Origin of the sequence: Craterilacuibacter sp. RT1T (assembly GCF_023502145.1) — a bacterium.
Taxonomy (GTDB): domain Bacteria; phylum Pseudomonadota; class Gammaproteobacteria; order Burkholderiales; family Chromobacteriaceae; genus Craterilacuibacter.
Window position 1 is genome coordinate 171979 of the sequence record NZ_JAMFLI010000003.1, and the last position, 54214, is coordinate 226192.

The following is a 54214-nucleotide window of genomic DNA, read 5'->3' on the forward strand; positions in this document are numbered from 1 at the left end:
GCTGGCACGACAAGGCGCCGGTATGCCAAACCGACGAGGAGGCCGCATGATCTGGCAGACTATCTATGATTTTGCCTTTGCGCCTTTTGTCGAGTTCAGCTTTATGCGCCGTGCGCTGGTGGCCTGTATCGCGCTGGCGTTAGGCTCGGCCCCGATCGGCCTGCTGCTGGTTATGCGGCGTATGAGTCTGATGGGCGACGCCATGAGCCATGCCGTGCTGCCCGGGGCCGCCATCGGCTTTATGCTGGCCGGTCTGTCCTTGCCTGCGATGAGCTTGGGCGGCTTTGTTGCCGGGGTGCTGGTTGCTATCTTGGCGGGGCTGGCAACGCGCTACACCTCGGTTAAGGAAGATGCGAGCTTTGCCGCGTTTTACCTGTTGTCGCTGGCTGCCGGTGTCTTGCTGGTTTCCGTGAGCGGCAGCAATGTCGACCTGATGCACATCCTGTTCGGTTCGGTGCTGGCGGTGGATGATATGGCCTTGCTGCTGGTGGCCGGCGTGGCCTCCGTCACCCTGACCATGCTGGCGATTATCTGGCGTCCGCTGTTGCTGGAGTGTCTGGATCCGGTGTTTTTGTCAGCCGTACGCGGTGGCGGGCAATGGTGGCACCAGTTGTTTTTGCTGCTGGTGGTGCTGAATCTGGTTGCCGGTTTTCAGGCGCTGGGCACCTTGATGGCGGTGGGGCTGATGATGCTGCCGGCGATTACCGCGCGTTTGTGGGCGCAAAGTGTAGGCGGCATGCTGCTTTGGTCGGTGAGCGTGGCCATGCTGTCCGGTTTTGGCGGGCTGCTGTTGTCTTACCATGTGGAGTTGCCATCCGGCCCTTCCATCATCCTGCTGGCCGGTCTGTTCTATCTGGTTTCCTTATTGGTCGGTTCGCAAGGCGGCGCCCTGCCGCGCTATATCCGTGCCCGGCATTTTGAAGAGTAAAACATGAAAAAATTTGTCATGCTGCTGATGGCCGTGCTGCCTTTATCGGCCTGGGCCAAGATGCCGGTGGTTGCCAGCTTCAGCATTGTTGCCGATATCACGCGTGAAATTGGCGGCGACCGGGTCGAGGTGGTGTCGCTGGTCGGGCCGGATCAGGATGCGCATGTATTTCAGCCTAAGCCGGCCGACGTCAAGCGGGTCGGTGAGGCCAAGGTTTTTGTGGTCAACGGTTTGGGCTACGAGGGCTGGATGGAGCGCCTGACACGCGCCGCCAACTTCAAGGGTGTCGTCGTGGCGGCAGCCTCCGGTGTTTCCGCTCTTAAAGTGGCGAGTGATGATCACGGCCATGGACATAGTCATGGCGCTGTTGACCCCCATGCCTGGCATGATCCGGCACGGGTACAAAACTACATCCATAATATCGAGGCTGGTTTAATTAAGGCCGACCCTGCTGGGCGCGATGTCTATCGCCAGCGTGCGGCGGCTTATTCGGCCAAGGTCAAGGCGATGGATACATGGGCGGCCCGGCAGTTTGCCGCCATACCACAGGCGCAGCGCAAGGTATTGAGCTCGCACAATGCCTTTGCTTATCTCGGCGCGCGTTACCAGATCAGCTTTTTGGCTCCGCAAGGGGTGAGTACCGATGCCGAAGCTTCGGCCAAATCGGTCGCCCGACTTGTGCGTCAGGTCAAGCAGGAAAATATACGGGCCGTATTTGCCGAAAATATGGCCAGCCAGCGCCTGATGGATCAGCTTTCGCGTGAAGCGGGTGTCAAGGTGGGTGGCAAGCTGTATTCGGATGCCTTGTCGCCCTCGGGTGGGCCGGCGGACAGCTATCTTGCACTGTTCCGCCATAATGTTTCGGCTATTGTGGCAGCGCTTAAATAAGCGCCAGCCGCAATAAGGGGATGATGCCGGTCAGTGCAACCAGCAAGCCGGCGCTCAGCCTGACATAGCGCTGCTGCAGTAGCTGTTTCAGCCGTGTGGTAAACACGCCCATCAGCAGCAAGTTGGGCAGGGTGCCCAAGGCAAAGGCCAGCATCAGCAGCGCGCCATGAGCGGCACTTGCGCTAGCCAGTGCCGACAGGCTGGCGCTATATACGAGGCCGCAGGGCAGCCAGCCCCAGAGCGCACCGACAGCCAGTGCTTGTGGCAGTGTCCTGATCGGTAACAGGCGCCGTGACAGCGGTTGCAAGCGGTGCCAGAGCGGGCGACCTATCGCCTCTATCCGGGTCAATAAACTGGACAGCCCAGCCAGATACAAGCCCATCAGGATCAGAATCAGATTGGCCGCAATATAAAGTAGCTGCTGTACCTGTGCCAGATGTCCGCCGGACAGGGCAAAACCGCTGATGCCGCCGGCTAATGCTCCGATCAGTACATAGCTGGCGATGCGGCCGGTGTTGTAGCCGACGAGCAGTAAGCTGTTGGCGTGATGCTTGGCGTGTTGTGGTGACAAGGCTGCCACTATGCCGCCACACATGCCCAGGCAATGACCCCCGCCGAGCAAACCTGCAACAAAAAGAGAAAACAGACTGGTTTCCAGCATGGTGGCCTGTAAAAAATTCAGATTTTAACAGGCTCTGCTTAGATATACGGCTGCTGCTTGTCTATAAAGCATGAGTTATCTATCTGTGCCATGCCAGTGTCGAATTGTACGCGTAGCTAAGAAAGCCTGAGAACGGGCGTTCAGCTTGCTATCGATCTGGTTTTAAAGAACTCAAGGATTGTATTTTAAGTGGCTTAGATGGCGTCTTGTGTCTAGAGCTATTTATGCAGAACAAGATTAAAGGAGTGAAAATGAAATTCATCGTAGTAGAAAAACTGGGGCAGTCTGCCATTGTGACCATTGACAATGGCCCTGCCAATACACTGGGGCTGGATGTTCTGGCTGAGCTGGAAGCTACGGTAAAAAGCTTGTCGAATGATGAGCATATCCGTGCGTTGGTGGTGACCGGTGCGGGCGAGCGCTTCTTTTGCTCGGGGGCTGATCTCAATATGTTTACCTCGGGTGACAAAGAAAAGGCTGCACAAGTCATTGATGCCTTTGACCGCTCATTTGCGGCTATCCGCAATTTTGACGGCGTGACCGTTGCAGCCATCAATGGCTATGCATTGGGCGGCGGGCTGGAACTTGCATTGTGCTGTGACTATATGGTGGCCGAGCAAGGTGCTTTGATGGGTTTGCCCGAGGCGCGGGTGGGGCTGATCCCGTGTGCCGGCGGCACCAAAATGCTGGCGGACAAAATCGGCAAGGCCTGGGCTAAACGCATTGTCTTGGGTGGCGAGACCGTGGATGCCCGCAAAGGCTTTGATATCGGCCTGCTGGAAGAGATTGTTGACCCCGGTTTTGCCAAAATTGTGGCGGTTAGTCTGGCGGAAAAAGTGGGGGGGCAAGGTGCGGGTGCCGTCGCTGCAGCACGACAGCTGATTGACAACGCCAGCGACGTGACGCTGACGGCTCAGTTGCTGGCGGAACGGTCTGCATTTCTTCAGCTGATAGGCAGTGCGGAACAATTGGAGGGCGTGCAGGCTTTTATTGAAAAGCGCAAGCCGATCTGGTGCCCAGAAGATGAAGACTAAGGCCGCCCAAGCATATAGCTAAGCGGAACCAGCAGCTGATGCGCCAGATTGAGCAGGATAGGGCTGGTGATGGCAAGCAGTACAAAAATAGACCAATGAGTCTGCCCGCTATGCTTGGCCTCTGCCAGAAGTACGCGGTAAGCCGCATAGATCAGCAGCACCATCAGACTGGGGAGCAATAAATAGGCGGCAAGGATCTCGGGGTTTTTTAATGATGCCAGGATTATGCCGCTATGCACGGCCAGATGAGCATGGTAATAAGCCTCAAGCTTATAGCCTTCTGCCGGATTGTGCCGGCGATGGCATGTCCAGCGGGAACTGCTAAGTGCCCATAAAGCCGAGGCGATGCCGATCACGGCATAAAAGTGCATGAGCGGCAGGTAAAGCGCCCAAAGCTTGAGAGAGGGCAGGGTCAGTTTGACCAGAATGGCGGCGATAAAGTAGGCCGCTAGCAGCGCTGCCATGCCGGTGGCACTGCGGCTGCGACAGATCAGCCAAACGCCATGTAACAGATACAGTAGTAGCATCAACGCAAGGCCGATGTTTGCCGTCATGACTAGCATGTACTCATGCTGTGCCATAAGGCATGCGATAGGATGGCACCTATCTGTGACAGGTAGTGCGTATCTAGTTCGGGGCTAAAGCGGTCAGCGTCATCGCTTGCGATCACTAATAGGCCGAAGGCCTTCCCGTCGGGACTACGCAGGGCTAGTCTGGCAAAAGATTGCAGCACAGGCTCGGGCGAAAAGCAGGCCACAAGTTCTTCGCTTGCGTAGTGGCCACAGCTAGGCGCCTGCAGTTTGTGTGCCTGTTGCTGTAATGCAGGCGAAGCCAGACATTCGGGGGGCCATTGTTTGCTGCCCCATAAACGTATCAGCACCCGGTTCAGGCCAAACTGCTGTTCAAAACATTCAAGCGCCGCCTGAATGCAGGCACTGCTTGAATGCCTTGGCAGCAGGCTCAGCGTCAGCTGATGTATACGGCCAAGCAATACTTCATTTTCCCTTGCCTGCTGCTGCCATTGTGCCAGTTGTTGCTTGATACCAGCATTTTGTGACTGCAGCTGGCGTATCTGCTGCTCGGCAAAGGGGATGATGATCTGGTCTTTGGGATGCAGCCAGCCAAAGTATTCGGCTTTCTCCCGGATAAAATCCGGATTGTTCCGCAGAAAATCCAGTACCTCCTCGCTATGCATCAGCTTGCCTTTCCGGTCTCAATCTCACCAGTAAAGACCGTAACGGCAGGTCCGCTCATCATGACCGCATGACCTTCCCCTTGCCAGCGTATCGTCAGGTCCCCTCCGCGCGCATGTACCAATACTTCATTGTCCAGCCAGCCTTGACGGATGCCGGCAACAACAGCGGCACAAGCGCCGGTACCGCAGGCGAGCGTTTCGCCAGCACCTCGCTCATATACACGCAAGGCGATTTCATTGCGCTGGATGACTTGCATAAAACCGGCATTCACGCGCTCGGGAAAGCTTGGGTGAGACTCAAGTTCCGGTCCCAGCGTCGCAACCGCGGTTGTTGTCAGATCCTCAACCCGTAATACCGCATGTGGGTTACCCATGGACAGGGCCGCTATCTGGTACGGTTTGCCGGACAGCATGATGGGGTAGGCCAACTCGGCGCTATCGGCAAGAAAAGGAATTTCTTGCGGGGTGAAACTGGGTATGCCCATATTGACGACGATGCGTCCTGTCAGATCCATTTCCGGGACGATCACGCCACGAGCGGTTTCCACGCGGATAGCCCGTTTAGTTGTCAACTGCTGTTCGATGACAAATTTGACGAAGCAGCGTGCGCCATTGCCGCATTGTTGAACTTCGCTGCCATCGTTGTTGTAGATGCGGTAGCAAAAATCGTTTTCCGGCTTGCGGGCGGGCTCGACCAATAGCAACTGGTCAAAGCCGATGCCGAAATGGCGGTCACCTAGTTCGCGTATCTGTTCCGGTGAGAGGCTGACCGTCTGGCGGACGCCGTCTATCACCATGAAATCATTGCCTAGGCCGTGCATTTTGCTGAATTTTAGTTTCATGTGAATGCTGAAGCGCCCAAAAGAGTAGGGCATATCATAAACGATATGCGTGCTACTTAATACCGGGTAAGACATGGGCATTGACAGCTTACTGACCGGTAAGTAGAGTCAGGCGCATGAAAATGGAATCTGCCGCCAAAGGGGAAACCCGCAAGAAAATCCTCGATTTAGCCGAGGCTTTGCTGTTAAGCCATGGCTACCATGGCTTCAGTTATCAGCAAATAAGCAAGGTGCTGGGGGTGCGCAATGCCGCCATCCACTACCATTTTCCGCATAAAACCGATTTGGGGGTGGCGCTGATACAGCGTTACCGCCGGCGTTTTGCCCGCTTCACCGATTCCCAGCAGCGATTGGGTGGGCAAGAACAGCTGGAACGTTATTTTGAGCTGAGTGAAACCTATTTCGCCAAAGACAGGCAAATCTGTCCAAGTGGCGTCCTGTCTACCGAATTTCCGCGCCTGCCCGAAGTCATGCAGGCAGAAGCATCCGCTTTTATTGACGAGATGCGAAGCTGGGCCGTGGCCATTGCCTTGAAGGGCAGGGCAGAAGCCACCATGGCTTATACCGGCGAGCCAGAAGCTATCGGAGCCGTCCTGTTTTCAACATTACAAGGCGCCTTGCAGCTGGCACGCATAGACGAAAACATACTGGTGACAGTCAAAAACCAGATTAGAGCCATGCTGGGCATCAATATGGCCGAGTTCACACGAGAAGGCGGGTAAATGACATGACGTATAAAAAAAACAGGATGAGCCGTATTGCGGACAAGACTTTATGCCTGCCCACGGGCATGCGCAGCATGGTTTTGAGCCGGATTTTTGGCCGTGTGGTCCCTTTTTTGGCCACGTCCGGACTGCGCTTTGATGAGGTATCACCTCAGAAAATGGTTGTTTCCCTGCGCAACCAGCGCAAGGTACAAAACCATATCAAGGGCGTGCATGCAGCGGCGATGGCGCTACTGGCCGAAACCGCGACTGGTTTTGTTGTCGGCATGAATATGCCGGACAATAAGCTGATGCTGCTCAAGTCCATGCATGTCGACTACTTGAAGCGTGCGCAAGGCGGAATGCGTGCCGAGGCAACCCTGTCTGCCGCACAGATACGCGACATGCACGAGCAGGAAAAGGGGGAGCTTACCGTCAGCGTACGCGTGACGGATGAATCGGGTGAAGAACCCGTGCGTTGCGAAATGATCTGGGCTTGGGTGCCCCAAAAGCGTCAGCAAACCCCACCGCAATAATAAATAAGGAGAGCCCGAGATGAATTTCAATACCCTGACCTTAACCGTCACTGATCACGTTGCCCATGTCAGATTCAATCGTGCAGATAAGGCTAATGCCTTGAATGAAGAAATGTGGCGCGAGTTGAAAGCGGCTTTTGAGTGGTGCGATGAAAATCCCGAGGTGCGTGCAGCCGTATTGTCCGGAGAAGGTAAGCATTTCTGTTCCGGTATCGATCTGACCATGCTAATGGGCGTGCAGGCTGCCGTTGCCGATAAGTGCGATACGCGCAAGCGCGAAAAGCTGCGCAAATTGATTCTGGAACTGCAAGCTTGCGTATCCAGCCTGGAGAATTGCAGCAAACCGGTGATTGCCGCCATTCATGGGGCTTGCGTGGGTGGCGGGCTGGATATTGCCCTGGCTGCTGATTTCCGTTACGCCAGCCGGGATGCTGTTTTTAGCGTGCGTGAAGTCGATATGGGCATGGTGGCCGATGTGGGGACTTTGCAGCGTTTGCATCATGTGGTTGGTCAGGGGGTATGCCGGGAAATGGCACTCACGGGCTGCGATGTTAAAGCGGATCAAGCCCAGGCGTGGCAACTGGTCAATCAGCTATTTGACGATGCCGCTTCTGTTATTGATGGTGCATTGAGTGTTGCAGGTGCAATCGCAAGCAAAAGCCCGGTTGCCGTGCGCGGCAGCAAGCATGTGATCAACTACAGCCGGGACCATAGCGTGGCCGATGGCCTGCAATACATTGCGACCTGGAATGCGGGTATGTTGATGTCGGAAGACATCCAGAAAGCAGTGATGGCCAGCATGACCAAGCAGCAAGCCGAATTCCGTGATTGATGGCTAATAAGCCCGGGCTAGTTGGAATGAGCCCGGGCTTATAATGGGTTTTTTCATTTCGTATAATGTACATTATGTAAAATTATGGGCACGATGGGTGCGCGCCCTTCGCGTCTGTATGCGGAAACCATGTAAAAACTGCATGATCTAGCATGAATGAAACGATCACAACTACCCCGTGCCGAATTCGACCACGACCCTGACGAACTAATCAGGGTCGTTTTGTTTTGTCCGCATCCAGACAAAGCTATCAAAATGCTTGGCGTCACAAAATCCCAATTTGAAGCATGGCAGCGCGGCATAGAGGCTGTGCCACGCTCCGCTTTTGCTTTTCTGGTGCTGTGGGGGCAAAAAACCGCACCGAGCGGCTGGGGGCTATTTTCTGGCCTGCGGCTGGACGATGACGGCGACTATCTACGACACCATGCTTTCCGTCACCGCATCCGCTTTGATGATCTGGCCAGCTTGCCTGAATACTGGCGACTACAAGCACTTGCCCAGGCGCAAGCTGAAACCATCGAACAGATCATCATCGAACGCAACTTCTACCGCGAACAATGCCAGCGAGAAGCGAAGTTCGGGCTTATGTTGAACCGAATTTTTAGAGCCTAGACCGACGGTCCATGTAAAGCCGGTCTAAAGCGCCCACGGTAGCAGCGGCCGGCGACATGCGCCTATCTTGCGCCATCTCGTAAGCAATCAGACGATCCGCAGTTGCATGATCCCCCATGACGGCACCAAGCAATCGCTTATAGCTGGGCGTGGTGCGATGGGCCAATGGCGCCGAGGGTGCTTTCAGTGGTAAGCGCTGATGCATAGGAAGGCGATTAATGGCCTTTCTTGCAGCTACCGCACGCGAGATAAACGGATTCAGTGAGCGTTCATGGCTAACTGCCCGCTTGGCTTTGCCGGAATCGCCAGAAAAGATGGTCAAAAGGTGGTTGTATGGGTCGCGCTTGGGTGAGTTCGAGCTAGAAGGCGTGTATCTCACGCGTGCAAAAGTCTTGCTCCGAGATGGACGGCGAAAACGTCTAACCACCAGCCGAAACAGGTAAGCGGCGAACAGGCACAGCGACATCAAGCCAAAGCCAACGAAAAAATCATTAATGACAGACATTTTAGACAGGACAATGTTGGTTGCTGCAAGCATAAACCCGCTCGGAAGTAAGGGCAAATTCAGTAGTTGGTTCACGCACTTTGCAGGGCTCTTCGTCGTGTGCATGAGCGTCTCTTTCAGAGCCGTTTTTTCCCACCGTGGGAAAAAAGACGGGTATTACCAGACACCCGTCTACACCCAACCCCAAACCCAACTGCAAAACCGACCCCAACAGCAACCCCAACAGCAACCCCAACAGCAACCCCAACAGCAACCCCAACAGCAACCCCAACAGCAACCCCAACAGCAACCCCAAAACCAAACCACCCGAACAACAACCCCCTACCCTCACAACAGCCAACCCCCGAACAACACCCATCAACCCAAACGAAGAACAAACCCCAAAAGCAAATGCAAATACAAAACCGTCAATGCGCAGCCATGGTTACAGCGACCTGCTACGGCTCGCAAAAACGCGAGCCTAGCCCCCGTACCCCTTCCCCCCGCACAAAACGCGGGTGGCGGGCCCCTACGGGCACGCCTCCGGCGGGGTCTTGCGTGCTACGGGCGAATGTGTGAAGAAAAAGCAGTCTGCAATGGATGAAGGGTGGCGCGACTGAGGCGTGGGCCTCGGTCGATTTGCTCGGGTCACTTCACCTGGGAAAATTACTCTGGTGCGTAGCTGTCCGTTTACCTGGATAAATCACGGTAAATGGACACAGGAACAGGCAAATCAACCAAAGTAGGATCAAACCGAACAACAAAACCCGATGGCAAGACATTCAGGACGGGGCGAGACTCCCCAGGGGAAGGCAAAAAAACCAAATGCGGCAAATGCTGTGGAGACTCAAAGCGACAGGCCGGACGCGCCCGCCCCCTTGAGTCTGAAGCAATCACGACTTCAACCAAAACAAAGTCATGACCAGGTGAAGGACAATCTATCATCCGGCCATAAACCCCAGAAAACCCGCAAGCATGAAAAAACAAATCTGCGTGACGGTTACTGTATCAGCCTGTAAAACTTCCATGATTATTACCTGTAATTTACGCGTTAAATATTACGACTTGGCAAAAACATCGGTTGCGCCCATTAGGGTGTGATAAAACATGGCGGTTGTTTCAATCGCCGCAATCACTGCAACCTGAGCGCCAAAATCAACCGGCATCAGCACCTGAAAAACATCGGACAAAAAGCTTGGCATCTTGACTGATAAAGCAGACAAGATAAATTGCATGGCAACAACATAGGCCAAAACCAAGCCAGCCCAAAAAATAGCAATCATCATGGCTAACGGCTTGTCAAAGAATACTTTTTTGACAAGCTCAATCAGCCAAGCGGCAAACGCTCCTAAAATTAATGGCATTACTGCGACCTCGCGCCGGTAAAGTTTTTAACCCTATTCCAGCCATAAAGCACGACCAGACCCCAAAAAAGCCAAGTAACAATAGCCTGATATGGTGCACACAAAGAAGCTGGCATCAAATCCAACGTAATAGCCTTGCCAAAGATGGTAATTGTTCGCTGTAACGAACATTGCCCGCCAGAAACAGGCAAACCAATTCCATCAATAATACGACCAATCGGTGAAGCAAACTGAGTTTCAGTCGGTAACGACTCTTTGAGCTTATCCAGTAAAGCTGGATCAGGTGCTAATGCATCCAAAGAAATTGCATCACCAGGCTTCAACTGATCCGCAATATCTTTTACTGTATCGTCCCTGGCATAGTCATCTGGGTAAGGCTCAGGCTCAGGCTCAGGCTGTGGGTTTGGATTAGGATTTGTCCCCTCACCTGGCTTTGTTGTCGTTTCCGTACTCGTCGAAGAATTCCCATCTTTATCGGTAGTCGTCGTTTCCGTTGTCGTAGTTTCTGTGACGTTCGGTTTCATACCTGGTTTAGTCTCAACTTTTGGCATTTCAACCGTGTTTTGAGACTTGTCAACTTCCTTCACCGTAGAGCCATCAGGGTTTGTTTTTATGGACTCTCTGACAACTTCTTTTGGCGTAGATTGCGGATCAATCTCTGTTGTGCTGCCCGGCTGGGTTTCAACTTCTGGAACGCGTTTAACAGCATCAAGCGGGTGATTATCTACAAAACCACTAGAAGCAGCATCTAAATCTAAATCAGTTGGTGGGTTTTTTTCAACAACTGAACCAATCTGATTTAACTTAACAGTGCCGGTTTTATCTATACCATAATAAGAATCAAAATAAATAAACGTAATAGTAGCAGTAACGGGATTTATTGTGCCGTGATATAAAATAGAGCTATAACGATAATTGGATGAATTGGGACCGGCATATTTCCTAGATTCAAGGCATGAAACCATTTGAGCAGATCTTAAACCTGTACATGAAGTATTATGACTCCAAAGGTCATGATTTTTAGCAACCATATAATCATTAGAAGCCGCCATCGCTTCATAGCCTAGTTGCTTTAAATAATCAGCAAGCAGACCAGCACCAACAGCAATGACACCACCTTTAATCAAAGATTTAATGCCATGCTGAATAGGGAATTTTGAAATATTCAATAAATCTTTAGCGTTAGCTGCAATCGTTCCCGTAGATGTTTTAATCATTACACCAGACTGCCTGGATACTCGAATGTGAGGATCATTAGCTGAGGTGGTGGCGGTCATGCCTGTAACTGGGTTTGCTTTGCTTGGATTAAGTAATCCACCTTTATAGTCATAGCCATGATTCAAGTTTAAAGCGGCACCGGCAAACGCAGGCGAAGAAATGCAAAGAAAAGCCGCAATTATTAGTTTAAACATTTTGTAACTCGCCGTGGTTTAGGTATATCAACACGCAAAAGCATAAAAACCACAACCAAGACCAGCTTGAAAGGCAGTAGCAAATCGCGAATTTGAAAGCGTGGGGGCTTGGGGGTTTGGTAGCGCAGGACGGCAAGCCGACGGGTCAATGTCGAGTACATGCCAGACGCGCCATCATTAGCAAAGAGCTTTTTGGTATCGTATGCCTTGCCGATGGTGGCCGGCTTATAGAACGTGCGATCACAAACAGGTGAATGGGCATCCGTTCCCAGGCGTTGAACTGCCATATGCAGCCCCTTAAGGCGCAGGAAACCAAAAAACTTGAGGGATTCGACCTTGCGGCAAACAACCAGGTACTGACCGAACAGCAGGCGAATCTGTTTATCCAGGGCTTGAACATGCTGAATCAAAATCATGACGTCCCAGCCCAACTTACGGGACAAAGCCAGCCATTCGATGACCTTCTGCCGGTCTTTGTCGTTCCATGAACGCGCATTGAACAGAAACACGCCCTCGTCAAGAATCAGCAGGCCGGCAACGTGTTCACTGTCCCCTCCTCTGCCGAGCGCGTAAAAGTGCTCGGACGTCGGCACATCGGGCAATACGGTTACGGAAACATCAGGATTAACGCGGGAGAACTCTGTGAAATCTAACGGGAAGTTAGCGGCAACGCGACGGCCTTTGCGTAAATACTCATAGGCGCGGGTGGTGGCATAACTGGTCTTGCCATCCCCTAGCGTCCCCTGTACGAGGTAGAAAGACATGGCAAGACCTTTCGGGTAATTAGCCTACAAACTTGCGGATCATCTTGATGCCAGCAGATACACCCAAAAACAGCGCAAACAGACCAATACCGGCCGTCATCGCAGCAGTCGCTTCCGCAGTTGCGCCGGTAGCAACAGTCCCCCACTCAATAGCCGAGGCAGCAAACGAAGGCGCAGCAACAACAGCAGGCACAATAGCTACGACGAGTTTTTTACCGTGTTTTTTAAGCAAAGACATTTGCAACTCCTAAATAAAATGAAAACAAAATGGTGGAAGGCCACCCCTAAGCGCACAGCGCAGCAGCGCTATACGCTTAGGGGTGTCATCCGTCGTAATACGTACCACCGGCCAAATAAGCGAATTTGCGCATGGTCTTACGCATCCAAAAGCCGGTAAAAAACGCGGCGAAGCTATAGGCCATAAACAAAGGCAAATCAAAGGCCAGAAAGACCGCACCTTCGACGATAGGAGCAGAGGCATTCATAGTTAATTAGCCATCATGAGTTGAGGTTCATAAGCATCAATCGCGGCAAAAGTCGTGCTGTAATCATTTGCGGCCTGAACCGTGGACAGTTGCTGTTGATGATTCCAGTACCAACGCGGCGGCTGAATAGCTGCGGTCAGCTCAACCACCTTGATCACACTGGTGAACTTTTGCAGCGAGGCCAGCGGCTCGGCAATATCAATACCGTATTCACGCAGCTTTTTTGCATGGCGGTAAAACGAACCATTCGACAATAAAGTTTTTACGTTCTCACCTCGCAAAAATGCAGCAGCGGTCATGCAAAAAGGTGATGGAATCGCATCGAGGTCTAAACGGGTAATGTCTTCCCTTGTGCGGTTTAGCAGCGGGTCAATTTCGCTGTCGAAAAGCTGTATCAGTTTGCCCATGGTGATATCCCCGATAAAACGTAAGTCTTTGTCACGCAACATTAGACGCTGTGCCTTAAGTTCAAGGCGTAATAAGCCGGATTGAGTACAGTATTGATAAACGGGATCGTTTTTTATGGTTTCAGTTTTTCGGCCATGCTTATGACCGGGGGCAAGCATTTCAGGGGCTTTCAGGTAAGCGGTAATCAGCTTACGACCTTTTTTAGAGCCCCATACCACGGAGGTGGGCCCGCCCTTGCCGCGCTTGATATTTTTGAGTGACTGGGTAGATAGCCAATCAATCGCGCACTGAGCGTTAGCCATGCTGCCGGTGTGATAGTTGCGGGTTAAGTGAATCTCGGACACCGACGCACCAGTCCAGTAACCGCAATTACCATGCTTGTAATCGTATTCTGACGGGTTCAGGTTTAAATCTTTTTCGCCTGGTGTGAATGGTGGCAAGTCGAAACCGGCCAAAATCTCGTTGCACTTGGCGAGCGTGCCTTCCCAATCCAGATTAAACACGTTGTCAGGGCGATCCAAACGCCCTACGTTGCCTTCCAACTCAACGGTGTAACCATCACAGCGAACAATCACCAGCGAATCAAACGAACCGCGAATGTGCAGCTTCGAAGCAGTGCCCCATTCAGGGTCTTCGTTTAAGTTGCCAGTCTCAGCATCCCTACCCCATTTGCCGACCAAACCCGAATCAACCAACGGTAATGCGGGTTTCATTTCGAGCGTTTCAGCATCGAAAACACCGGCATGGCGTTGTTTGATTCGAATGAAGTCAACAAAGCAGGTCATGGCTATCAGGCGACCAGTGGCTTGATGTTAGAGAAACCAACCACTTTGGAAATGGTTGTAGAACCACGAAATTGCGTGGTTAGTTCCAAGTCACAGGTCACAGGAAAACGAATGCCACTAAATTGAGTCAAATCCACATCATCCAGAACCGGCAATGTGACACCTTCAAGGCCGAATGCCTGGCAGCAGTAATTAGCCGAAGCGGCATTTTCGATTTGTTGCAAAATCACAGCCTGTTTCATGTCGAACGGATTGCCATTTTTTTTGGAAATACCTTTACGGTGCGCGACGCCAGCAAGGATGACTTTCATGTTTATCTTTCCAGAGTGATGAGACGTTTAAAAAACTTGTAGAAAATGCAAAATGGAGAAATTAGCGTTGCAAAAGACAACACAATCAGAATGTGAAAAAAGCGGAATACAGACAGCAAACTGGACATGATCTGTGCGCTCAAAATGGAAGGTGTTTGTAATAACGCACAGCAGGCTTGCCGTAATTGAAATAAGAACAAAAACCGTATTTGTGAAAATACAAACCCGAGTTCCAGCTGCGGCGAGGTTTAGACAAGACAATGAGGCTAGACATGACAGACTCCTGCTAAAATGGGAGGCAAGAAAGTGTCAGCAAGTGCTGACAATGCAAATGATATGTCAGCATGTGATGACATGCAAGGGAGGTCTATGAAAAATGCACGCGACTACTTGGAAGAAGCCCTGCTGAAAATGGGCGAAATCAGTGATGCGAAGAAGGCGGAAAAGCTAAAAATATCAAGACAGTCAATAAGCGCGTACAGGAAGGGTGAGCGCATCATGGATGATTTCATGTGCATCATGGTCGCAAGGGAACTAGGAATCGACCCGTTAGAAGTCATCGCGGCAGCTAACATGGAGCGCGAAAAAACGACAGAGCGAAAGGACTTCTGGGAGGATTTCAGAAAGCAGATCGGCGTGCTGGGCGTGGCCGGTCTGGTGATGATGGGGACGGTGAGTGCCCTACCTGCAAAGACAGGAAATAGCCCAATGCTTAATAGTGAAAGTGTACATTATGTAAAATAAAGTGCACGTCTCGGCTAAAGCACAAGCACACTATTCCCCGCCCTTAAGTTCGGCATGATGCCACTTGTGCAACACTTTTTTGAGCGAATGCTCGGCATCCTTGTTTTGGTCGCCTCTTTTCAGCATGCTGCAGTAATGCAATGCATGTATTTTGATAAAACCAAATAAAGGAGACAATCATGAGCAAGCGTATTGCACTTGTTACTGGCGGTATGGGCGGTATCGGTTCGGCGATTTGCCGTGCTCTGGCTGATGCGGGACATACCGTTGTAACAACCTATAGCAAGCCCGGCAAGGAAAGTGCCTGGCTTGCCGATATGAAAAACAGCGGTTACGACTTTCACGCCTTCCAGTGCGACGTCACTGATTTTGATGCATGCCAAGATTTGGTGGCTGCGATTACTGCTGAAATCGGTGCAATTGATGTAGTTGTCAATAATGCCGGTATTACCCGTGATGCTTCGTTCCGCAAAATGAGCAAGCAGGATTGGGATGCTGTGCTGCGTACCAATCTGGACTCGGTGTTCAATACGGCCAAGCCTACAGTGGATGGCATGATGGAGCGCGGTTGGGGGCGTATTATCAGTATTTCGTCCATTAACGGTCAGAAAGGCCAGTTTGGTCAAACCAACTATTGCTCGGCCAAGGCGGGTATGCATGGTTTTACCATGGCGCTAGCGCAAGAGGTTGCGCGTAAAGGGGTTACGGTGAATACGATTTCGCCGGGTTATATCGGTACCGATATGGTGATGGCGGTGCCCGAGGAGGTGCGTAGCAAGATCATTGCGCAAATTCCGGTGGGTCGCCTGGGTAAGCCTGAAGAAATTGCCAGTCTGGTCGCCTATCTCGCTTCCGATGCGGCCGCTTTTATTACCGGAGCCGATTTCGCCATCAATGGCGGCCAGCACATGATGTAATACCGGATATCTCCGCGATTGAATGAGCACCCGCCCGCGTGGCGGGTGTTCTTTTTTGCATGTTCCGGTTAGGCTAGTCGTTTTATAAATGTGCCTGGGTGAGAAAATGTCATATCAAGTTGCGGTGTCCAGTGATGATAAAGCACAACGTTATGCGGAATTATTGCCACAGTTGCAGGCTTTGATTGCCTCCGAGCAGGATCAGATTGCCTCGCTTGCCAATGTGGCTGCGGCTTTAAATGCTTGTTTTGATTGGCTTTGGGTCGGTTTTTATCTGGTCAAGGGTCAGCAGCTGGTGCTTGGGCCATTTCAGGGGCCGCTGGCTTGTACGCGCATTGACTTCGGCAAGGGCGTATGCGGTGCTGCCTGGCAGCAAGGCCGTACCTTGCTGGTGCAGGATGTGGATGCTTTTCCCGGGCATATTGCATGTTCTTCGCTGGCCAGATCCGAAGTGGTGGTGCCGGTCTTTGATGGCCAAGGCACCGTGAAGGCGGTTCTGGATATTGACTCGAGCCGGCTGGGTGAATATGACGAGATTGACCGCGCCGCACTCGAGCAATTGGCCACTTGGTTGACGCCGCTATTTAATTAAATAGGCAATCAGCCGATCAGTGCCTTGTGTAAATACTCGTAGCGTTCAGCCTCGGTTAATTGACTCAGTGCGTCGCCTTGCGTGGTGACGAGCATCGCCAGGCGCGCTATGGTGCGCTCTTCTTGAGCCGCGACGGCACCATGGGCCAGGGCCAAATCGCCGGATAGTTGTAGCAACTTTTCGGCTGCCGCCCTGCCCTGTTCTTTTTCTGCCAGTAAAGCGCCTTCAAGTTCATCGCGGCGCTCGGCGAGTCCTTCAAGTTTGGCCTTTATATGGCCTATCTCACGTTCGCGCCCAGCCAGGCGCTCTTGCCACAGGGCTTCTATTCTTGTGGTTTCCTGCCGTGCCTGCTGGGTTTCGCTTTCCTGCCGCTGCCGTTCTTGCAGCATTTGTTTGCGCTCTTCTTCTATTTGCTCGTACAGCCTGATACGCAAGCCTTCGAGGCGTTCATAAGCCAGCGTTTCGCGTTTTTCGGCTTCGGCCCGGACTTCTTGTAGCTGCTGTTTGGTTTCTTCTTCTGCCTCCAGTAATTTGGCGGCCATCAGGGCTTCGGTCGCAATAATTTGTGCTTCGGCGTGAGTCAGTTTTTCTGCGAACTGTTTATGTAGATCTTCTTGCTGTTGTTTGGCTAGTGTTTCGGCTTGCAAGGCCAAAACCGTTTCTGCCAGTTGATTTTCACTGCGCTCGCGTGCCTGTGCTTGCTCGGTCAGTAAAGCCAGCCTGTCTTCCGCCAGTTGCTGCGCGGTTTGTAGTTGTGCCTGTAGCTGGACGCGCTCGGCCACGATTTCGGCGCGCATGCTGTCCAGTGCATTTTCAGCGTGTTCGCAAGCTTGTTGCCAGACAACTTCAAACGCTTCCGATAGTGCCGCAGGTAAATCCGGTCGCCGCGCCGAGGTAGCCATTTTTGCGAGGAACTCTTGGCGCCACAGTTTGAGCGTGTTGTTGATGGTGGTGTTCGAGCCGCTGCCTAGTCTGGCCCTGACCTCGACTACGGTCGGCCAGGTGCCTTCTGCCAGTAGTTCGAATGCTGCCGTACGGATACGGCCGTAAATATCTTCAGCCATGGCCTGCTTTCGGTTGGTGTTTATGGCGTTATTTTATCATGTAAAATTATTACGTAATACATGAAATACAAAATCGTGCGAATAATATTTTTCCGATAATTATACTTATCGGAACTTTAGTCGCCTGCAGGGGAAAATCAGCACCCCATACCATGGTCAGGGTGCATCTCGGCACATCTATAGGTCAAGAGCCGGCTAAAATCGCTGCTGCGCATTACGCCCACTCATCTTTATAACGGAGCTCTCATGCCCAACTCGTCTTATGCCGCGCTAGCGGCCAGCTTTACCCGGCTTTACCGTTACCAGCATCTGGCGGCGATAGTCGGCTGGGATCAGGCCGCCATGATGCCGGCCAAGGGTAACGAGGCGCGTGGCGCGGCCATGGCCGAGTTGCAGGTGTTGATGCATCGCACGCTGACCGACCCCGCCCTCAAAAGCCTGCTGGCCAATGCCGAGACGGAAGCTGTTGATCAGGCGACGCGTGCATCGCTGCGCGAAATGAAGCGGGTATGGCAGCAGGCCAATTTGTTGCCCGAGCGTTTGGTGGAAGCCGCTAGCCTCGCCGGCTCGCGTTGCGAGCATGGCTGGCGCACTCAGCGCGCTGCCAACGACTGGACTGGCTTTTTGCAAAACTTCCGCCCCGTGGTCGAATGTGCGCGCGAAAAGGCACAGCGTCTGGCCGAGGCCAGCGGGCTTGCGCCTTACGACGCGCTACTCGAGCAGTTCGAGCCGGGCATGCATAGCGCGCAACTCACACGCATCTTCGGAGAGGTTAAGAGCTGGTTACCGGGCCTGATTCGCCAGGTAATGGACAAGCAGGCCGGTGAAGTCACGCTAAGCCCTGGCGGCCCCTTTCCCATCGCCGCGCAGCGCGCGCTGGGGCTGGAAATCATGGATTTGCTGGGTTTTGATTTTGACGCAGGCCGACTGGACATTTCCCTGCATCCGTTTTGCGGCGGGGTTGCCGAGGATGTGCGCATCACCACTCGCTACCGCGAAGACGACTTTATGCAGAGCATGATGGGCATCGTGCATGAAACCGGCCATGCCTGTTACGAGCAGCACCTGCCCCGCGACTTGGTTCACTTGCCGGTCGGGCAAGCGCGCTCGATGGGGGTACACGAAAGCCAGAGCCTGGCCTTTGAAATGCAATTGGGACGCAGCCCGGCTTTTCTCGAGCTGATCACGCCGCTGGTAAAAAAACATCTGGGTGATCAGGCCGCACTGGATAGCGCCAACCTTTCCCGGCTCTATAGCCGGGTCAAACCGGGGCTGATCCGCGTCGACGCCGACGAGTTGACCTATCCGGCGCACATCATCCTGCGTTTCGAGATCGAGGCTGCGCTGATCGCCGGCGACATCGAGGCCGAGGATATTCCGGCGCTATGGGATGAAAAAATGCAGGCGGCGCTGGGTCTGGACACGCGCGGCAATTATCGCGACGGCTGTTTGCAGGATATTCACTGGACCGACGGCAGTTTTGGCTACTTCCCCAGCTATACGCTGGGCGCCATGTACGCCGCACAGTATTTCGCCACCCTGCGCCGGGATACCCCCGAACTGGATGCCCACATCCGCAGCGGCAATCTGGCACCGATCACAGACTGGCTGGACCGCCATATCTGGCAACAGGGCAGCTTGCTGGAAACACCGGCGCTGATTCTGCAAGCCAGCGGCGAGGGACTGAACCCGTCCTATCTGCGCGCGCATCTGGAACAGCGTTATCTGGCAGACAGCCAATAAGCCCTTCGGGTAAACTGCCGGCCAAAGCAAACATAAAGGGAAACGCATCATGTTCATCAAGGCTTTACGCGTGGGGCTGGGGCAGCTGATTGTCGGCATCGACTTTTTGACCCGCCCGCGCAAACTCAAACGCAGTCCGGCCGAGCAAGCCGATGTGGATGCCGCCACGGCGTCGCTCGCGCTTTACCAGTTCCACGCCTGCCCGTTCTGCGTCAAGACGCGGCGCACCCTGCACCGGCTGAACCTGAAAGTCACGCTGCTGGATGCCAAAAACGATGCGGCGGCGCGCGCGCGCCTGCAAAGTGAAGGCGGCAAGATTCAGGTGCCGTGTTTGCGTATAGAAGAAGGCGGAGAAACACGCTGGCTGTATGAATCCAAGGCCATCATTGCCTATCTGGAACAGCGTTTTGATCCGGATTTCGCCAAACAAGCGGCCTGAGCCACGCCACGCAGTGCAGGTAAAAAAATAGCCCGGGCTCCTATAGAGCCGGGCTATTTATCGGTTCACCCGCCTGTCAGCTGCCGGTGCCGCCTATGGTCAGTCCGCCATCGATACGCAGGGTTGGCTGGCCCACCCCGACCGGTACGCTCTGTCCTTCCTTGCCGCAGACGCCGACGCCGGTGTCCAGCGCCAGATCGTGGCCTATCATGCTGACCTGGGTCAGCACGTCGGGACCGTTGCCAATCAGCGTTGCGCCCTTGACCGGATAAGCCAGTTTGCCGTTTTCGATTTTCCAGGCTTCGGAGGCGGAAAACACGAACTTGCCGCTGGTAATGTCGACCTGGCCGCCGCCAAAATTCACCGCATACAAGCCATCTTTGACCGAGGCGATGATTTCCTCGGGATTATGCTGGCCGGCCAGCATATAGGTGTTGGTCATGCGTGGCATCGGAATATGGGCATAGGATTCGCGCCGGCCGTTGCCGGTGGCCGCCATGCCCATCAGGCGCGCATTCATCGCGTCCTGCATATAGCCCTTGAGTATGCCGTCTTCGATCAGGGTGGTGCATTGTGTCAGCTCACCCTCGTCATCGACCGATAGCGAGCCGCGACGTCCGGCCAGCGTACCATCATCGACGATGGTCACCCCCTTGGCGGCGACCCGCTCGCCGATGCGCCCGGAGAAAGCCGAGGTGCCTTTGCGGTTAAAGTCGCCCTCGAGGCCATGGCCAATGGCTTCATGCAGCAAGACACCGGGCCAGCCTGCGCCCAGCACGACCGTCATTTGCCCTGCCGGTGCGGCCTGCGCTTTCAGATTGGTGGTGGCTTCCCTGACCGCGCGCTCGACATAGCCGGTTACGATCTCGTCGGTAAAATAGGTCAGATCAAAACGTCCGCCGCCACCGGCACCGGCCTGCTCGCGCCGGCCGTTTTCTTCGACAATCACCATCACCGATACGCGGCACAGGGGGCGTACATCGGCGGCGCGCACGCCATCGGCGCGGGCAAGATAGATCACATCGTATTCGGAGGCGACGCTGGCCATGACCTGGATAATGCGCGGGTCGCGGGCGCGGGCAATGCGCTCAATGCGATGCAGCAATTCGACTTTGGCCGCAGCCTCCAGGCTGTGGCAAGGATCGATGGCGGGATAAAGCGCCGTGCCTGCCGTGATGCGCGGCGTCTCGACCTTGATCTGCCCTTCCCCGCTCCCCGCGCCTATGGCGCGTACGGTATCGGCCGCGCGCGCAAGCGAAGTCGCGCTGATTTCATCGGCATAGGCAAAAGCGGTCTTTTCGCCACAGACGGCACGCACCCCGACCCCTTGGTCGATGCTGAAACTGCCGGCTTTGACGATGCCTTCTTCCAGGCTCCATGCCTCGTTACGGGTGTACTGGAAATACAGGTCGGCATAGTCGACGCCATGGCCTTGCATGCGCCCGAAAGTGGCATCCAGTACGGATTCGCTGATTCCGCCGGGGGATAACAGCAGCGTATCGGCTGCCTGATGGGTTGTTTGATTCATGGTGTTCACTCTCAGGCTAATGTGCGGTGCGCCAGCGCCGGCAAACGGCTGCGCACCGACTGGATCAGTTTGGGGTCGATATCGGCCACGACCAGGCCCTCGCCTTCGGGCAATTCGGCCAGAATGCGGCCCCAGGGGTCGATAATCATGCTGTGGCCGTGGGTGCGCCGGCCATTTTCATGCAGCCCGCCCTGGGCGGATGCCAGCAGATAACACTGGTTCTCGATGGCGCGCGCCCGCAGCAGGGTTTCCCAGTGCGCCTCGCCCGTGATGGCGGTAAATGCAGCCGGCAGCAGCAAAAGATCAAATGGTGCCAGCATGCGAAACTGTTCGGGAAAACGCAGATCGTAACAGATCCCGAAAGCGACGTCGGCCAGTGGCGTGGCGACTTTCAGCGGCTGGCTGCCGGGCGCAATGGTATCGGCCTCGGCATAACGCTCGCCAAGGCCGGAAAAGCCGAACAGATGAATCTTGTCGTAGCGCGCGACCTGCACCCCCTCGGGACTGAACAGCAGGCTGCTGTTGTACACTTTGTCAGGCTCCGGGCATTGCAAAGGCAGCGTGCCGGCACATAACCACACGCTGTTGTCGCGCGCCATCTTCGCCAAGGCATCTTGCAAGGGGCCGCTGCCGGGTCGTTCGGCCAGCGCAAGCTTGTCGCGCTCGTTTTGCCCCATCAGGCAGAAATACTCGGGCAACACCACTAAAACTGCACCGGCGGCTGCCGCTTTTTGCACCCAATGGCGGGCACGTTCAAGATTGGCGGCAACCGAGATGCCGGACACCATTTGTACGGCGGCAGCACGGAATGTTTGCAAAGCGCGGGTCCTTGTCACGGGTTGGAGTTAGATGTGTTCGGTTTACGCAGCGGCGTTTGTACCCGCTTGACCACCGGGTCATTCAGCGAGCCTTTCACGCTATAGCTGAATGAGAACAAGCGGCCTATCGGGTTGCCCAGCACGGTTTCGGCTGCCAGCGTCGCCAGACCCACGACCGGGTTCAGCATAACGGCCCCGGCGGCCAGTGCCACGCCTTGCGACAGTTTGGGCGTGACGGTGACCTCCAGAGACTGGCTATCCCGTGGCAGATCCACCTGTCCCGACAGCAGGATTTTGGCCGCTGTGCTGTCCAGATTGATGGCGCTACTCTCGAAAATGCCGTTGATTACGGCCACATTGCCATGAATGCGGTCAAAGGCGAAGCCCTTGCCAAATACCGCGGCAAAATCCAGCTGCAGCAAGCGCGCAACCGATTGCAGCGACAAAACGCTTAGCAGGCGTGCGGCTTGCGAGTCGACACTGGCAAAACGGCCGTCTTTGACATCCAGGCTAAGCGAGCCGGATATTTTTTCTTCGTTAAACTGCGTCAGTTTGCCCGGCCAAGACAGCGCCCCGCTTAAAGAACCCGATCCGCCCAGTATCGCGCCGGGAAAACCGAAACGGCCAAGCAAGGCACCCAGATTGCCAGAATTAAACGCCAGCCTGATCGCCGTGCGCGAACCGCCCAGCGCATCCACCCCGCTGATTTGCAAGCTGCCATCGGCTGAAGTGAGCGCAACCTTGTCCAGTTGCCAATATCCCTTGCCGCTATTGATTTTTGCTGTCAGCCGCCCCAGATCCCGTGCGCGGTATTGCAGGCTCGCGGCATCCAGATTGATATGCATGCCATGGGGGGCGCTGTTCTCCCGGGGGGCGGGCAGCGCTGAAGGCGGAGCCGGTATGGTTTCCGGCAGGGGTAACTTGAGATATTCAAGCTGTGCATTCACGGTGCGGGTATCCGGCAAATAGCTGGCCGAACCGGCAAGGTAGCGGTTTTGTACGCTCGCCCGTGCCGTTTTGCCGTTAGTCTGGCCGCTCAGGGCGAGCGCCCCCCATGGCCGTCCGTCCAGCGTCAGTTGCGGTGTACTCAGGCTGAAAAACAGCGGCCAGGGTGGCATGTGATTCGACGCGCCGGGGCTAGCCTGCGGTGCCGCCAGTGCTGCCAGCCATTGATCCGCATCCAGTTGTGCGGCTGAGAGCGCCAGCGCCAGACCTTGCGCCGGCAAGGCCGGCGCTTTGGTGCCGACACCGACACTGGCGGCATGCAAGTCGCCATCACGGGTCAGTACGGCCCGGCCTGCGGCATGGCCAGTCAGCGCCCAGTCTATCTGCACGCCTTTGCCTTGGGCGCCGGGCTTTAACACAAGGCTCAGCGGCCAGCGCTCCAGCGTTGTCTTATGTGCCGGTGCAGGCGCTTGCAGGGCGGCGCCTATCAGCGAACTATTGGCCTGCAAACTCAGCAAGTCACCATTTTGCAGACTGAAAGCGATGTCCAGCGGCGTCACGCCACGGGCAAAGGGTGCCAGTACCGGCAGGTAAAAATCCAGCACCTTGCGAATGTCGGCATCGCCTTGCACGTTAAAGCGCGACAGCCCCTGCTTGCTGGTGTCGCCCTGCAAGCGCATGCGCTGCCCCAGCGCCGATAGCGTCAGACCCGATGTAGACGCGCCGTACTCGCTGAACAGCAAGGTGCCGTTGACCGTGTCCAGTGCGGGTATGGGCAGGCCGGTAAAGCGCAAGGGGTTGCCATTGAAAACCAGTTTGCCTGCCACTTCTGTTTTCTCGGGGGTATCCAGCGGCACCCGGATTTTAAGCCCCAGGCTGGCGGGCCCGCCGGCCTTGATGTCCGCCAGAAAACCATCCAGATAGCCATTGACCGGGCTGGCCTGGCTGTAGTCGAGCATGCTCTGTAGCGGTGCACTGACCTGCCCGTCTATATCGACGGCGGCAGGTACGCTATACAAATCCTTCAGCTCGACTTTGACCTGCGACAGGCGCGCGCCTTGGGTCACGGCATCGTCTGCCGTAACCGTCACGCCGTCGTTGCTCAACACCAGCTTGCCATTGATGGCCGAGATTTCCGGCCAGTCCGGGGCAAAGCGCAAGGCGGCCTGCTTGAGGCGGGCATTCAGATCAAAACTGCCACCCTTGCCATAGGGGAAGGGAAAATCACGCAAGTCGCCTTTTAGCACGGCTTTAACGTCGCGCCCTTCTCCGGCGCTTAAAGATGTCTGTAGCCACGACAGGGTTTCCTTGCCCAGACTGTCCGGCAAATAGCGCACCACACGCATAAGCGGCACTTCCGGCACGGCCGCTTTCAAGTCGGCAAGCAGTGCGCCATCGGGGTGAATTTGCAGTGTGCCATCCACTTGGCCGCTAAAGTCTTCCGTAGCCAGATCAAACCCCGGCAGGGTGACTTGCCAGAAGCCCTGGGCGGTGCGTGCCCATGTCAGCGTGCCTTTGGCCTGTTTTAGCTGCCATGGGTAGGCAAACAGCTCGGGGGCGTCAATCTTGACCCCTTTGCCATTGAGCGAGAGCTCGCCTCCGGTTTTACTCAAGGCCACTTTTCCGGTAAAGCCGCCGGCGACACCGGGAAAAGCGCCGAAAGTATGCCAGCCCAGATTATCGAACTGCCCGCTGACATTAAAGCCCGTAGGCTTTTTCACGCGGCCTTGCCAGCTGGCCGAAACATCATTCAACACCCCATGCAGCGCCGCCTCGCGCCATGGCTTTTCCGGCATCAGGCCGGCAGCGATCAGAATGGGCAGCAAGGGGGCAAGATCGGTGCGGCTGACGCTGACCTTGCCGCCGCCCTGATCCGACCAGCTCGCTTCGATACGGCTATCGCTGAACAGTGCGCCTTTTTGCGTCTGCAAAAACAGCTTGTCGGCAAAGAGCCGGTTCTGGTCATCGCCCTCGCGCTGATATTTCACCCGGCCCGCGATGCGCGGCAAGGCCAGCGGTGTAGCGGCGCGTTCGGCCAGTTCCGCCTGTTCGACCAAGCCCTCGGCTTCCAGCGTATCGATATGCCCGTCGGAGAACGTCAGTGCGGCATTGAAGTTGGCTTTGCCCTTGGGCAGCAAAGCCGTCTTGGGTGCGTAGCGCTCCCACCAGGCAAAAGCACCGTCACGCGCCATCAGCGTGGCCTTGCCCTGCCATGTGCGCCAGCTTTTGATGTCGTCACCGCGCCAGTCGGCACTGATGCGAAAACTGCCGAGAAAACGGCTGTCCGGCCGCCCGTCCAGTACCAGACGGTGACCAAACAGGCCACGGCTAAGTGCCAGATTGGCATCCTTGACCATCAGTGGGGCTACATCGACCAGCTCGTCGCGCCATCTGAGCTCGGTACGGCTGATGGCAATTTCCGGCTGGGCCAACAGCCAGTTGCCCAGTTCGCCGTCACTCTGGCTGCCATCCCCTTGCGACAAGTCAAAACCGTTTAACAGGATATGGCCGTTGCGCTGGCGCAACAGGCTGAGTTGGACGCCGCTGACACGAATCTGGGAGAAACGCAGCGAGCCCTGCCAGAGCGAAGACCAGGATGGCGTCAGCGTCACCTGCTCCAGACTGAGCGGCCGGCCAAGCGGGTTGGCAATGGTAAAGCCGCTAAGGGTGACGGTCGGGGTCAGTGCCTGCCATTGGGTGGCCAGACCCTTGATTGAAACCTGGCGTCCGATCAGATGCGAGGCTTCTCGCGCCAAATCATCGCGCACCTGGGGCAAATTGGGTTTAAGCCAGAACTGCCAGGCCAGCACTAAAGCTACGAGTATCAGTAGCCACAGGGCAAAAACAGCCGCAAGAATGCGGGCCGTCCACACCAGCGTGCGCCGAACCGGAATGCCCCCTAGACGCAGAAGCCAGTGTTTGCCCGTTTCGGGCTGGGGAGAGGTAGAATTATCTTTCACGATCTTGTCATCGTTTGGAAACCGTATTATGCCAGTTACTGACATCGCCTATGCACGCTCTTTCAGCTTTTATCTGGAGCGCCTGTTTCAGGCTAGACCGCAAAGGCTGGAAGAGCTTGCCTTACACCAGCATCTGCCCTTCGATTTGGCCCAAATGCAGGCCTTTGCCAATTGGGATGCTTTGATCGAACCGGATGCCCTGATGCCGGTGCTGCGCCATTTGCGCCAGGCGGTGATGGCGCGGCTGATCTGCCGTGATCTGGCCGGACACGCGCCACTGGAAGAAGTGGTCTCCACCATTAGTACGCTGGCCGAATTTGCCGTGCAGCGCGGCCTGATCGCTGCGCGCCATGCCCTTGCCCCTTTCGGCGAAGCCATAGGCGAGGAAAGTGGCGAGGCGCAAGAGTTGATTGTGATCGCCATGGGTAAGCTTGGCGGCAAGGAACTGAATGTCTCGTCCGATATCGATCTGATCTTTGTCTATCCGGAAGACGGTGACACCAATGGCGCGCGCAGCCTGTCCAATCACGAGTACTTTACCCGTCTGGGCAAACAGCTGATCCGTATCATCAGCGAGCCTGGCCCCGATGGGCTGGTGTTCCGCGTCGATATGCGTCTGCGCCCTTATGGCGACTCAGGCCCTCTGGTCATGAGTTTTGCCGCGCTGGAAAACTACCTGCTGACTCAGGGGCGCGAATGGGAGCGCTATGCCTGGATCAAGGCGCGGGCGCTCAGTGGTGATGCCGCTGCCCTGTGGGATCTGGTGCGTCCCTTTGTCTACCGCAAATATCTTGATTACGGTGCCTATGGCGCGATGCGTGAACTGCATGCCCAGATACGGCGCGAAGTGGCACGGCGCGATATGGCAGCCAATATCAAGCTGGGCCCTGGCGGTATACGCGAAGTCGAGTTTATTGCCCAAGTTTTTCAGCTGATACGGGGCGGACGGGAGAAGAGCCTGCAACTGCGCGGCACCCGGGCGACGCTTAAACAGCTCAAAGCGCTGCACCTGATGGAGGATGGCGCCATTGACGAGCTGCAGCAGGCTTATGCCTTCTTGCGCAAGCTTGAACACCATCTGCAATACACCGACGACCAGCAGACTCAAACCCTGCCCAGCAGTGACGAAGCCTGCGCCAGCCTCGCCCACAGCATGGGCTTTAACGACTGGCACGCTTTCATGAATGCGCTCAATCTCGAGCGCCGCCATGTCACCCGCCATTTCGAGCAGGTGTTTTTTCTGCCGACCGAAGACACGCAAGTCCATCCTCTGGCCGATTTGTGGCGCGACATTCTGGAACCTGCAAGCCATAGCGCCGAACGTCTGGCCGCGCTGGGTTACACCGAAGCGGAGGCCGTCGCACGCCAACTGGCGGCTATTGCTTCCAGCCAGCGTTATTTGCAAATGCCCGAGCGCAGCCAGCGCAAGTTCAATGCGCTGATTCCGCCTCTGATCGAGGTCGCCAGCCATCAAGCCGGGCCGGACGCGACCCTGATCCGCATTCTGGCGCTACTTGAAGCCATCAGCCGGCGCGCATCCTACCTTGCGCTATTGAGCGAATACCCGCAGACCCTGCAACGGCTGGCTACGCTGTGTTCGGCCAGCGCATGGGTGTCGGCCTATCTGACGCGCCACCCTATCTTGCTGGATGAGTTGCTGGACGCGCGCGTGCTGTATGCCACCCCCGACTGGCCGCAGCTGGCCGTGCAGCTGGAAAGCCAGCTTGCCGCATGCGAGGGGGACGCCGAAGGCAAGATGGATGCCTTGCGCCATTTTCAGCATGCACAGGTGTTCCGTCTGGTCGCACAGGACATTGCCGGCATGTGGACGCTGGAAGCACTCTCCGACGAGTTGTCGCGCCTGGCCGATCTGGTACTGGCGGCAACATTGCGCCATGCCTGGCTGGATATTGCCAAAGCCCATACCGCGACGCCGCGTTTTGCCATCGTGGGCTACGGCAAACTGGGCGGCAAGGAGCTGGGCTACGCCTCCGACCTCGATATTATCTTCCTCTACGACGACACCCACCCGGATGCGCCCGAGTTGTATGCGCGCCTGGCCCGCAAGATGTCAACCTGGCTGACCAGTACCACCAGTGCCGGCGTGCTGTACGACATCGATTTGCGCCTGCGCCCCAATGGCCAGAGTGGTCTGTTGGTGAGTACCGTGTCGGCCTTTGCCAGCTACCAGAGACAGCAAGCCTGGGTATGGGAGCATCAGGCACTGACCCGGGCCCGCTTTGTAGCCGGTGATGCCGAGATTGGCGAGGCATTCGACCGCATACGGTGCGATGTACTGATGCAAGCGCGCGACCTTGCCGTGCTGAAGCAGGAAGTGGTGGATATGCGCCAGCGCATGCTGGAGACCCACCCCGCGCGTGACGATGATATCAAGCATGCGCGCGGCGGCATTATCGACGCCGAATTCATTATCCAGGCGCTGATTCTGGGTCATGCCCACGCCCTGCCTGCGCTAACCGCCAATACCGGTACCATTGCGCTATTGGCGGTGGCGGCCGAAGCCGGACTGATCGACCCTGCGCTGGCACGCAAGGCGCAGGATGCCTATCGCCACTACCGTCGCCTGCAACACGCCGCACGGCTCAACGACAAGGGCGGCGTCCCCTTGAGTGCCGAATTGCTCAGCGACTATCAGGCGGTGCGCACCCTGTGGCAGGCCGTATTCGGCCAAAGCATCTGAAACGACAAGCGGCCCAAGACGCCGCCTTACGGTATACTCGCCGCAACAAGACAAACAACACTGAAGAAGAAGCCCTGCTATGGAACTGACAGAAAATACCCGCCGCGTGATTGAAGTGACCGCTACCGACCTGCCGCTGGCATGTCCCATGCCCGATATGGTGAAGTGGAACGCTCACCCGCGCGTTTTTTTGCCCATCGTCAAAAACGGTGGTGAAGCCTTGTGCCCTTACTGCGGCACCCATTACCAACTGACAGGTCCGGTCAGCGCCCACCACTAAGCCTGGATACCGGCCTGATCCTCAAGGTGCGTCCGACGCACCTTTTTTGCTTACCCGAACATGAAAAAAATTCTGGTCATCGGCCCCTCGTGGGTTGGCGACGGCGTGATGGCACAGCCACTTTATCGTCGTCTGCTTGAACGCAATCCCGGTGCCGAGGTGCATGTTTTTGCCCCGGCCTGGACGCTGCCGCTACTGGCGCGCATGCCCGAGGTGAGCCGCGCCCACCTGAACCCCTTCGGTCACGGTCAGTTGCAACTGGGTGAACGCTGGCGCACGGCGCGATCTTTGGCGCTGGAGAAATTCGACCAGGCGGTGATTCTGCCCGGCTCGCTCAAATCCGCCCTGATTCCCTTTATGGCGGGCATTCCGCAACGCACCGGCTTTACTGGCGAAATGCGCTACGGTCTGGTCAATGATATGCGCGTGCTGGATGAAAAAGCCCTGCCGATGATGATTGCGCGCTTTTGCGCGCTGGCCGAAGCGCCGGGCGTCGACCCGGTCTTGCCCATTGCCCACCCCAAGCTTTGCGTCAACAAGGATGCAGGGCAAGCGACGGCGACACGGCTGAATCTGGATCTGACACGGCCGGTGGTGGTGATGTGTCCGGGGGCCGAATACGGGCCGGCCAAACGCTGGCCGGCGCGCCATTTTGCCGCCCTGTCGCGTGCCTTTGCCGATGCCGGCTGGAATGTCTGGCTGTTCGGCTCGAACAAGGATGCCGACATCGGTCAGGCCATCAGTGAGCAGGCCGGTGGCAGCGCCATCAATCTGTGCGGGGCGACCAATCTGGAAGAAGCCATCGACTTGATGGGCTTCGCTTCGCTGGCCGTATGCAACGACTCGGGGCTGATGCATATCGCCGCGGCGCTAGGCTTGCCGCTGGTGGCGCTATATGGCTCGTCCAGCCCCGGCTTCACCCCGCCGCTGTCCGACAAGGCGGCGATTGTCTCGCTCAATCTCGATTGCAGTCCCTGCTTCGAACGCATCTGCCCCTTGCAGCACACCGACTGTCTGGAAAAAATGCAGCCGGAGCGGGTGTGGCAGGCGGCACAAACCCTGTTGCAACGCTTTGCACCGGAGCACAGGCATGAGTCTTGAACCCAATAGCCGGCGCATGGAGCTGGTGCGCATCGCCGCGCGCCTGTTTCGCGACCATGGTTACGAGCGCAGCACGGTGCGCGATATCGCCACCGCCGCCGGCATGCAGTCCGGCAGCCTGTTTTATCACTTTCGCAATAAAGAAGAGATTCTGGTGGCGGTGATGGCGCTGGGCATCAGCAGCACCACCGAGCAACTGGGCGAGGCGCTGGCGCAGGCCGCGAATGTCGAACAACGCCTTGCTGCGCTGTTTCATGTTCACCTGCATTCTTTGCTTGGCGAAAACCAGGCCGCGCTGGAAGTGATGCTTTACGAGTGGCGCAGCGTATCCGAAGCGGCCCGCCCGGGTCTGGTGGTCTTGCGCGACCGTTACGAAGCCTTATGGCAGCAAGTGCTGGATGAGGCGGCAGCGGCCGGGCTGGTTAAGGCCAATACCCGTTTGCTGCGCCGAACCTTGCTGGGTAGCCTGCACTGGAGTGTGCAGTGGTACCGCAAGGAAGGTAGTTTGTCGGTGGCCGAACTGGCCGACGAAATCATGGCGCTGGCGCTACGCGACTAAGTAAAGACGCGTAGCGTCTTGCGCGCCCATCTGCAAACACCTCCCCGCGTCTTTGCTTAGGCGCCCTTGCTTTCCTGCAGGCAATTTCCCCCGTCAATCACCATCATCTGGCCGGTGATATAGCTGGCGCCGGGGCTGGCCAGAAAAGCGATCATGCCGGCCATCTCCATCGGGGTACCGGCACGGCCAAGTGGCGTATGGCGTGATGCCTGCTGCTCGCTGGCACTTTGCGAGGCGGTCGCCACCCAGCCCGGTGCTACGTTATTGATCGTGACGCCAAAACGCGCGACATCCAGCGCGATGCTGCGGCTCATGCCGACCATCGCCGCTTTCGCTGCACTATACGCAGCCTCGCCCGGATTGCTGACCAGGGGGCCGGTGACGCTGCTGACATTGACCACCCGCCCCCAGCCTTGTGCCACCATGGCTGGCAAAAAGGCGCGTGTGGCGTTGTAACAGGTGCCCAGATTGCGCTCGATGGCCGTGTCCCAGTCCGCGTCTTCACACTCGTGAAACAGGGCAAAGCTTTCGCTTGCGCCTAACTGGGTCATGCCTGCGTTGTTGACCAGAATATCGACCGTGCCCAAGGTCACAGCGATAGCGGCCGCCAGTTGGCAAACGGCGGCGCGCTCGCTCAGGTTGCAGACAAAGCCGTGTGCGTCATGGCCCTCGGCTTTCAGTTCTGACACGCGTTCGAAAATGCGGCCGGTGGTGGACACCAGCACGACGCGCGCGCCCAGTTCGGCCAGTACGCGTGCCGCCGCCATGCCTATCCCTTCGCGACTTCCGGCCCCGCTGATCAGGGCGGTTTTGCCGGCCAATGAAAACAGCGGGTGCATATCAGCCTTTCAGTTGTGCCAGCAAGTTGTCAAACACGTCGACAAAACGAGCGATATCCGCCTCTGTCGTGTCCGGACACACCAGCATCATATTGTGGAACGGCGTAATCAGCAGGCCGCGGTTGAGCAGGTAAAGGTGGACGATATGCTCCAGTTCGCCATCCAGAATGGCCTCGGCTTCGCTGCCGTTTTGTGGCGGGTGCGGGCAGAACTGAAACTCGGTGCGTGCGCCGATGCGCGTGACACACCACGGCAAGTCATGGCGGGCAATCGCCGCTCGCAAGCCCTCTTCCAATATCCGGGCCAGGCGGAACATATGCGCGTAGGCGGCATCGGTCATCACCTGTTCAAGGTTGGCGCGCATGGCCGCGAGCGCCAGCATATTGGCGCTTAAGGTGGTGCCTATGCCCGAATGTCCGGGCGGGGCCGCGCGTTTGGCGGCCTCGGCTTTTGCGGCCATATCGGCTGAAAAGCCGTATACCGCGCAAGGCACGCCACCGGCCACCGGTTTGCCAAGCACCAGCATATCGGCCGGTATGCCTTCGGCCATGGCATAGCCGCCGGGGCCGGAGCTGATGGTGTGGGTCTCGTCCATCAGCAATAAGGCACCATGGCGGCGGATGATGGCGTGGGCCTCTTCCCAGAAACCGGGCTTGGGCAACACCATGCCGATATTGGTCATTGCCGGCTCGGCCAGCACGCAGGCGACATCGCCATGTGCCAGCGCCGACTCCAGTGCTGCCAGATCATTGAATTCGACCACGCGCGTGTGGCAGGTCAGATCATAGACCTGCCCCAGAAGGCTGGCCCGTTGCACCGGCTGGCCGTGCTCCAGATCGACAAAGACATCATCGACCGTGCCGTGATAGCAGCCATTGAATACCAGAATCTTGTCGCGGCCGGTGATGGCGCGTGCCCAGCGGATGGCGTAGCGGTTGGCATCACTGGCGCTTAGCGCAAACTGCCATTTTTCCATGCCAAAGCGCCGGCTCAACTCGCCACCCACCCAGGCTGCATCGGCCGAGGGCAGCATGGTGGTAAAGCCCTTGGCGCACTGTGCGGCGACGGCGTCGGCCACCGCCTGCGGTGCGTGGCCGAACATGGCGCCGGTGTCGCCCAGACAGAAGTCGGTATAGCTAAAGCCGTCCACATCACGGATAGCGGCGCCCTTGGCCGATTCGACATAAAGTGCGAACGGCGTCGACCAGTCGTCCATCCAGTGCAGCGGCACGCCGAACAAGAGGTGTTCGGCCGATTGTTGTGACAGCGCGCGCGAGCGCGGGCGGCGGGCGGCAAAGTCGGCGCGTTCGCGCTGATATAAAGCCTGGGCCTGCGCCCAGTTCACGCCATAACGGATAGCTTGCATTGTTCTTCCCCTTGAAAAGGCCAGACGGCTTACACGTGCAATTGCAGGTGTTCGCGCTCCCAGGCGGTAATGCCGCGATTAAAGGTTTCGAACTCCTTGCCCTTGACCGCGCAAAAGGCTGAAACAAAATCGTGGCCGAGCAGCTCGCCCAGCTCTTTGCAGTCTTGCATCAGCTCGATGGCGTCTTCCAGACTGCGCGGCAATTCGTAATCCAGCGTATAGGCGCTGCCTTCCATGGGTGGCGAAGCCTCCAGCGCATTGACCATGCCCAGATAGCCGCAGGCCAGCGTAGCCGCCATGGCAAGATAGGGGTTGACGTCCACGCCGGGCACGCGGTTTTCCACCCGCCGCGCCTCGGGGCCGGAAGGCGGCACGCGGATGCCGCAAGTCCGGTTGTCGTAACCCCAGCGCACATTGATAGGCGCGGCGGCATGGCGGGTCAGGCGGCGGTAAGAGTTGACGTAAGGGGCCAGCATCGGCATCACCGTTGGCAGATAGCGCTGCATGCCGCCGATGTGGCGGTAAAACAGTTCGCTGGCGCTGCCGTCGGGCAGGCTGAAGACATTGAGCCCGGTCTTTGCATCCACCACGCTTTGATGGATGTGCATCGCGCTGCCCGGCTCGTCCTGCATGGGTTTGGCCATGAAGGTCGCGAAAATATTGTGGCGGTAGGCGGTTTCGCGCACCGCCCGCTTGAACAGGAACACCTGATCGGCCAGCTCCAGCGCATCGCCATGGCTGAAGTTGATTTCCATCTGGCAGGCACCGACTTCATGCACCAGCGTTTCGACATTCAGCCGTGCCGCCGCGCAAAACGTAGACAGTTCCTGAAAAAACGGATCAAAGTCGTTGACCGCATCAATGGAAAAACTCTGGCGGCCGATTTCCGAGCGGCCGGCGCGGCCGGTGGGCGGGCGTAAGGGCTCGTCCGAGTTGTTATTTTGCGCGATCAGGTAAAACTCCATCTCCGGCGCGACCACCGCGCGCCAGCCACGCTCGGCATAAAGCGCCAGCACCTTGCGCAGCACCGCCCGCGGCGACAGGCCGACCGGTTTGCCGTCGAAGTCTTCACAGTCATGAATCACCACTGCCACCTGCTCCATCGCCCACGGCACCATGCGGATGGTGGAAACATCGGGCACGCACACCATATCCGGGTCATGCGGGCCGGTCAGGCGCTCGAAGTCGGCAAACTCGCCGTTCACGGTAATGGTGAGCACGGCCTTGGACATTTTCATGCTGTCTTCGGCCAAGAACAGGTTCTTGGGGACGATCTTGCCGCGCGCCATGCCGGTCATGTCGGGAATGACGCACTCGATCTCGTGGATCGCATGCTCGCGGATAAAGGCATTCAACACTTCATTCATGGTTTGCTCCCGTTTATTGACCCGGTGCCGATGGCTGCAGCGACCGTCACGCCGGGTCTTGTTTGCCTGCATCATAGATTTGATCAAATGTATCCGTCAATATTTGATCAAATATTGGCAGACATGGCCTGCTCTGCTATCCTCGCCGCTATCTCTTCCTGATTTTCACCATGAAAACCGACGCTGCTTTTACCTTGCAGGATCAGGCTTACCAAACCTTGCGTCAGGGGCTGATGCTGGGCCGCTGGTTGCCTGGCGAGCGCCTGAAAATCCATACCCTGGCCCGTGAAATGGGCATGGGCAGCATGGCGGTACGCACCGCCTTGCAGCGGCTGGTGGCGGAAAAGGCGCTGGTCAACGTGCCCAATTGCGGCGTCAGCGTGCCGCAACTGGGCAAGGCCGAATTTGACGATATCCTCGCGACCCGTATCCTGCTGGAGGGCGAAGCGGCGCGCCAAGGTGCGTTAAAGCTGGATGATGATGCAAAAGCCGCGCTGGCGGCGCTGGTGCGGCAGATGGACGAGGCCATCGCGCAAGGGGATATCAAGGCGTATCTGGACGCCAACGAGACGTTTCACCTGACGCTCTATCTGGCGGCGGGTTCGCCCATGCTGATGACGCTGATCGAAACGGTCTGGCTCTATGTCGGCCCGATTTCCAACCGCCTGCATCAGGATGCGGCGGTCTGGGCGACGATGAATGCTGCACACAGCGCCTTGCTGGCGGCGCTGCTGCAAAACGATGCGGATGGCGTGGCTCACGCCATTGCGGAGGATCTGAGACAGGCTGGCGCCTATCTGCGAGGCTTGTGTCAGGATTAAGGCAGCGGCTGCGTGAAGTTGCCCGCTCTTTAGTCGTCAGCCACCTTGATGTAGGCGGTTAAAAATGGACACCTCCATTGGAGGTCATACACCGAAGCCCTCAAGGCTTGAAATGGTCTGGGTCATAGTGAGGCCGAACGTAGAGCTAACCGGCGCGTAACGGCATGTTAGGCCGCACCGCTGGGCCAAACGCGGTCGATATCTTGGGCGTAAAACTCGATGGCGCGCGCATACGCCTTCAAATCCGCGTCGTTCGTGGTGGCCGCCAATAGCTGAAGGAGGCTCTCAATCGCAAGCTTCGGCTCACCGAGGTTGTAGTAGGCCATGGCCAAGAAGGTGCGCATCTCATTGGCCTGTGGGAACTCTGCCAGCCCTTGCTCAAGTGTGTCGCGTGCGTCGCTGAACCGCCCAAGCGTGCGGTAGGTACTTCCCAGGCCCGTGTACGCACCGCGCCTGAGCGGAGCGGGAAGCTCTCCGCCCAAGGCGGCCTTGTAGAAGGGCACTGCCTCAGCTTCGAGACCGAGGAAGTCATGTACGCAGGCGGTCTCGTATTGGACGACCACATCGTCCGGGTGCTTGTGCGCAAGAGCAAGCAGGAGCTCACGAGCCTCCTTGTGCTTGCCCGACGTGCGGAGTTCTCGTGCTTCCTGAAGTGTCATGGTGTTGTCCTGTGCTGTCTAACGTTGAAGCTGAGACGCGAGTCGGCTCGAGCGACTGGTTAGGTTTCATTCTGACGTTCTGATGCATAGTCTTTCCCAGCCAATTCCTCGAGGTGAACCACACACGCATAGTTCTTGTTGAAAAGATCCATGTCTCCGAAAGCCTTGGCTGCGAATGCAAAGGCCGATGTGCCTCGATAGAAATAGTTCCACAGATCGGCTCGATGCTCGTCCTGCCTTTCCGTTCCGCGCATTCCGCCCATATGGAACACCGGCGGATCTCCCCCGAACATGTCCATGACTTGGGGTGAGGCTGCGTGAACGTATCCCGAGTAAGCCTTGCTTACAGTTCGAGAAACCTCAACAGACGTGCTCTTGTCGCTAGGTGCCCCGGGCACTCTCGACAAGTACGCGTGAATCTTTTTCCTGGGAATCATGGGTCTTCTCTGCGTGGATTCGAGCGCAGATTCCTTGTCGAATTCCTCCTCAAAGAATGCAGCCAAGTACTCAGAGTGAAGGTCTGACAACTCAGCATCCATTGCGCCAAAAGCTAAGAAGACCACATCTTCCTGAATTTCATCCAGCACCCGCTGGAGTGCCGCCTGCTCTTGCAGGTATCCGTGTTCCATCAGCAATTCAGCTGCGCGTAAAGTACTGACCATCCTTGCGAGCTTCTGAACAATGGCTTGATGAATGGTTCTTTCTATATGGCGAAAGACGAACGAATCCTTGAACGGAACTCGCTGAGGTGTGGGGACTCGGCTCGCAAGATCATGGACGGTGTTTTCCATGTTTCGCAAAGCCTGCTCGTAAAAATGCCGCATATGTCCGATGAAACCTAACGTTGAGCTAAGGGACAGTTACAAACGGCGCATAAAATGCGAAGCATGCGCCGTTTGTAACTGTCCAGTGACGAGCGAAGCGAGGAACGACCTTGAGCGACTTGTTAGCTGCCACTAGATTAAACCCCATTGTTTCTCTAGTTCTGAAATTTCATCTAATACTCTATTTCTAAATGAATTAACTCCGTCATGACGGCCTGAGCCAGTTGCTATTACAATTACTTCTGAAATCATATGCCCTGAACCAGAATATTCTCCTTCTACAGCTTCCTTTGCTTTCTCTGACATATATGGTCTTATTCTTGAATAAACCGCATGATTTCTAAAAGCTGATGATTCAATTTCCTCATTCGACAACACAAGACGAACTTCTTTTATAAGTTCTTCTCTATTTTTTCTTGCCATTTTCTTTTTTTCGATGCCCCAATGTACCCATGGAGCAAAAATGGAACCCAGCGCTCCTGAAATCAGACCTACGATTGCAGGAAAAATTAATTTTGATAATTCTAAATCCATGTTTCGTGCCCCATTATTTCATATGGCAGCTAACGTGAATATACACCTTTGCAGGTGTATATTTGGTTTGTCTGGTGTGTATAACCACGCATGATAAAGGCATCTATCATTGTTTTGCAAGCGATTGGGGCTGCCTATGCCTGCAAGTACACAGCCAGATGGGTCTGCCGTGCCACGCTTGCTCGGTGTGTTGCGCGAGACGCTGCGAGTCAGGCATGACAGCCTGCGCACCGAGCAGTAATACGTAAATTGGGTACGGCGTTTTTTGCGCTTTCACCATCATCGGCACCCTCGCGAGATGGGGGCTACGGAGGTCAGTAGTTTTCTCATCCATCTGGCCGTTGAAGGCCAGGTGTCTGCATTCACGCAAAATCAGGCATTGTCTGCACTGCTGTTTCTCTATCGTGATGTGCTGATGCTGAACTTGCCCTGGCTGCATGAAAAGGGCCGGAGTTTCCTCCGGCCCTGAAAGTTCGTATGTATTAAAGGGAGTCTAGCGACTCGCTCGCCTGAAGATGTGCCATTAGGGCATAAGCCCGCTGGCGGGGGATTGTCAGCGGGATCGGGTTTGGGCTTGCGCCCTTCCCTGCTTTTTCGCCTTTATTTGGCCTTGCCACCGGCAAGCTCGATCACCAGTGGTGTCAGGATGCGGCTAAAGTCGCGTGCGCGCTGTTCGACCCGCTGCGGGAAAATGCTTTCCAGATTCTTCACATTGTCCACATCGGGGCGGTGCCAGCTCATGCCATCCTTGATGGCCTTATTGGTGGTTTGCTCGTAGCCGTCCTTGTCACCGATTTCCCAGTTGGTGGCTTCCACCGCCAGCACCGCCATCCCGGCCTTGTCGAAACTTTCCTGATCGGAGCAGCAGCCTGTTCCTTTCGGATACTCTTTGTCCAGGCCCGGGTTGGTATCTGCCGCGATACCGAGTTTCTTGGCAATGGCCAGCGCGCGGTCACGCACGAAGCCGGCCTTGGCATCCTTGGCGACCGTTTCCTTGCCGGCATGGAAATACATCTTGTCGCCGGTAATCAGGCTATCCATATTCACCATCGCGATCACGTTTTGCTTGTCGCTGTCGCTCATACGCGCCACATAGTCCTTGGAGCCCAGTAGTCCCAGCTCTTCGGCACCAAAGGCGACAAACTTGATCGTGTGCTGTGTCTTGATTTTTTTGAGCTGGTCGGCGATTTCGAGCAGCATGCCGACGCCGGACGCATTGTCGTCCAGCCCTTCCAGCTTGGGACCGCCGATCTTGCCGATATCGCTGTCTTTTTTCGGTGTGCGCGAATCGAAGTGCGCACCGACAATCACCACCTTGCTATCCACACCCGGCTTGGTCGCGATCACGTTAATCGACTTGAGTTCGCGCTTGACCTTGCTCTTGTCGGCTTTTTCATACTCGAACGAGGTGGCAAACGGCTGCTCGCTGACCTGATAACCCATCTGCTTGAAGGCTTTGGCCAGATAGGCCGCGGCGGCCTGCTCGGTCTCTGTGCCCGCCATGCGCCCCTTGAATGCAGTGGCAACATGGCGCATCTCGCGTGCGGCGACCTCACCATGCGTAGCCGCCATGGCAGAGCCGCAGACACCTAGCGCGAGGGCCAGAACGGAAAGACGGAATAGCGGACGATGCATGGCAAACTCCTTGGGTAGTGGATAAACAACATGATCACATGCTAATGAAGTGCAGATGGATAGCTTGTGACCTGCGTCAAACTCCTATCTATTCGGCGCGACCCAAACGCCACAAGCTGGTGACCTCGGCCATGCGCGCCTCGTGCAGCGCATCCACGACTTCCAGCGATTTTTTATGGGTCGGCCTGACATCCAGCCGGCCCAGCACCACCAAACCGGCGTCGGCTATCCAGCCCAGCAATGCGTCGCGGCTACGCAGACCCAAGTGCTCGGCCAGATCCGACATAATCAGCCAGCCCTCGCCCTTGGCTGTCAGGTGTGGCGCCAGCGCCTGCAGAAAACCGCGCAACATGCGGCTGTCCGGGTCATAGACTGCGTATTCCACCGGCGAGGTGGGCTTGGCCGGCAACCATGGCGGGTTGCAGACAATCAGGGCCGCTTGCCCTTCGGGAAACAGATCGGCCTGCTGTAGCGTCACTTGCGCATCCAGACCCAGACGTTGCAGGTTTTCTGCGGCACAAGCCAGCGCCCGCGCATCCTGATCGGTGGCAACGACTTGCGTGACACCGCGCCTGGCCAATACGGCGGCCAAGACGCCGCTGCCGGTACCAATATCGAAAGCCCGCGTCGTGTCCGGCAAGGGTGCCTTGGCGACCAGATCGACATACTCGCCGCGTATCGGGGCAAACACGCCGTAATGCGGATGGATGCGCGCACCCAGCGCCTTGACCTCCACTCCCTTCTTGCGCCACTCATGCGCGCCGATCAGGCCCAACAGTTCGCGTAGCGAAACCAGCGACGCAGCCCCGGCCTCGCCATACGCCTCGGTACAGGCCGCCACGACGTCCGGCGCCCGGCGCAAGGGGATGTGATAAGCCGCATCCAGCGGCAGTAGCAGCATGGACAATATCCGCGCCCGGCGCCCCTGCGCCTGGCGATGCAGATGAAACGCCTCGCTGGCCGTCGCCGCGCGCTTGGCCGGCTTGCGCTCGACCCGGCGCACCAGTGCTTGCAAAAGCTGGCGCGCATTCTGGTAGTCGCCACGCCACAGTAGCGTGGTGCCTTCACAGGCCAGTTTGTAGGCCGCATCGGCGTTCAAGGTGTCGTCGACGACCATCACGCGCTTGGGCGGCGGCAGGCCGGCTTCCGAGCGCCAGCGCGCCGAACGCTCTTCACCTGCCTCGTTCCAGTGGACAGTCGGATAGTCGGCAGCAGTGCCGGGGGTGATGGAGTCGGTCATGGGTCTCGTTCAGGCAATAAATTCAAAAGGAAAGCCGCGCCGGGTCAAGGGCTCGTGGCCGGCGCAGGGTTGCGGGGATTCTAAGCGCAGGCCAAAGCCAGCGCCAGCTACCGGGTTTTAGCCGGTATAAAAACAGCGCGCGCACACCGAGCGGTAACGCCCGGTATCGCCTATTTCCACCTGCGGCCCTTGTTTCAGGCGCTGGCCGTTGGCGTCGATGCGCAGATGCATGGTGGCTTTGCGTCCGCACAGGCAGATGGTCTTGATTTCTTCGATGTCTTCGGCCAGCGCCAATAACCAGGCGGCGCCGGGAAAGGGTTCGCCGAGAAAATCCGAACGCAGGCCGAAGGCGATCACCGGAATATCATGGACATGGGCCAGACGGTGCAGCTGGCGCACCTGATCCGCAGCCAGAAACTGGGCTTCGTCTATCAGTACGCAATCGACGGCTCCGACCTGTTGCACATCAAAACGGGTGTTGGCGTCAAACACCGCCGCACTGCGCGACACACCCAAGCGGGACGCGATCTGCCCGGCACCGAAACGCCCGTCAATGGCGGCGGTAAACAGGCACACCCGCCGCCCCTGATCCTCGTAATTGTGCGCAATTTGTAATAGCTGTGTGCTTTTGCCGCTATTCATTGCGGCATGACGGAAAAACAGTTTGGCCATGGGAAACGGGAAAAAGGCGCGAAGTGTAGCAGAAAGACGGGGTTCAGGAGGGCTCGCCTTCGGCTTGCTGATGCGCTTCCAGCGGGCGCAACGGGATGCCGTGCCCGCCCAGACAGACGGTCAAGGCCGCGCCGGCCAGACTGACGGCGAACATCAGGCCCAGTACGGAGGCGATTCCGCCATCGGCGCGCAGTGACGGCAACAGCAGCACGCCGGCACAGGCACCCAGCTTGGCCACGCTGGCCGCCAGCCCGCAGGCTGATCCGCGCAACTGGGTGGGGAACAGTTCCGGCGGCAGCGCGAAGGTGGTGGCATTCGGGCCCGCGCTCATCGCCAGGTTGTAAAGCGAGAACCCGGCCAGCGTCCACAGCAGTGCATGTTCGCTGACGATGCCCAGCAGGGGCAGCAGCATCAGGGTCATGCCGGCAGCCATGCCGATAAAGCCGGCAAACTGGGCGCGGATGGCGCCCAGCCAGGGCACAAAATACAGGCTGGCGGCGGCGCCTAACAGCAAGGCCATGTCGACCAGTGCACTACCGCGGCTGGCGGCCACATCGCGGCCGATCAGGCTGGCACCGGCCTCGTTCAGGCTCAGTGCGGCGAGGATGACGGGGGTGAACAGGCCGACCCCGTAGGTGGCGACATCCATCAAGCACCATGGCAGGCAAACCAGCAAAGTGCGGCGCAGATACGCGTGCTGGAACAGGCTGCGCATACTATATGCATGTTCCGGTGCGGCCAGGCTCAGTACATGCGGCACATGCCCGGCCGCCACGCCATGACGCAAGCTGGCGAATACAGCCGATGGCACCAGGCTGGCAATAATATGTGCGGCTGCCAGATTTTGGCCGCGCAGCATCAGCCAGCGCGGGCTCTCCACCAGCAACAGGCGCAGGGCAAACAGCAGCAGCGCCAATACCCCAAGCGTCCCCAACAGGGCGCGCCATGCACCGGTAGCAGGCCATGCCTCGAGCAAGAGCAGTCCCATGGCGATGCCCAGCAACATGCCGAGGGCCTGCATGCCCTTGAGCGCGACCATCAGGCGCGCCCGCTTCGCCATCGGCATCAACTCCGCGACATAAGCGCCGCTCACCGGAAAATCGATGCCGATGCCAAAGCCGATCAGCAACTGTGCATAGAGCAGTTGCGCGAACGACTTTGCCGTGGCGGCGAGCAGCGCGCCCAGTGCGATAAGCAGCATGTCGGCCAGGAACAGCGGCTTGCGTCCGTAACGGTCGGCCGCACGCCCGCCGAGCAGCGCACCGGGCACCGAGCCGAACACCAGCGCTGCGCCAAGCAGCCCCTGCATGGACAAGGACAGGGTAAAGGCCGGTACCAGCAGCGGAATGGCAATGCCCAGCAGCATCAGGGAGACGCCGTTGAGCAAGGTCCCGCCACTGGCGAGCAGCCATAGCCGGCAGTGGATTGCGCTTAACGGTGCCATGTCGAGCAGGTCAAGCAGGCGCTGGTGTGGATTGGCGCTATCCATTTTCGGCCCCGGCCCGATTGGCCGCGGCGGGTCGTGCCGGTGCCGAGCCGCGCGTTTGCATGCTCAGCGGGCGCTCGAGCGAGGCACGGGCCAGTAGCGCATCATCGGCAAAAACTTCCAGCGGATGGGCGTCCGCCAGTATCCTGCCTTCGCCCAGCACAATGACGCGGGTGCATACATCCAGCACCAGATCCAGGTCATGGGTCGCGATCAGCTTGCTGTGTTCAAAACCCTGCAGCAGACTGATCAAGCGGCGGCGTGATGCCGGATCCAGCGCGTCCGAAGGCTCATCCATCAGCAGAATGTCGGGCTGCATCGCCAGTACGCCGGCAATCGCGACCGCACGTTTTTGTCCGCCCGACAACTGCCACGGCGCGCGCGCGGCCAGTGCTTCCGCCCCGACCGCGGCCAGCGCCTGGCTCACCACCTCTGGCACATCGGCCGGTGCCACGCCCAGATTAAGCGGACCAAAAGCCACATCATCAAACACTGTGGGCATGAAAAGCTGGTCATCCGGATTCTGGAACACAAAGCCTATGCTGCGCCGAAATGCGGCCAGACTGCGCTTGTCCAGACGGATATGACCCAGCAGCACTTCGCCGCGACTGGCGGACAGGCAGCCGGTCAGCAGCATCAAGAGCGTAGACTTGCCCGCGCCATTGGCGCCGACGATGGCAACCGCTTCACCGTGGTGCAGGGCAAAGCTCACCCCATCCAGGGCCGGCCTCTGATCGGGGTAGGCAAAAGCAAGGTCGCGCGCAATCAGCAGATGGTGGCTCATCTCAGGCTCCGGTCAGCAGCCGGCCCAGCGCCAGCGGAATATCGGTCAGGCGTACCAGCAGCGCATAGGCCGGCCAGAACAGCACAAACGCACTATCGCGCCATTGCCAGCTTGAACGGGCGGCGATGTGCAGCGTGCCATCGAAACCGCGCGCCAGCATGGCCTGATGCACGCGCAAAGCGCGCTCCAGCGCACGCGACAGCACGCCTTGCAGTAACAGGCGGTAAGCGCGCACGGGCAAGGTGTGCCCCGTGTTCGGTGCACGCAGGCGGTAGGCCCGCACGCTGCGGGCAAGCTCCTCTGCGATTACGAACACATAGCGGTAAAGAAACAGCAACTGGTTGGCAAAAACCTGCGGCAGGCCCAGCCGGGACAAAGCATGCGCTACCGCCACCATGCCGGTGCCGGCCAGCAGGAGCAAAACGCTGGACACGGCAATGGCAAAGCGCAGAAGAATGGAGGCGAAGGTCAGCCAGCCGCTGGACATTACCGTCCCCCAAGGCGTGCTAAAGGTGGCACTTTCCAGCCAGGGATTGAGCACCCCGACAAAGAAGGCAAACGGCAGCGCAAACAGTAAACGTCCCAATAGCCAGTTCAGCGGCACATCGGCTGCCGCCAGCAAGAAGGCGGGAAACAGTAATAGCGGCAGCAAGGCACCCAAAGCATGCGGCGGGAAAGACGCGGCGGCGATAATGACCGCCAGCGTCGCGATCACCTTGGCGCGTGCATCCAGTTGCGCGGCCAGCGTCGGGCGGGCGGCAAAGGCATCGACGCGACGTATGGCCCGTAGCGCCTCATCCAGTGTGCTCATGGAACCGGCTTGCGCAGGCGGCGCAAGGCCGTACCCAGCAGCAGCACCAGCAGCAGCGTCACCCCCGCGCCGACCACGCCGGCCAGTGAAGTGCCCGCCGATGCCATGCCGCTTGCCGGTAAGGGCGTGGCCGTATCGTAGCCGGGCAACACGCTGGTAGCCTGCTGTACGCTGGCCAGTTGCTGCGCGAGCTTGTCCTGCGGCACCTGTTGCAGCAGGTGCTCTGCCCCTAGGCGCGTAATCGACCACTCCAGCCCGTCCGGGTGACTGGAGGCAAACCAGGACAAGACCCCGCCGGTCAATAGTGCGGCCAGAATAAAGGCAGCCACCGTCCCGACCGCCGAGTTTTGCAGTGGCACCGCACCCAGCGTGGGGTGACGCCGCGCGACAAAGGCCAGCACCGCGGCGGTCACCCCGCCTTCGACCAGGCCTATGGCCAGATGGATAGGCAGCATCAGCGCGAGAAACTCGGCCAGCGGCAAATAGGTAATGCCGCTTATGGCGGTTTCCAGACTGACCCCGAAAGCGCCCAGCATCATCGCCAGCGTGCAGCTGATCAGCGCGGCCATACTCACCCGCAGGCGCTGCCCGCCTTTGCCGCATAGCGGACGAAACACCAGCGGATACAGCACGAAACAGGACAGCACCCCCAGATTGAACACATTGGCGCCCCAGGCCAGCAGGCCGCCATCGGCAAAGAACAGCGCCTGCACCAAGAGGACCGAGGCAATCACGATCAGCCCTGCCCAAGGTCCCAGCAGGATGGCCAGCAACATGCCACCGCCCAGATGGCCGCTGGAGCCGGTGCCGGGAATGGTGAAATTGATCATCTGCGCGGCAAACACAAAAGCACCCAGCACCCCCATCAAGGCTGGCAGGCGGCTGTCCTGCTGCAGGCGCGGAGCCAGACGCCGGGCACTTAACGCCAGTGCCGCACAACTGGCTGCCAGAAAGCCCAGCCCTACGCCGGGAGACAATAGTGCATCGGCCATATGCATGTGGCGCTCCTTATTTGATTTTGCTGATTTTGGCATCCGGACTGGGCGCATGCGGGTGCGGCTGCAACTGTGCTTTGGGCAGGGTAAACAGCCACATCGCCAGCACATAGGGTGCGGTAAAGGTCGGGATGCCGACCGGCGCAAGCAAGGTGTCCAGCGCACCCTGGACAATGACGGTGAAAACCGTCGCCAGCAGCGCAAACAGCAGTACTTTGGGGCCGGTCTGCATAAAGATCACGCCCACGGCGATGGCGGTCAGTACCGGACTGAAACCATAAAGCCCCGCCTTGACCGCGCCTGCGTCGGCGCCAAACAACATGGCGCAAAACAGCGCCACCAGTGAACCCATGACCGCCGCGATGGCCGCCGGAATCGATTCGAGCAGCAGGCCGATCACGATCAGTACGCCGCTGACGGCATTACCCAGCAAAAATACCTGCGCGATATTGCGGCAGACGACCACCAGCGTATCCAGCAGCGACAAGCCCATAAATGCGCTGTTTGCGAGTGCCAACGGCAGTTTGGGCGGGCCCATCGCGGCAATGGGCAAATTGGAGAAGGCATAGGCACCCAGCATCAGCAGCCAGGTGGTCAAGACAAAGGGCCCCGTCGAGGCGGCTACGCCCCAGTTTTTACTGACCACATTGCTAAAGGCATCCATGACCACGGTTGATACGGCCGCGCCCAGTATCAGGTACACCCACATGACCGGCCCGGCTACCAGAAAAGTCGGTACGGCGACACCGACCAGAATGCCATTGAAGCCGTACATGCCTTTGGCGATCGCACTATCGTGCGAATCGATCAGGTAAGCGGTGCCGGTTGCCACCGCCAGGCCCAGGAGTGCACCCAGCGTTGTTGACCAGTTTCCGGTATCGAACGAGGCGTAAGCGATGGCCAGCAAGAAGCACACGCCGCTTAGCGCGTTCTCCATAAAGAATACCTGCCCAGCCCCGCGCAGGCAGTGGGTGACAAAATGTTCGGGTAGACGGTAGCCCATGACCACACCTCCATCGTTCGATACGTTCTTAGAACCTGTTCACGATCTGCTGCGCATCGGCGATACGGCTGTTAAAAACAGCATTCGAAATGCGCATTCCGCCTTGTCTCTCCCTCGCTCGCGAGAGCGTGAACACGCTCTTAGCGCCATAGAAACTCGGGCGGCAGCGTTGCGCCGGTGGCCTCTTCGCGCGCCACCGCCCAGCATTCGCGCATGCGCGCGCGCACTTGGTAACTTTCACGCCCCACTACGCGCAGCATCAGGCCCGCTTCATTCGGTAGGCGGCTGATGCCGCTGGCGATGCCGGCCTTGCCATCAAACTGTGCCGGCACCCGTGCCTGAATGCGTTCGGCCACAGCAGGCGGCGTCAAAATCAGCAAATTGCCGAACACATCAAAGCCCTGCATCACGCCGGGCAAGTCCACGCCATGCAGCCCCGGCTCGATTAACAGCTTCTCGCTAAACAGGGCGCTGCCGTCCGGCCGCTGGGCGCTGGTTGCCAGCGACAGTACGTCATAGGCAAAGCGCTCGCCCTCATGGTGCTTGCGCCCTGCCATGACCGATTCGGCACAGATCAGTGTGGCCGATGCCGGCAGACTAATGCGAGTGCGACAGGCGTAGCGGGCATGGCGATAGGGAATGGTGACCTCGGGCATATACTCGAGATAGGCGTTTTCGCCCAAGGTCAGGGTCTGGGTCTGCGAGGCGTAATTGGCATCCATGGCATGGATGCGGTTGGCGCCCTGGGTCGTGACATGGGCGCAGGCACCCTCGCCTACCGTTACGCTGATGCCCAGCCGGTCACCCTGTAAGGTACCGCCGCCGATCGAGGTCACCATGCAGATCGGCAGATGCGGCATGGCTTCGTCCCAGTACAGCGCCTGCTGAACCAGCAAGGGGGCGACGCGATACAGATCAGCCAGTACCGAGCGGCCATCCTGCATGGCAAAGCCCAGACGCAGCAAGCCGACCTTGCCCGGTGCGCCGGCCGGCATTTGTGGCGGCTGGTCCAGGTAGGGGGCCAGCTCGGGCATGCCGCCGATTTCATCCAGTTGCGCCAGCATGGCGGGCTCGCGCGTCATGGCGACACCTTTTCCTTGATCGGCACATCAAACAAGGCCATGTCGTGGATGAGTGCGACCAGTTCGGGAATGCCCTCGCCGGTTTTGCAGTTGGTAAACAGATAGGGTTTGTCCGGGCGCATCAGGCGGGAGTCGTGATCCATCACGTCCAGACTGGCGCCGACATAGGGGGCAAGATCGGTTTTATTGATCACCAGAATGTCGGACTGGCAGATGCCGGGGCCGTTCTTGCGCGGGATCTTGTCGCCGGCGGCCACATCGATCACATAGATGAAGAAGTCGACCAGTGCCGGGCTGAAAGTCAGGGTCAGGTTGTCGCCGCCGGACTCGATCAGTACCACATCGCTGTCGGGAAAGCGCGCCTCCATCTCCTCGACCGCGGCAAGGTTCATCGACGGGTCTTCGCGTACCGCCGTGTGCGGGCAGGCACCGGTCTCGACGCCGATAATCTTTTCCTCGACCAGAATGCCCTTGAGTGTGCGCTGCACATGGCGCGCATCTTCGGTGGTGACGACATCATTGGTGATGATCAGCACGCGTATGCCCAAGTCCAGCATCAAGGGCGTGATCGCCTCGATAATGGCCGTCTTGCCCGAGCCGACCGGCCCGCCTATCCCGATACGGGTAATTTTCTTCATCGTCTTCCCCTTGCTATTGCGGCAGCCCATGCCGCCTGTCAATTCATGAACATGCGCACATGCGCCTTGACGTGATGAGCGACCAGCACATCGAACACCGGCGCGAAGCCGGCCATCTCGTCAAGCGCTACTGTTCTCGCGCGTGCATAAGCATCGTCTACCGTGGCATTGATGCGGTACAGCAGCGTCTGCGTGTCGTAATGGTCTATCTTCATCAGGCGCAGTGCTGCGCCCAGCATCATCGAGGCTACGCCGTACTGGTGTACGGCAAAGGCGTCCTGCTCCGGCAAACCGCGCCCGGCAAACATCAGGGCATGCGCAATGGCAAAACAGCCCGGGCTTTTTCCTGCGCGTATTGCCGCCAGCCATGATCCCATCAGGCCCTCGTCCGACAGGCGTATCCCGAGTTCGGCCAGCTTCTTGCCCATGCGCGTCGTCATCAAGCGCTGCTCTTCCCCCACCCGCCTTTGCAGCAAGGTAGTGTCGGCGCGGATAACCCCCGCAAAATCACCCGACAGCGCAGCCCGGTGTGCATGCAGCAGGGCAACGCCATCCAGCGCGGCCGCCTGGCGCGTCGCCGCCAGTACAAAATTTTCAAGCGAGGCGACATCGCTGACCACGCCGGTTTGCAGTGCCGACTCCAGCGCATTGGAAAAAGCAAAAGCACCGACCGGCAAGGTCGAGTCGCCGAACTGCAGCACCCGCATCAACTCGGTCAGGGAGCCGTTGGCCATCGTTTCAGTCCTCGTTGTGCTGGTGATGATGCACGGTGTAGTTGCCGTGCAGTTCGACATGCCTATGCTCGCCCGCCGGGGCACCGGCATGCGGATGCTGGTGTGCATGAACATGCAGATGGGTATGGCTGCTGCCGTCTTCATGCACATGCTCATGCTCATGCGTGTGTTCGTGTACCGCCGGCTCAAGCTGCTGATATGGCTGGCTATGGCTGTGCGGCGTGGCATCGGCCCCGCCGAACAGGCGGCGTGATTCGTGTGGCGCAAGGTAAGGAATGACCTCGGCGCCAGGCAGGAACTGGTAACGGATATGTTCGAAATGGTGGGTGCGCATGACCGAGTCCATGACCTTTCGATCGACCGTCAGCGGCACATAGACGCGCGTGCCCTTGACTACGGCCGGCCAGTGCTGGTTGCCCAGCGCATGCCCAAGCTCGAAACAGGTGCGTGCCACCAATTCCGCAGGCAGGACGGCCGTGCCTTCCAGTTCGATCACCAGCACATCCTTGAGCGTAATGGCCGCGACGATGGCCTGTCCGGTTGCCTCGTCAAAAAACAGTACATCGCCGTTTTGCAGATGGTTTTGCCGGGGCAAGGCAATGGCAACTTCAACGCCGGCAGCCGTTTTCTTGCGTAGCCGGTTTTTTTGCGCTTCCCACTGGTCCAGCGCCAGCGTGTCCGGCGTCAGCGCTTGCAATCGCAAAGACCAGTCGGCATCGTGCCGGTTGCCCAGAATGTTTTCGATCAGAATCATGGCTTTCCCCTTGAGAGCCTGAGTGCCGAATGTGGCACTCAAGTTAATCAGCCGTTTTTTTGGCCAGTTTCAAACCTGCTTGCAGCAGTAAAAAACCGAGTATCAGGCTGGCGGCGACATAGCCCAGTGCCACCAGCAGCTCACCCGGTGTTTTCATCGCTTCGGCCGTGCCGTAGACAAAGCTGGAAAAGGTCGACATGCCGCCCATGATGCCGGTACCGATCATGGTGTGGACGTGGTGATGGATCTTCACTCGCTGGTGAAAGCTGGTAGACAGTCCCATCAAAAAACAGGCCAGCATATTGGCGATGAAAATATCCAATGGAAAACCGTCGGCCAGCTGCGGCACCAGCAGCATGATGAATTCGCGGCACATGGCACCAAATGCGCCGCCGACGAAAATCAGGATGATCAGATTGGCCATGCACCCTCCTAGCGCTGCAGCAAGGCAAGCCAGGCGCCGAATACGGCGGCGGCCAGGCCGGCAAAGGTCGATACCAGCAGATACACGGTTGCCAGTGTCCCCTTGCCGCCATCGGAGAGTTTGGCTGCATCCAGCTGCATGCTGCTGAAGGTGGTAAAGCCGCCCAGTGCGCCGGTCAGTACGCCGGCGTTCACCGGCGTGCCCAGCCGGTCCCGCCAGTCAACTGCAAACAGCACCGACAGGTAGGCGATGACAAAAGCGCCGCTGACATTGATCAGGAAAGTGCCTAGCGGAAAGTCGCCGTGGTAGCGCTCGCCTACCAGCGTGCCGACACGCCAGCGCAGCAAGGAGCCCAAGCCGCCGCCCAAACCCACCCACATCACGTCCAGCGCCGTCATCATCGCCGCTCTCCCTTTCCGCCCTTAGCTGAAAAAATGCAGCTGGTTCAGCGCGATGCTGGCGGCCGGAGCCACCGTCGCATGCACGCCGTTTACGCGCACGGCAAAGGTTTCCGGATCGACCTCGATGTGCGGCATGGCATCGTTCAGCACCATGTCGCGCTTCGAGACCTGGCGTGTGCGATATACCGGTTCGACGCGACGCTGCAGGCCATAACGGTCGGCAACCCCGTTTTCGTAGGCGGCACGCGAAGTAAATGTGATGCAGGTTTTGTGCAGGGCCGAGCCGAAGGCGCCAAACATCGGCCGGTAAATGACCGGTTGCGGCGTGGGCAGCGAAGCATTCGGGTCGCCCATCGGTGCCCATGAGATCATGCCGCCCTTGATGACATACTTGGGTTTGGCACCGAATAGTGCCGGATCCCACAACACCAGATCGGCCAGCTTGCCCACCTCGACCGAGCCGATCAGATGGCTGACTCCTTGGGCAATAGCCGGGTTGATGGTGACTTTGGCGACAAAGCGCAGTACGCGGAAGTTGTCGTTGCCCGGCGCGTCTTCCGGCAGCTTGCCGCGCGCCTTTTTCATGCAGTCGGCAGTCTGGATGGCGCGTAAAAAGCTTTCGCCCACACGGCCCATGGCTTGCGAGTCGGACGAAATAATCGAGATTGCGCCCATATCGTGCAGCACGTTTTCGGCGGCGATGGTCTCGGCGCGTACCCGGCTTTCGGCAAAGGCCACGTCCGACGGGATCTTGGGGTTCAGGTTGTGGCACACCATAATCATGTCGAACAGTTCGGCCTGCGAGTTGATGCCGTAAGGCAGGGTCGGATTGGTCGAACTGGGTAGCACATTAGCCAGGGACGCCACACGGATAATGTCCGGTGCGTGGCCGCCGCCGGCGCCTTCGGTGTGATAGGTGTGGATGGTGCGCCCTTCGAAGGCGGCAATGGTGTTTTCAACAAAACCGGCTTCGTTCAGGGTGTCGGTATGAATGCACACCTGCACATCCATATCGTCGGCTACCGTGAGCGCGCTTTTGATTGCGCCGGGCGTTGTCCCCCAGTCTTCATGAATCTTGAAGCCGGCGGCACCGGCATGGATCTGCTCGACCAAAGGTGCGATACCCGACGAGTTCCCCTTGCCCAGCATGCCGATATTGATCGGCAAGGTATCGAAGGAACGCATCATCATCTCCATATTCCACACGCCGGAGGTGATGGTGGTGCCATTGGTGCCGTCAGTCGGCCCGACCCCGCCCCCCCACAAGGTGGTGATGCCGTTGGACAGGGCCGCATAGGCCTGCTGCGGCGAGATCAGGTGCACGTGCGCATCATTACCGCCAGCGGTCAGAATCAGGTGTTCGCCGGAGATGGCGTCCGTGGCCGGCCCGACCGCCAGCGACGGGGTGACATTGTCCATGGTCGACGGGTTGCCGGCCTTGCCTATGCCGCAGATCAGCCCGTCCTTGATGCCGACATCGGCCTTGATCACGCCCAAACGCGGGTCGACGATGGTGACGTTGGTAATCACCAGGTCCGGTGCGCCGGAAAAGCCGGTAAGCTGGTTATCCATGCCCATGCCGTCGCGCAGCGTCTTGCCGCCACCGTAAACGGCCTCGTCGCCGTAGGTGCGCAGGTCTTTCTCGATTTCGATATAAAGATCGGTGTCTCCCAGGCGGATCTTGTCGCCGGTGGTCGGGCCGAACAGGTCGGCATACTGCTGTCTGGAAATACTCGACATATCGCTACCCTCTTCTGTGCCAGCGCCTTAGCGCTTATTCTTGAAGCCGAACAGCTCAACCCTGCGCATCGCATCGCCCAGGCGTGGCCGGTAAGCATGGTCGCGCTCGTTGCCGGTCCAGCCATCGACCAGATTGTTGAAGCCGAACACACGCTGGCCGCCGCCAAAGGGCACCAGTACCACCTCCTTCTCGTCACCCGGCTCAAAACGGATGGCAGTGGTGGCCGGAATGTCCAGACGCTTGCCGAAGCTTTGTTCGCGGTCGAACTCCAGATAGGCGTTGACTTCAAAAAAATGGAAATGGGAGCCGATCTGTATCGGCCGGTCGCCGGTATTGCGTACCTTGAGCGTGGTGGTCGGCCGGCCGGCGTTCAGCTCGATCGCGCCGCTGGCCAGGATCAGGCCGCCAACCGGACATGGTTTCTGTTTGGGCATGGAACACTCTCCCGCAAGCATGAATGGGACAAGCAAGCCGCTTTGTCTAGCGGATAGGGGCATGGACGGTGACCAGACGGCTGCCGTCGGTGAATACCGCTTCGACCTGCACGATGGGAATCATTTCGGCCACCCCCTCCATCACATCGGCACGGGTCAGTACGGTGCTGGCGTCTTTCATCACGTCCTCTACCGTCTTGCCTTCGCGTGCGCCTTCCATGGCGGAGGCCGAGATAATGGCTACGGCTTCGGGATGATTTAATTTGAGGCCCTTGGCTTTGCGCTTGAGTGCAACGTCAGCCAGGGTGTAAACCAGCAATTTATCGAGCTCTCTGGGGGTAAGATGCATACGAACCTCTCGATCTGGACGGGGTGAAGCGCAAAAACGCGTGGCCACAGACAGACCGAAGCAGGGTCTGACCGATATCGGCAACCCTGCTAGTATAGGACAAGCCGAACGACTTGCCAAAGAAACATAAAAATTTAATGTGAGGATTCACCTGCGGGTGAGTGCGGGTGCTTAATCGTGGCTGGCGGGTTTATTGTGTTGCAGCATACGCTGGCGCAAGGCCTCGTAGATGGGCAAGTCACCCAGCCAGAACGGTACGATGGCGGCCGGCAGGCAGGCCAAGAGCAAAGGCAGGGTCAGCGTGCTGGCACCGGTCATTTCTATGATCAGCACGATGCCGGTCAGCGGTGCGCGCACCGAAGCGGAAAACAGAGCCGCCATGCCAATGACGGCGCAGGACGGCACGCTCAAACCCAGTGTTGGCAGCAGAGCGTCGCCGGCCAGGCCGAACAAGGCACCGGCTACAGCCCCCAAGGCCAGCAAAGGGGCAAACAGGCCGCCGGGCAGGCCGATGCCGTAACTGAACGGGCCAAACAGGAAGCGGCTGACCAGCAAAAGCAACAAGGCGCTGCCACCGAGCGTGCCATCCAGTACCACCTGGTTAAGCGCCTCGCCATTGCCGGCGACAAAGGGCAGATACCACACCACCAGCGCCAGCACCAAGGCCGATAGCAGTACCCGCAGCCAAGGCGCAAGCCGGCCCATCTGGGTAAGCGTTACCAGAATGAGCCGATTGTAAACAAAGCCCAGCAGGCCGATGGCGATGCCGAACAGCAGATAGAGCGGCAGGGACAATAGGCGCGGTTCGGCCGGCTGCGCCATCTTGAATACCGGCTCCATCCCGATCAGGTATTGTGCGACCGGCACCCCTACCGCGCAGGTAATCATGCCGGCAATCACCAGCCGTGCAGCCGCGCTGCGCGTCAATTCTTCCAGCGTAAACAGTAAGCCGCCCAAGGGTGCGCTAAATGCCACCGCCAGACCTGCACCGGCACTGGCCGCGATTAGGCTGCGCTGATCACTGGGTGGCAGTTTCAGATAACGCCCGATATAAGCGCCGATGGCCGAGCCCATCTGCACCACCGGCCCTTCCCGCCCCAGCGCGTGGCCCGAGGCCAGCGCCAGTATGCCGCCAAAAAATTTGACCGGTAAAAAAGCATGATTTTTGACCGGTTCGATCTCGCCTAGCCATACCGCCTCTACGCGTTGTATGCCGCTGCCGGCCGCCTCCGGTGCAAAGCGTAAGACCAGCCACAAGGGCAAGGCGGTCAGCAGCAAGGATAAGAACAGCACACCGGCAAACCCGCTCCAGCCGGGCAAGGCATGCAAGGCGGCATACGCTGCATTCATCCATTGCGAGACATGCATGACGCCCAGTCTGAAACTGCCGCCGACAAGGCCGATCAGGATGCCGGACGCGATGGCGAGTAGCGCCAGCGGCACGATGCCGCCCAGCGTATCGCTGTTGTTGGCGGAGGACACTTCATGGGCAGAAGGCATCATAGGTGCACCTCTTCACGCGCGCGGCCGGAAAAGCCGGAACGGGTGCCTGCCCTGTTTGGGCTTGTGCCAAACCGCGCGGAGGTGGGAGGGAAAGCTGCCACGGGTACTACCAAAGTGAATGAGAGCATCCTTATGGTTTAGCTAATGCCAAGACTTATTGCCAATGGCGGCAATTTTCCGATTGTTTGCCATACTGTTTTTGTCTTGCCAAATCACAGGCGCTGCCAGTGCAGGTACAAGGCACCCGTTATAGCGAACCGCAATAAGCGGCTTTAACCCGAATCAGGAGTAGTCGATGAAAAAAGTCATCTTTCTGGGCGCGCTGGCCCTTTGCAGCAGCATGGCCATGGCTGCGGATGCCACCAAAAAACCGGTCAGCAAGTGGAATTGCGAAGACTTCCTTGCGCTGGATGAAAGCTTTCAGCCCAAGGCCATTTACTTTGCTGAGGGCTTCAACAAGAAGGACAAACCGGTAGATGCGG

The 54214-nt window shown here is 57.8% G+C and carries 59 protein-coding genes and 1 pseudogene (2 of these 60 running past the window's edge); 20 read left to right on the plus strand and 40 right to left on the minus strand.

Annotation, left to right across the window (positions count from 1 at the left end; genetic code table 11):
• The 3 genes in view from M3P88_RS07125 to M3P88_RS07135 are tightly spaced (at most 3 nt apart) and all read left to right on the plus strand, a layout consistent with a single transcriptional unit that may run on beyond the window.
• Positions 1 to 50: the final stretch of a metal ABC transporter ATP-binding protein gene (locus M3P88_RS07125; RefSeq protein WP_249615346.1), read on the plus strand. It extends 694 nt beyond the left edge of the window; the window shows 50 of its 744 coding nt (coding positions 695-744); the start codon falls outside the window, past its left edge; it ends in the stop codon at positions 48 to 50.
• Positions 47 to 928, plus strand: a complete 882-nt coding sequence (locus M3P88_RS07130) for a metal ABC transporter permease (RefSeq protein WP_249615347.1) — start codon at positions 47 to 49, stop codon at positions 926 to 928. The genes M3P88_RS07125 and M3P88_RS07130 overlap by 4 nt, the downstream gene beginning before the upstream one ends.
• A 3-nt stretch (positions 929 to 931) precedes the next feature.
• Complete coding sequence (locus tag M3P88_RS07135) at positions 932 to 1816, plus strand: metal ABC transporter substrate-binding protein (protein ID WP_249615348.1); 885 nt, start codon at positions 932 to 934, stop codon at positions 1814 to 1816.
• On the opposite strand, the gene M3P88_RS07140 is transcribed toward M3P88_RS07135, so the two are convergent.
• Positions 1809 to 2477: a sulfite exporter TauE/SafE family protein gene (locus tag M3P88_RS07140; protein WP_249615349.1), complete on the minus strand. Its 669-nt coding sequence runs from the start codon at positions 2475 to 2477 to the stop codon at positions 1809 to 1811. The two genes, M3P88_RS07135 and M3P88_RS07140, sit on opposite strands and share 8 nt — an antisense overlap.
• Positions 2478 to 2728: 251 nt before the next feature.
• Between M3P88_RS07140 and M3P88_RS07145 the strand changes: the two genes are divergently transcribed.
• A complete protein-coding gene (locus tag M3P88_RS07145) occupies positions 2729 to 3511 on the plus strand; it encodes an enoyl-CoA hydratase (protein WP_249615350.1) in 783 nt (260 codons plus the stop codon).
• Here the strand turns inward: M3P88_RS07145 and M3P88_RS07150 are convergent.
• Genes M3P88_RS07150 through dapF form a run of 3 tightly spaced genes read right to left on the minus strand, consistent with a single transcriptional unit; the run spans position 3508 to position 5548 of the window.
• Positions 3508 to 4074, minus strand: a complete 567-nt coding sequence (locus M3P88_RS07150; protein WP_249615351.1) for a hypothetical protein — start codon at positions 4072 to 4074, stop codon at positions 3508 to 3510. The genes M3P88_RS07145 and M3P88_RS07150 overlap by 4 nt on opposite strands.
• On the minus strand, positions 4068 to 4706 hold the full coding sequence (locus M3P88_RS07155) for a DUF484 family protein (RefSeq protein ID WP_249615352.1): 639 nt from the start codon (positions 4704 to 4706) through the stop codon (positions 4068 to 4070). Before M3P88_RS07155 ends, M3P88_RS07150 begins: the two co-directional genes overlap by 7 nt.
• Positions 4706 to 5548 carry a diaminopimelate epimerase gene (gene dapF / locus M3P88_RS07160; RefSeq protein WP_249615353.1) on the minus strand — a complete coding sequence of 281 codons (843 nt, stop codon included), beginning with the start codon at positions 5546 to 5548 and terminating at the stop codon, positions 4706 to 4708. Before dapF ends, M3P88_RS07155 begins: the two co-directional genes overlap by 1 nt.
• 116 nt (positions 5549 to 5664) lie before the next feature.
• On the opposite strand from dapF, the gene M3P88_RS07165 reads away from it, so the two are divergent.
• The 4 genes from M3P88_RS07165 to M3P88_RS07180 all read left to right on the plus strand — a co-directional run bounded on the left by M3P88_RS07165 (position 5665) and on the right by M3P88_RS07180 (position 8232).
• On the plus strand, positions 5665 to 6270 hold the full coding sequence (locus tag M3P88_RS07165) for a TetR/AcrR family transcriptional regulator (RefSeq protein WP_249615354.1): 606 nt from the start codon (positions 5665 to 5667) through the stop codon (positions 6268 to 6270).
• A gap of 77 nt (positions 6271 to 6347) precedes the next feature.
• Entirely contained in the window at positions 6348 to 6788 is a 441-nt protein-coding gene (locus M3P88_RS07170; protein WP_249615524.1) for a DUF4442 domain-containing protein, read from the plus strand.
• Positions 6789 to 6807: 19 nt separating this feature from the next.
• Positions 6808 to 7620 carry a crotonase/enoyl-CoA hydratase family protein gene (locus M3P88_RS07175; protein ID WP_249615355.1) on the plus strand — a complete coding sequence of 271 codons (813 nt, stop codon included), beginning with the start codon at positions 6808 to 6810 and terminating at the stop codon, positions 7618 to 7620.
• Between the two features lie 156 nt (positions 7621 to 7776).
• A complete protein-coding gene (locus tag M3P88_RS07180; protein ID WP_249615356.1) occupies positions 7777 to 8232 on the plus strand; it encodes a hypothetical protein in 456 nt (151 codons plus the stop codon).
• Here M3P88_RS07180 and M3P88_RS07185 read toward each other — a convergent pair.
• The 8 genes from M3P88_RS07185 to M3P88_RS07220 all read right to left on the minus strand — a co-directional run bounded on the left by M3P88_RS07185 (position 8222) and on the right by M3P88_RS07220 (position 14245).
• Positions 8222 to 8812: a hypothetical protein gene (locus tag M3P88_RS07185; RefSeq protein ID WP_249615357.1), complete on the minus strand. Its 591-nt coding sequence runs from the start codon at positions 8810 to 8812 to the stop codon at positions 8222 to 8224. The genes M3P88_RS07180 and M3P88_RS07185 overlap by 11 nt on opposite strands.
• 962 nt (positions 8813 to 9774) lie before the next feature.
• A complete protein-coding gene (locus M3P88_RS07190) occupies positions 9775 to 10080 on the minus strand; it encodes a hypothetical protein (protein ID WP_249615358.1) in 306 nt (101 codons plus the stop codon).
• Positions 10080 to 11492, minus strand: coding sequence for a hypothetical protein (locus M3P88_RS07195; protein ID WP_249615359.1), 1413 nt, complete (start codon positions 11490 to 11492; stop codon positions 10080 to 10082). The genes M3P88_RS07190 and M3P88_RS07195 overlap by 1 nt, the downstream gene beginning before the upstream one ends.
• On the minus strand, positions 11480 to 12256 hold the full coding sequence (locus M3P88_RS07200) for a zonular occludens toxin domain-containing protein (protein WP_249615360.1): 777 nt from the start codon (positions 12254 to 12256) through the stop codon (positions 11480 to 11482). Before M3P88_RS07200 ends, M3P88_RS07195 begins: the two co-directional genes overlap by 13 nt.
• A gap of 19 nt (positions 12257 to 12275) precedes the next feature.
• Positions 12276 to 12494 (minus strand): hypothetical protein, encoded by a 219-nt coding sequence (locus M3P88_RS07205; protein ID WP_249615361.1) that lies wholly within the window; start codon positions 12492 to 12494, stop codon positions 12276 to 12278.
• 85 nt (positions 12495 to 12579) lie between these two features.
• Positions 12580 to 12741: a hypothetical protein gene (locus M3P88_RS07210; protein WP_249615362.1), complete on the minus strand. Its 162-nt coding sequence runs from the start codon at positions 12739 to 12741 to the stop codon at positions 12580 to 12582.
• 2 nt (positions 12742 to 12743) lie between these two features.
• Entirely contained in the window at positions 12744 to 13934 is a 1191-nt protein-coding gene (locus tag M3P88_RS07215; RefSeq protein ID WP_249615363.1) for a phage/plasmid replication domain-containing protein, read from the minus strand.
• Positions 13935 to 13939: 5 nt separating this feature from the next.
• Positions 13940 to 14245 (minus strand): CTX-RstB family phage integration protein, encoded by a 306-nt coding sequence (locus M3P88_RS07220; RefSeq protein ID WP_249615364.1) that lies wholly within the window; start codon positions 14243 to 14245, stop codon positions 13940 to 13942.
• Between the two features lie 369 nt (positions 14246 to 14614).
• Between M3P88_RS07220 and M3P88_RS07225 the strand changes: the two genes are divergently transcribed.
• The 3 genes from M3P88_RS07225 (at position 14615) to msrC (ending at position 16498) form a co-directional block, all read left to right on the plus strand.
• Positions 14615 to 14989: a hypothetical protein gene (locus tag M3P88_RS07225; RefSeq protein ID WP_249615365.1), complete on the plus strand. Its 375-nt coding sequence runs from the start codon at positions 14615 to 14617 to the stop codon at positions 14987 to 14989.
• Between the two features lie 179 nt (positions 14990 to 15168).
• Positions 15169 to 15906 carry an acetoacetyl-CoA reductase gene (gene phbB / locus M3P88_RS07230; protein ID WP_249615366.1) on the plus strand — a complete coding sequence of 246 codons (738 nt, stop codon included), beginning with the start codon at positions 15169 to 15171 and terminating at the stop codon, positions 15904 to 15906.
• Between the two features lie 106 nt (positions 15907 to 16012).
• Positions 16013 to 16498, plus strand: coding sequence for a free L-methionine (R)-S-oxide reductase MsrC (gene msrC / locus M3P88_RS07235; protein ID WP_249615367.1), 486 nt, complete (start codon positions 16013 to 16015; stop codon positions 16496 to 16498).
• 8 nt (positions 16499 to 16506) lie between these two features.
• Here msrC and M3P88_RS07240 read toward each other — a convergent pair whose 3' ends face one another.
• Positions 16507 to 17562 carry a DNA-binding protein gene (locus tag M3P88_RS07240; protein ID WP_249615368.1) on the minus strand — a complete coding sequence of 352 codons (1056 nt, stop codon included), beginning with the start codon at positions 17560 to 17562 and terminating at the stop codon, positions 16507 to 16509.
• A gap of 246 nt (positions 17563 to 17808) precedes the next feature.
• Here M3P88_RS07240 and M3P88_RS07245 point away from each other — a divergent pair, with 246 nt between their 5' ends.
• Entirely contained in the window at positions 17809 to 19305 is a 1497-nt protein-coding gene (locus M3P88_RS07245) for a carboxypeptidase M32 (protein WP_249615369.1), read from the plus strand.
• 49 nt (positions 19306 to 19354) lie between these two features.
• The gene (locus tag M3P88_RS07250) at positions 19355 to 19744 is read left to right on the plus strand and encodes a glutaredoxin family protein (RefSeq protein ID WP_249615370.1); all 390 of its coding nucleotides are present in this window, start codon (positions 19355 to 19357) and stop codon (positions 19742 to 19744) included.
• 76 nt (positions 19745 to 19820) lie between these two features.
• Here the strand turns inward: M3P88_RS07250 and tldD are convergent, their stop codons facing one another.
• From tldD to M3P88_RS07265, 3 genes are read right to left on the minus strand one after another with little or no spacing between them, the layout of a single operon-like run.
• Complete coding sequence (gene tldD, locus M3P88_RS07255) at positions 19821 to 21272, minus strand: metalloprotease TldD (protein ID WP_249615371.1); 1452 nt, start codon at positions 21270 to 21272, stop codon at positions 19821 to 19823.
• Between the two features lie 11 nt (positions 21273 to 21283).
• The gene (locus tag M3P88_RS07260; protein WP_249615372.1) at positions 21284 to 22090 is read right to left on the minus strand and encodes a carbon-nitrogen hydrolase family protein; all 807 of its coding nucleotides are present in this window, start codon (positions 22088 to 22090) and stop codon (positions 21284 to 21286) included.
• A gap of 14 nt (positions 22091 to 22104) precedes the next feature.
• Positions 22105 to 25995 (minus strand): YhdP family protein, encoded by a 3891-nt coding sequence (locus M3P88_RS07265; RefSeq protein WP_249615374.1) that lies wholly within the window; start codon positions 25993 to 25995, stop codon positions 22105 to 22107.
• 28 nt (positions 25996 to 26023) lie between these two features.
• Between M3P88_RS07265 and glnE the strand changes: the two genes are divergently transcribed.
• From glnE to M3P88_RS07285, 4 genes are all read left to right on the plus strand, one after another.
• Positions 26024 to 28696, plus strand: a complete 2673-nt coding sequence (gene glnE, locus M3P88_RS07270; RefSeq protein ID WP_249615375.1) for a bifunctional [glutamate--ammonia ligase]-adenylyl-L-tyrosine phosphorylase/[glutamate--ammonia-ligase] adenylyltransferase — start codon at positions 26024 to 26026, stop codon at positions 28694 to 28696.
• 79 nt (positions 28697 to 28775) lie between these two features.
• Positions 28776 to 28976: a zinc-finger domain-containing protein gene (locus M3P88_RS07275; RefSeq protein WP_249615376.1), complete on the plus strand. Its 201-nt coding sequence runs from the start codon at positions 28776 to 28778 to the stop codon at positions 28974 to 28976.
• 60 nt (positions 28977 to 29036) lie between these two features.
• The gene (gene waaF / locus M3P88_RS07280; protein WP_249615377.1) at positions 29037 to 30077 is read left to right on the plus strand and encodes a lipopolysaccharide heptosyltransferase II; all 1041 of its coding nucleotides are present in this window, start codon (positions 29037 to 29039) and stop codon (positions 30075 to 30077) included.
• Positions 30067 to 30636 (plus strand): TetR/AcrR family transcriptional regulator, encoded by a 570-nt coding sequence (locus tag M3P88_RS07285; RefSeq protein WP_249615378.1) that lies wholly within the window; start codon positions 30067 to 30069, stop codon positions 30634 to 30636. Before waaF ends, M3P88_RS07285 begins: the two co-directional genes overlap by 11 nt.
• 56 nt (positions 30637 to 30692) lie before the next feature.
• Here M3P88_RS07285 and M3P88_RS07290 read toward each other — a convergent pair whose 3' ends face one another.
• The 3 genes from M3P88_RS07290 to M3P88_RS07300 are packed head-to-tail and all read right to left on the minus strand — an operon-like array spanning position 30693 to position 34208.
• Entirely contained in the window at positions 30693 to 31475 is a 783-nt protein-coding gene (locus M3P88_RS07290) for an SDR family NAD(P)-dependent oxidoreductase (protein ID WP_249615379.1), read from the minus strand.
• A gap of 1 nt (position 31476) precedes the next feature.
• Entirely contained in the window at positions 31477 to 32841 is a 1365-nt protein-coding gene (locus M3P88_RS07295; RefSeq protein ID WP_249615380.1) for an aspartate aminotransferase family protein, read from the minus strand.
• A 29-nt stretch (positions 32842 to 32870) separates the two neighbouring features.
• The gene (locus M3P88_RS07300) at positions 32871 to 34208 is read right to left on the minus strand and encodes a glutamine synthetase family protein (RefSeq protein ID WP_249615381.1); all 1338 of its coding nucleotides are present in this window, start codon (positions 34206 to 34208) and stop codon (positions 32871 to 32873) included.
• A gap of 170 nt (positions 34209 to 34378) precedes the next feature.
• Here M3P88_RS07300 and M3P88_RS07305 point away from each other — a divergent pair, with 170 nt between their 5' ends.
• The gene (locus M3P88_RS07305; protein WP_249615382.1) at positions 34379 to 35029 is read left to right on the plus strand and encodes a GntR family transcriptional regulator; all 651 of its coding nucleotides are present in this window, start codon (positions 34379 to 34381) and stop codon (positions 35027 to 35029) included.
• Between the two features lie 167 nt (positions 35030 to 35196).
• Here M3P88_RS07305 and M3P88_RS07310 read toward each other — a convergent pair whose 3' ends face one another.
• The 3 genes from M3P88_RS07310 to M3P88_RS07320 all read right to left on the minus strand — a co-directional run bounded on the left by M3P88_RS07310 (position 35197) and on the right by M3P88_RS07320 (position 37046).
• The gene (locus tag M3P88_RS07310; protein WP_249615383.1) at positions 35197 to 35688 is read right to left on the minus strand and encodes a tetratricopeptide repeat protein; all 492 of its coding nucleotides are present in this window, start codon (positions 35686 to 35688) and stop codon (positions 35197 to 35199) included.
• Positions 35689 to 35747: 59 nt separating this feature from the next.
• Entirely contained in the window at positions 35748 to 36479 is a 732-nt protein-coding gene (locus tag M3P88_RS07315) for an SAM domain-containing protein (RefSeq protein WP_249615384.1), read from the minus strand.
• Between the two features lie 165 nt (positions 36480 to 36644).
• Positions 36645 to 37046 (minus strand): hypothetical protein, encoded by a 402-nt coding sequence (locus M3P88_RS07320; RefSeq protein WP_249615385.1) that lies wholly within the window; start codon positions 37044 to 37046, stop codon positions 36645 to 36647.
• 253 nt (positions 37047 to 37299) lie between these two features.
• On the opposite strand from M3P88_RS07320, the pseudogene M3P88_RS07325 reads away from it, so the two are divergent.
• Positions 37300 to 37515: pseudogene (locus M3P88_RS07325) on the plus strand (phage integrase N-terminal SAM-like domain-containing protein); the annotation flags it as partial.
• Between the two features lie 131 nt (positions 37516 to 37646).
• Here M3P88_RS07325 and M3P88_RS07330 read toward each other — a convergent pair.
• From M3P88_RS07330 to M3P88_RS07415, 18 genes are all read right to left on the minus strand, one after another.
• Positions 37647 to 38681 (minus strand): aminopeptidase, encoded by a 1035-nt coding sequence (locus M3P88_RS07330; RefSeq protein WP_249615386.1) that lies wholly within the window; start codon positions 38679 to 38681, stop codon positions 37647 to 37649.
• Between the two features lie 88 nt (positions 38682 to 38769).
• Positions 38770 to 39921, minus strand: coding sequence for a methyltransferase (locus M3P88_RS07335; RefSeq protein ID WP_249615387.1), 1152 nt, complete (start codon positions 39919 to 39921; stop codon positions 38770 to 38772).
• A 117-nt stretch (positions 39922 to 40038) separates the two neighbouring features.
• A complete protein-coding gene (locus M3P88_RS07340; protein ID WP_249615388.1) occupies positions 40039 to 40593 on the minus strand; it encodes a thymidine kinase in 555 nt (184 codons plus the stop codon).
• A gap of 43 nt (positions 40594 to 40636) precedes the next feature.
• Positions 40637 to 42082, minus strand: a complete 1446-nt coding sequence (locus M3P88_RS07345; protein ID WP_249615389.1) for an MFS transporter — start codon at positions 42080 to 42082, stop codon at positions 40637 to 40639.
• A complete protein-coding gene (locus M3P88_RS07350; RefSeq protein WP_249615390.1) occupies positions 42075 to 42863 on the minus strand; it encodes an energy-coupling factor ABC transporter ATP-binding protein in 789 nt (262 codons plus the stop codon). The genes M3P88_RS07345 and M3P88_RS07350 overlap by 8 nt, the downstream gene beginning before the upstream one ends.
• A 1-nt stretch (position 42864) precedes the next feature.
• Positions 42865 to 43674, minus strand: coding sequence for a cobalt ECF transporter T component CbiQ (cbiQ, locus tag M3P88_RS07355; RefSeq protein ID WP_249615391.1), 810 nt, complete (start codon positions 43672 to 43674; stop codon positions 42865 to 42867).
• Positions 43671 to 44672: an energy-coupling factor ABC transporter permease gene (locus M3P88_RS07360; RefSeq protein ID WP_249615392.1), complete on the minus strand. Its 1002-nt coding sequence runs from the start codon at positions 44670 to 44672 to the stop codon at positions 43671 to 43673. Before M3P88_RS07360 ends, cbiQ begins: the two co-directional genes overlap by 4 nt.
• A 10-nt stretch (positions 44673 to 44682) precedes the next feature.
• Positions 44683 to 45672 carry an urea transporter gene (yut, locus tag M3P88_RS07365; protein WP_249615393.1) on the minus strand — a complete coding sequence of 330 codons (990 nt, stop codon included), beginning with the start codon at positions 45670 to 45672 and terminating at the stop codon, positions 44683 to 44685.
• Between the two features lie 140 nt (positions 45673 to 45812).
• Entirely contained in the window at positions 45813 to 46754 is a 942-nt protein-coding gene (locus M3P88_RS07370; RefSeq protein WP_249615394.1) for an urease accessory protein UreD, read from the minus strand.
• Positions 46751 to 47392: an urease accessory protein UreG gene (ureG, locus tag M3P88_RS07375; RefSeq protein WP_249615395.1), complete on the minus strand. Its 642-nt coding sequence runs from the start codon at positions 47390 to 47392 to the stop codon at positions 46751 to 46753. The genes M3P88_RS07370 and ureG overlap by 4 nt, the downstream gene beginning before the upstream one ends.
• Positions 47393 to 47430: 38 nt before the next feature.
• Positions 47431 to 48126, minus strand: coding sequence for an urease accessory protein UreF (locus M3P88_RS07380; RefSeq protein WP_249615396.1), 696 nt, complete (start codon positions 48124 to 48126; stop codon positions 47431 to 47433).
• Positions 48127 to 48130: 4 nt separating this feature from the next.
• A complete protein-coding gene (locus tag M3P88_RS07385; RefSeq protein WP_249615397.1) occupies positions 48131 to 48880 on the minus strand; it encodes an urease accessory protein UreE in 750 nt (249 codons plus the stop codon).
• A 43-nt stretch (positions 48881 to 48923) separates the two neighbouring features.
• Positions 48924 to 49304 (minus strand): fluoride efflux transporter CrcB, encoded by a 381-nt coding sequence (gene crcB, locus M3P88_RS07390; RefSeq protein WP_249615398.1) that lies wholly within the window; start codon positions 49302 to 49304, stop codon positions 48924 to 48926.
• Between the two features lie 8 nt (positions 49305 to 49312).
• Complete coding sequence (locus tag M3P88_RS07395; RefSeq protein ID WP_249615399.1) at positions 49313 to 49705, minus strand: fluoride efflux transporter FluC; 393 nt, start codon at positions 49703 to 49705, stop codon at positions 49313 to 49315.
• A gap of 21 nt (positions 49706 to 49726) precedes the next feature.
• Positions 49727 to 51445, minus strand: coding sequence for an urease subunit alpha (locus M3P88_RS07400; protein WP_249615400.1), 1719 nt, complete (start codon positions 51443 to 51445; stop codon positions 49727 to 49729).
• Between the two features lie 27 nt (positions 51446 to 51472).
• Positions 51473 to 51880, minus strand: coding sequence for an urease subunit beta (ureB, locus tag M3P88_RS07405; protein WP_249615401.1), 408 nt, complete (start codon positions 51878 to 51880; stop codon positions 51473 to 51475).
• 46 nt (positions 51881 to 51926) lie between these two features.
• Positions 51927 to 52229 carry an urease subunit gamma gene (locus M3P88_RS07410; RefSeq protein ID WP_249615402.1) on the minus strand — a complete coding sequence of 101 codons (303 nt, stop codon included), beginning with the start codon at positions 52227 to 52229 and terminating at the stop codon, positions 51927 to 51929.
• Between the two features lie 171 nt (positions 52230 to 52400).
• A complete protein-coding gene (locus M3P88_RS07415) occupies positions 52401 to 53732 on the minus strand; it encodes a ClC family H(+)/Cl(-) exchange transporter (protein WP_249615403.1) in 1332 nt (443 codons plus the stop codon).
• Between the two features lie 295 nt (positions 53733 to 54027).
• Here M3P88_RS07415 and hdeA point away from each other — a divergent pair, with 295 nt between their 5' ends.
• Positions 54028 to 54214 carry the 5' portion of an acid-activated periplasmic chaperone HdeA gene (gene hdeA, locus M3P88_RS07420; protein WP_249615404.1) on the plus strand. 125 nt of this gene lie beyond the right edge of the window, so only the first 187 of its 312 coding nucleotides appear in the window; its start codon is at positions 54028 to 54030; its stop codon lies off the right edge, out of view.

Excerpts from the sequence above, each read along its gene's own strand:
- phbB (WP_249615366.1), top strand. The coding sequence starts at position 15,169 with ATGAGCAAGCGTATTGCACTTGTTACTGGCGGTATGGGCGGTATCGGT.
- M3P88_RS07250 (WP_249615370.1), top strand. The coding sequence starts at position 19,355 with ATGTTCATCAAGGCTTTACGCGTGGGGCTGGGGCAGCTGATTGTCGGC.
- M3P88_RS07305 (WP_249615382.1), top strand. The coding sequence starts at position 34,379 with ATGAAAACCGACGCTGCTTTTACCTTGCAGGATCAGGCTTACCAAACC.
- M3P88_RS07400 (WP_249615400.1), bottom strand. The coding sequence starts at position 51,445 with ATGTCGAGTATTTCCAGACAGCAGTATGCCGACCTGTTCGGCCCGACC.
- M3P88_RS07210 (WP_249615362.1), bottom strand. The coding sequence starts at position 12,741 with ATGAATGCCTCTGCTCCTATCGTCGAAGGTGCGGTCTTTCTGGCCTTT.
- M3P88_RS07180 (WP_249615356.1), top strand. The coding sequence starts at position 7,777 with ATGAAACGATCACAACTACCCCGTGCCGAATTCGACCACGACCCTGAC.
- crcB (WP_249615398.1), bottom strand. The coding sequence starts at position 49,304 with ATGGCCAATCTGATCATCCTGATTTTCGTCGGCGGCGCATTTGGTGCC.
- M3P88_RS07170 (WP_249615524.1), top strand. The coding sequence starts at position 6,348 with ATGGTTTTGAGCCGGATTTTTGGCCGTGTGGTCCCTTTTTTGGCCACG.
- M3P88_RS07370 (WP_249615394.1), bottom strand. The coding sequence starts at position 46,754 with ATGACGCGCGAGCCCGCCATGCTGGCGCAACTGGATGAAATCGGCGGC.
- M3P88_RS07350 (WP_249615390.1), bottom strand. The coding sequence starts at position 42,863 with ATGAGCCACCATCTGCTGATTGCGCGCGACCTTGCTTTTGCCTACCCC.
- M3P88_RS07395 (WP_249615399.1), bottom strand. The coding sequence starts at position 49,705 with ATGATGACGGCGCTGGACGTGATGTGGGTGGGTTTGGGCGGCGGCTTG.
- M3P88_RS07275 (WP_249615376.1), top strand. The coding sequence starts at position 28,776 with ATGGAACTGACAGAAAATACCCGCCGCGTGATTGAAGTGACCGCTACC.
- M3P88_RS07320 (WP_249615385.1), bottom strand. The coding sequence starts at position 37,046 with ATGGATTTAGAATTATCAAAATTAATTTTTCCTGCAATCGTAGGTCTG.
- M3P88_RS07150 (WP_249615351.1), bottom strand. The coding sequence starts at position 4,074 with ATGCTAGTCATGACGGCAAACATCGGCCTTGCGTTGATGCTACTACTG.
- M3P88_RS07415 (WP_249615403.1), bottom strand. The coding sequence starts at position 53,732 with ATGATGCCTTCTGCCCATGAAGTGTCCTCCGCCAACAACAGCGATACG.
- tldD (WP_249615371.1), bottom strand. The coding sequence starts at position 21,272 with ATGAATCAAACAACCCATCAGGCAGCCGATACGCTGCTGTTATCCCCC.
- M3P88_RS07190 (WP_249615358.1), bottom strand. The coding sequence starts at position 10,080 with ATGCCATTAATTTTAGGAGCGTTTGCCGCTTGGCTGATTGAGCTTGTC.
- M3P88_RS07290 (WP_249615379.1), bottom strand. The coding sequence starts at position 31,475 with ATGCACCCGCTGTTTTCATTGGCCGGCAAAACCGCCCTGATCAGCGGG.
- M3P88_RS07345 (WP_249615389.1), bottom strand. The coding sequence starts at position 42,082 with ATGGATAGCGCCAATCCACACCAGCGCCTGCTTGACCTGCTCGACATG.
- M3P88_RS07195 (WP_249615359.1), bottom strand. The coding sequence starts at position 11,492 with ATGTTTAAACTAATAATTGCGGCTTTTCTTTGCATTTCTTCGCCTGCG.
- M3P88_RS07410 (WP_249615402.1), bottom strand. The coding sequence starts at position 52,229 with ATGCATCTTACCCCCAGAGAGCTCGATAAATTGCTGGTTTACACCCTG.
- M3P88_RS07135 (WP_249615348.1), top strand. The coding sequence starts at position 932 with ATGAAAAAATTTGTCATGCTGCTGATGGCCGTGCTGCCTTTATCGGCC.
- yut (WP_249615393.1), bottom strand. The coding sequence starts at position 45,672 with ATGGGCTACCGTCTACCCGAACATTTTGTCACCCACTGCCTGCGCGGG.
- M3P88_RS07245 (WP_249615369.1), top strand. The coding sequence starts at position 17,809 with ATGCCCAACTCGTCTTATGCCGCGCTAGCGGCCAGCTTTACCCGGCTT.
- ureG (WP_249615395.1), bottom strand. The coding sequence starts at position 47,392 with ATGAAGAAAATTACCCGTATCGGGATAGGCGGGCCGGTCGGCTCGGGC.
- msrC (WP_249615367.1), top strand. The coding sequence starts at position 16,013 with ATGTCATATCAAGTTGCGGTGTCCAGTGATGATAAAGCACAACGTTAT.
- cbiQ (WP_249615391.1), bottom strand. The coding sequence starts at position 43,674 with ATGAGCACACTGGATGAGGCGCTACGGGCCATACGTCGCGTCGATGCC.
- M3P88_RS07330 (WP_249615386.1), bottom strand. The coding sequence starts at position 38,681 with ATGCATCGTCCGCTATTCCGTCTTTCCGTTCTGGCCCTCGCGCTAGGT.
- M3P88_RS07335 (WP_249615387.1), bottom strand. The coding sequence starts at position 39,921 with ATGACCGACTCCATCACCCCCGGCACTGCTGCCGACTATCCGACTGTC.
- M3P88_RS07205 (WP_249615361.1), bottom strand. The coding sequence starts at position 12,494 with ATGTCTTTGCTTAAAAAACACGGTAAAAAACTCGTCGTAGCTATTGTG.
- M3P88_RS07200 (WP_249615360.1), bottom strand. The coding sequence starts at position 12,256 with ATGTCTTTCTACCTCGTACAGGGGACGCTAGGGGATGGCAAGACCAGT.
- glnE (WP_249615375.1), top strand. The coding sequence starts at position 26,024 with ATGCCAGTTACTGACATCGCCTATGCACGCTCTTTCAGCTTTTATCTG.
- dapF (WP_249615353.1), bottom strand. The coding sequence starts at position 5,548 with ATGAAACTAAAATTCAGCAAAATGCACGGCCTAGGCAATGATTTCATG.
- M3P88_RS07360 (WP_249615392.1), bottom strand. The coding sequence starts at position 44,672 with ATGCATATGGCCGATGCACTATTGTCTCCCGGCGTAGGGCTGGGCTTT.
- M3P88_RS07220 (WP_249615364.1), bottom strand. The coding sequence starts at position 14,245 with ATGAAAGTCATCCTTGCTGGCGTCGCGCACCGTAAAGGTATTTCCAAA.
- M3P88_RS07215 (WP_249615363.1), bottom strand. The coding sequence starts at position 13,934 with ATGACCTGCTTTGTTGACTTCATTCGAATCAAACAACGCCATGCCGGT.
- M3P88_RS07225 (WP_249615365.1), top strand. The coding sequence starts at position 14,615 with ATGAAAAATGCACGCGACTACTTGGAAGAAGCCCTGCTGAAAATGGGC.
- M3P88_RS07145 (WP_249615350.1), top strand. The coding sequence starts at position 2,729 with ATGAAATTCATCGTAGTAGAAAAACTGGGGCAGTCTGCCATTGTGACC.
- M3P88_RS07380 (WP_249615396.1), bottom strand. The coding sequence starts at position 48,126 with ATGGCCAACGGCTCCCTGACCGAGTTGATGCGGGTGCTGCAGTTCGGC.
- M3P88_RS07285 (WP_249615378.1), top strand. The coding sequence starts at position 30,067 with ATGAGTCTTGAACCCAATAGCCGGCGCATGGAGCTGGTGCGCATCGCC.
- M3P88_RS07300 (WP_249615381.1), bottom strand. The coding sequence starts at position 34,208 with ATGAATGAAGTGTTGAATGCCTTTATCCGCGAGCATGCGATCCACGAG.
- M3P88_RS07385 (WP_249615397.1), bottom strand. The coding sequence starts at position 48,880 with ATGATTCTGATCGAAAACATTCTGGGCAACCGGCACGATGCCGACTGG.
- waaF (WP_249615377.1), top strand. The coding sequence starts at position 29,037 with ATGAAAAAAATTCTGGTCATCGGCCCCTCGTGGGTTGGCGACGGCGTG.
- M3P88_RS07295 (WP_249615380.1), bottom strand. The coding sequence starts at position 32,841 with ATGCAAGCTATCCGTTATGGCGTGAACTGGGCGCAGGCCCAGGCTTTA.
- M3P88_RS07175 (WP_249615355.1), top strand. The coding sequence starts at position 6,808 with ATGAATTTCAATACCCTGACCTTAACCGTCACTGATCACGTTGCCCAT.
- M3P88_RS07155 (WP_249615352.1), bottom strand. The coding sequence starts at position 4,706 with ATGCATAGCGAGGAGGTACTGGATTTTCTGCGGAACAATCCGGATTTT.
- M3P88_RS07240 (WP_249615368.1), bottom strand. The coding sequence starts at position 17,562 with ATGGCTGAAGATATTTACGGCCGTATCCGTACGGCAGCATTCGAACTA.
- M3P88_RS07165 (WP_249615354.1), top strand. The coding sequence starts at position 5,665 with ATGAAAATGGAATCTGCCGCCAAAGGGGAAACCCGCAAGAAAATCCTC.
- M3P88_RS07315 (WP_249615384.1), bottom strand. The coding sequence starts at position 36,479 with ATGGAAAACACCGTCCATGATCTTGCGAGCCGAGTCCCCACACCTCAG.
- M3P88_RS07310 (WP_249615383.1), bottom strand. The coding sequence starts at position 35,688 with ATGACACTTCAGGAAGCACGAGAACTCCGCACGTCGGGCAAGCACAAG.
- ureB (WP_249615401.1), bottom strand. The coding sequence starts at position 51,880 with ATGCCCAAACAGAAACCATGTCCGGTTGGCGGCCTGATCCTGGCCAGC.
- M3P88_RS07340 (WP_249615388.1), bottom strand. The coding sequence starts at position 40,593 with ATGGCCAAACTGTTTTTCCGTCATGCCGCAATGAATAGCGGCAAAAGC.
- M3P88_RS07130 (WP_249615347.1), top strand. The coding sequence starts at position 47 with ATGATCTGGCAGACTATCTATGATTTTGCCTTTGCGCCTTTTGTCGAG.
- M3P88_RS07140 (WP_249615349.1), bottom strand. The coding sequence starts at position 2,477 with ATGCTGGAAACCAGTCTGTTTTCTCTTTTTGTTGCAGGTTTGCTCGGC.